Below are 53,755 nucleotides of genomic sequence, written 5' to 3'. Positions count from 1 at the left end.
AAGTTTGTATACTTATCAAAAAGCAAATAATAGAAATGTATTTGAAGAGATGTTTAATTCATATTATAGTCTATTGTCACTCCATCCAGTAGATAAAATGCCGCAGATAAAACCGCTCACAAAAAATGAATATGAAAGAGAGGACTTAGAATTAAATTATAAAAATAATATAGTTAATGAAAAAAATGCTATACATATATATAAATATAATACAAAAGAAAAAATAAGTATCGTAAAATTAATATTAGTATCAAATAAAGTGTATTTAAATATTACATACAATTATGATATGTATACCGCTAATATTGTAAATTATGTTGGTTTCCATGGAGAAAATGTCCCTACTACCGAAGATAAACAAAAACAAACGCAAGAACTCTTAAAAAAATACAATATCTCAAAAGAATACTTACAGAAAAAATCAGATGAATTATTGGACACCGTCTTGACTGATTGGAAAAACTATAGTGGTAGTTCATATTCTAAAAATAATATGGGAAAATTCACTATCGAGAAAGATGAATTTTTAAAATAATACATTAATTAGTCGTAACCTTAAAATTAGGTTCGACTATTTTTTCGTCAAAATTGACTATTTCTTAACGAACAAAATTAAATTCTGTAAAACCACCAAAAAAACTGACTGTTATACATGTCTAAAAACTAAAACTAAATTTATTTTTTGCAATTAATAATAATTATTATACCTATAAACTTTTTTTGTTAAACACAAAAGTATTATAAAACACTTTTTAATTTAAATTCATATTTTACCCTTATTATTGGTGAATTCTTTTTCTTTCTATCAAAATTCTGGAAAAATAATCTAGTAAGTACTTAACATTAATAAATTACGATGATCATTTTGTGTTTAGAAGCTCTTGATAATGATAAAGATTAAGAAGTATTAAAAATATCAAAACTGAAATAAAAATTATTACAGTATTAAAAATACTTATACAAATTTGATAGTAAAGATATAATCTCTACAAAAAAATTCTTACATACTGTTTCAACTAAATTATGAGTTCCAAGAGCTAAAACACCTCCCCTGATACGATTATTAACGAAGATGAAGATAAATATTATGTATAAATCTCTAGTGAAAATCAGCATATGATACCCCAAACTTTGTGCATCTTGTCAATGAAATTAGAAACTTATATGTAAAATTTTAATAATAATTGATATAAAACTTTAATATTCTTGTGAATTATTTAAAATTTCAAACAACACAATCTACGCTTTTTCATCTTGTAATTACTTTAAAATCTAATAAAAATATTATAAACAATTAAAATATAACCTTTTCAACAACGCACAAATTTCAAAAAATTTTTCCTAATTTTCTTGGCTGTGTACTAAAATAGGGGGGATGGAAGAATGAAATCCATCTCTCCTATTTCTTATGACTATACAAAAAGAAGTCTTAAATGACAAAATATCATTTAAGACTTCTAATTTTTTATGATACCTCTAATAATATAAACATATATATGTTTATATTATTTTGACCAAAATAACTTTTTATTAATTTTTATTTTTTCTTCTTATAGCTAGTGCTATTAATCCAAGTATACCTATTCCGCTTGTTGCTAACGAGCTATTTCCTAACCCCGTTTTTGGTAATCTTGGAGTTGTTGGGGGCGGTGGTAATAGTCTATTTGTCAAATTATAACCTTTTATTATTGTTTGGTAACCATCTACTCCTTCTTCATCTATCGTATATTTTATTTCTTTTCCATCTTTATATTTATCTAAATTATCAAAGCTATATCTCCAGCCATCTTTTTCCGTTACTTCTTTTGTTGCCACCACTTTTCCATCAGCTAACAGTTTCACTTTAATTCTACTTGGACGTTTCCCAGATTGGTTATTATTATCTTCCCAAGTCTTTGTTCCTTCTACTTTTGTTTTTTCTGGTGTGAATTTATTTACAAAATTTAATTCTTTAGTTGTTTTTGAAACTTTCGCACTTAATGTGTTAGTTTTAGTATCTTTAACAACTGTTACTGTTATTTCTCTTTCCACTTCATCATATGTAATACCACGTTCTTTGCCGTTTATTTCTCTAACTTTGTATTTATGTTCTCCTATTTGATCTTCTGTATATTTAATAGGAGCAAATTTGATCTCACCTTTTTCATTATTTTTGACTTTTTGAATAACTTTTCCTGTTTTAACATCTATTAATTCAAATTCAAATTGATTATTTTCTAATTTTTTCCCTTCTAAAGTTTTTTTAGCTTCGATAACCACTTGAGTTTCAGTAGCTGCATTATATTTATTTTCAAACTTCACTGGTTTATTTGAATCTGGAGAAACAGTAGCTATTAATCTTTTTTCACCTTTTTTATATTCAATTTTTACAGAAACTAAATGTTCTCTTGAATCATAAGTAATTCCTGGATAATTTTCTACTTTTTTGCCATTTGGTAAAATATAAGTTTTAGTTTCTATTATTTTATAATTATATGTTTTCCCAGCTTGTGTTTGATTAAATTTTAATTTTTTAAATTTAATATTTCCACTACCATCGTTGGTTGCTGTATCAATTAAATTACCTTTATCATCATATAATTTAAATTCAAATTGATTCGCTCTTAATTTACTTTCACCAGTTTTAGCATGTACAAAACTTTTCTTAGCAGTAAATTGTACCTCTACTTCTCTTTTAATATTTTCTATAGTAAACGAATTATCCCCATTATCAGTAATTCTAGGTGTATATCCCTTTGGAACATCTACTTCTTTTACACTATATTTAATAGATTTCCCATTCTCCTCAACAGGTAATTTTGTAAATTCTGCTTTCCAAGAATTACCCTCATTTAATATTACTTCTTTTCCTGGAACTGGAGTTTCTTTTTCTCCTTCAACTTTTTTATATAATTGTACTTTTATTTGACTTGGTCTATCTCCAGTTTTAGTATTACCATTTGGAATTTTCAATTGATCATCCCATATTTTATGAACTCTTATTGAAGTTTCTGCCTTTTTATTTTTTATGGTTTTTAAAACAGCTTTATTTGTACCGAAATCAGTTGGCTTAACTTCCACAGTTTCATTTGATAACTTGTATCCCTTAGGTGCTTTCGTTTCTTTGATAATATAGTCCGTTTTTAATAAACCACCTAACTCTCCATTACCTTTATCATCAGTTACTATTTTCCCTACTACTTCATTAGTCGCTTTACGAATCACATCAAATTCAGCACCTTGAAGAGCTTTTCCATCTTCGCTTTCTTTATGAACTTTTATTGTGAAATTGTATCCTTCAGCTTGTCCACCAGCATCAATATAAACCGCATCTATTGATGCAGTATGACTATATCCACCTTTTCCAGTAAATACTGCTGTATTTTTAAATATCTCTCCATTAGCAGGTTGGTAGTCTAATATTACGTTATAAGTTATAGCATATCCTTCATCAGCAGCAATTTTCCCAAAATCAATTTCTAATTTTTTACCATCATTTGACAGCTTAATTTTTGATTTAAATTGCTCCGTTACATTTCTTTCATTCCTAAATGCCCATTCTGATTTTTTATGGTCTATTTCCCATTTTCCTTTTGATATTTCTAATGAATTCAAATCAATTTTCCCTTTAACCTTTGAATCCAGTGTATCAACTAGCTTAGCATTCTCTATCTCTACACCTATTCTGTTAAGTGCTAAATAGTAAGACATCGACTTATTTTTTCCAGTTGTAGGATACCCACTTTTTATTATGTGTGTTTTTTCGGAGGTACCTACACCTTTATAATTGAATTTATTAGAAAAAATAATTTTTTGCTCTACTTTAAATTCTAGTTGTATTTCTCCTTTAGTTTTAACAACGGTATGATCAACACGTGCGTTAAAATAAAAACTTCCTTTGACATCTGAATGTTTTTCTGCATAATCTGTATAAGTAAATACCATTTGCTTTTTGGCAATATCTACTTTTGCTGTAGCGACAACTTGTCCATTTGGTGCTTTTAAATCAAATTCTACATTACCAGAAGTATAATAAATTTTATCTGGTAATTTTACAGTCGTAGTATCACCTTTACGAACAACATTATTAGGTAATTCAAATGTTCCAGTTATTCTAAAATTTTCCCACTTTTCAATTTCTTTTTTGATAGGGTTACCATTTAAATCTGTTACATTAAAAGTTTTAATAACATCATCTCGTGCTGTTGTATTTCTAGCTAAAGATTTAATTATCTCATCAGAAATATTCTTAGCTTGCTTTTCTTTTTTATCAGATAATATATCCTTACCTTCTTGAGATTTAGATTTTTCATCTAAATTCTTATCAGATTTTTTTTCTTCCTTAACAACTTTTTCTTTAGTTTTTTTATCCTTTTCTACTTTTTTAGATTCTTCAACTTTCCCTATAATTTCTTGTTTTTTGGTTTTCTTAGTTTCTTTTTTTACCATAGTCGTTTTTTCATCAGTTGCAAAGGCTTTATTATTAAAACCTAATGATGCAGCTGTAAAAAGTGTACTACAAACTAAAAGTACGACCGATAACCATATTAAAATTTTTCCTTTCATGAGTAAAAATTCTCCTCCCTACATAATTTTATATTCCAACGTTACCACCCATATATGAAATAAGAATGAACGAATGTAAGCGTATAAAAAATAAATTTAGTCAACTTAAATAACAAGAACATAATTATTAATTTATTTTTTATAAACTATATTCTTTAATACCAAAGACAAGACTATATTGAACATAATTATTAAATTTTGATTTTTACAAAACGAGAACAAAAGATATTTCGACAGCCAATGCATTTGAGAGATATGTAAATTATATCTCTTAATAAAATAATTTGTTTATCAACTAAATTTCAAAGACAAATAAAAAGTTGCTTAGATAAATTAATCTAAACAACTTTTTTATTTTTATCTCATTCCTTTATCATATGGTACTCCAAGTGCTTCTGGTGTAGAAGTTTTCTTAGAAAATACTATTAATGCAACAATTGTTGCAACGAATGGGAACATGTTCCAAAATGATACTGGAATTGGTAAATCTGGAGCCAAAATAGAAACTTTTTCTGCAAATACTTTTGTACCACCAAAGAACAATGAAGCTAATGTTATTGTTATTGGATTATATTTACCAAAGATTAAAGCAGCTAATGCTAAATATCCAAATCCATAAACTGTTATCGCTGCATTAAATCCTTGGCTAAATGTTGTCGCAATAATTGCTCCAGAAAGTCCCGCCAAACATCCAGAAACAAACACACCGATATAACGATACTTAAATACATTCAGTCCCAATGAATCACTAGCTTGAGGATTTTCCCCAACTGAACGAAGTCTTAAACCAAATGGACGTTTATAAATAATATAGTAAGTAATAATTACTAAAAGAATAGCAATAATTATCGTTGGATAAACTGTAAATTTCCCGACAATAGTATATCTTGGGAATCCATTTGCTAATAATAACTCATATGTTCCATTAAAGTGATTAACTAAAAATAGTGCAATCGCAGGTGTAATTAAGTTGATCGCTGTTCCCGAAATTACCTGATCTGCTTTTAAATTAATACTTATAAATGCGTGAATAAGTGAAAGTAATCCACCGCAAATTGTTGCAGCCAAAAGACAAATAATAAGTTGCAACATAGTAGGTGAACCATCAAATGACGTTACCGCTATTAAAGAAGCAACGAATGATCCAAAAATTACGAAACCATCAAGAGCAATGTTAACAACACCACTTTTTTCTGAATAGAAACCACCTATTGCAGCTATTAAAATAGGTGCTGTATATTGTAACATTGAGTCTAATAGTGATAATACTGTATCCATCTATTTATCTCCTTTCTGTTTCTTACTTCTAAGTAAATTGCTAAGCAACTTATTATCAAAAATAGATTTTGCTGCTACAAATAAAACGATTAAACCAATTAAAATATTCGCAATATCTTTTGGAATACCAATAAATGATAATTGAGGTGTTAAAACACCTAAGAATCCAAATAACAAAGCTCCTAATAATGATCCAAGTGCTGTGTTCGCACCAATAAGTGCAACCGCAACTCCCATGTATCCAAATCCTTGGAATGTAGAACCTGCAACAACTTGTCCTACAGGCCCCATATTATAAAGTGCCCCCCCAAGTCCTGCAAATGCTCCGGAAATAGCCATTGATAAAACTGTATTTCTATTAACTTTCATACCTACAAATTTTGATGCACTAGGATTAAATCCTACTGAACGAAGTTCATACCCAAAGACTGTTTTCTCCATAACAATATAAAAAATAATTACACCAAAAATCGCTAAGAATAAATCTGTGCCTAAACGATAATTATTAAAAATTCCTTCTATTAAACTATTATGTAAATACCCTACTCCATCTTCCGTTGCAATTGGTTTAGAAATAATATCATTAGTACCACGAATAAATTTAGGAACTGCAAACTGTACAAAATATAATGCAGTATAATTTAACATAATAGTTACAACTACTTCACTAATATTAAACTTCGCTTTTAGGTATCCAGCTATACCAGCCCAAATACCACCAACGATTATACCAGCTAAGATACTAGCGATTAAAACTAAATAAAAGTTCATTCCTTGCATCTTGATAGCTACTATTCCTGCAAAAAGTCCACCCATAATAAATTGACCCTCTGCTCCTATATTGAACAAACCTGTTCTAAATGCAAATGCTACTGACAATCCTGTACAAATTAAAGGAATTGTTGATACAAAAATTTCAGCTATACTATTAGAGTCTGAAAAAATTCCTCCTATTACCTCCATAACATCTCCAGGAGATGCTCCTATTGCTGAAATAAGTATCGCTCCAATAATAAATGAGGCTAATATTGGTAGCACCGCATTAGTTAAAATTTTCTTTAACATACGTTCTCCTCTCTACTTCTTAACCCCTGCCATAAGCAGACCTAGTTGTTCTTTAGTTACATTTTCATCATTATTCACAACATCAATAATATTACCATTATGAATAACTGCTATTCTATCAGATAATGTCAAAATTTCATCTAAATCAAATGAAATTAAAAGTACACTATTCCCTTTATCACGATAGTCAATCAACATTTTATGAATACCATTTATAGCTCCAACATCAAGACCACGAGTTGGTTGTGTTGTCACTAATAATTTTGGATTTAGTTCCAATGCACGACCAATGATAAGTTTCTGTTGATTTCCCCCACTCATACTACGTGCAGAAATTTTCTCATCCCCAGCCTTACGAACGTCATATTTTTCACAAAGCCCTTTAGCAAATTTTGAAATAACAGGTTTTTTTAGGAAACCACGTCCTGAAAATTTCTCTGTATAATAATTTTCTAACACTGCATTCTCCTCAATGCTAAAATCTAAAACAAGACCATCTTTATGTCTATCTTCAGCTATTATTTCAAGCCCTAACTCTTTTCTTTTTGATGTTGATAAAGATGTAATATCTTGTCCACCAAAAATTATTTTACCTTGTTTTTCCTTAAGTAACGCATTTAATACTTCTACGAATTGCTGTTGCCCATTTCCATCAACTCCAGCAATCCCAAGAATTTCCCTTTCTCGAACGACCAAATTAAAATCATGTAAAATATCTTTTTTTTCTTCAGTATCAGCATAAACTCCTGAAACTTCTAATATATTGTTCGCACCATCTCTTGAACGTTCATATTTTATAATTTCTAGATCTTTACCAATCATAAGGCTAGCTAATTTTTCTTTTGTAGTTTCTGAAATTTCTACTGTACCAAAATATTCACCACGACGAATAATACTACAACGATCTGCAACTGCCATAATTTCATTTAATTTATGAGTAATCAAAATAATCGTTTTCCCTTCAGTCTGAAGATTTTTCAAAATAACTAAAAACTCCTCAATCTCTGCTGGCGTTAACACCGCTGTTGGCTCATCAAAAATTAAAATATTGGCATCTCTGTATAACATTTTTAAAATTTCCACCCTTTGTTGCATCCCAACACTTATATCTCCAACAAGGGCCTTTGGATTAACTTCTAAACCATATTTTTTCGAAAGCTCTGTAATTTTTGTTGCTGCTGCATCTAAATCAATTTTTCCACCTTTTACTTCTTCCATTCCCAAAATAATGTTTTCAGCAACAGTAAAGTTTTTTATTAATTTAAAATGTTGGTGTACCATACCTATCCCCAATTTATTAGCATGTTTAGGATCTTTGATGTCAACTTCTTTACCATCTAACTTAATCACACCTTCTTCTTGATGGTACATACCAAAAAGAACCGACATCAACGTAGATTTACCAGCACCATTTTCACCAAGCAAAGCATGTATTTCATTTTTCTTTACTTGGATGGTAATATCTTTATTTGCGTAGAAGTCACCAAACTTTTTAGTTATGTTTAGCATTTCTATAGCGTACATATTTTTACCTCTCTTTTATATATTCTTACCTATATATTATAATATATTTTTGTTAACTAGTATAGCATTTTTACAAAATTTAACCCATTAATTTTATATTATTTTTAATTTTGATTCTTTTTAATAAATAAAAATTGTATTCGTTTTAAAAATATATCATATACTATTTTTTTAAAGATTTTTTTATTAATTTAAATAAAAATTTTTTATACTTAATATTTCGTATTTATTTAACAAAAAGTTATCCTTCATTACTATATTTAAACAACTTTTCCAAAAAGTATTAATGAGGAACACTCCCACCCCAGTGTTATATAAATTTTTCTTAACACAAATTAACATAAACTGTTATTAATTATCATTACAAAAAAAGACCTAGATACCTAGGTCTTTAATTAGCTACAATTTATTAAAAATTACAACTCACCATCAATATTTGCTTTGTCAGTAAGTTTTGCAGCGTCTGAAGCTACTGTTGATTTTCCTGATTTCAAATCTTCAACGGCAGTTTTAATTTTAGCTTTAATGTCATCACTCAAGTTTGGATTTTCACTTGGAAGTCCAACACCATCTTCTTTAATTGTGAAGACTTTAGATTTTCCACCTTCAAATTTTCCATCTTTAATAGCATCTAACACTTGAGTTACTGCTACATCAATACGTTTAACAGCTGAAGTTAAGATTACAGATTTTTCTACATCTTTACCATCTTTATCTTTAGCTTTGAATATACCTTCTGAGTATTGGTCTTTATCTACACCAACGATCCAGTGTTTAACTTCTCCACTTTGTTGAACATCTTTCATTGCTCTTTCTTGTGCTTCTTTAATTGAACCACTACCTGTTCCACCTGCTGCTACGAAAATTACATCCACCCCAGCATCGTACATTGTAGCTGCTAAAGTCTTACCTTTATTTGTATCATTGAATGATCCACTGTAGTTATAAACTATTTTAATGTCTTTATTAGCAGCTTTTGCACCTTGAACAAATCCTAAACCGAATTTTACTACTGCTGGAATTTTAGCTCCACCAATAAATCCAACTTTTCCAGTTTTTGATTGAAGTGCTGCTGCATATCCAGCCAAGTATCCAGCTTCGTGTTCTGCAAAGTTAATAGATTCTACATTTGGTTTTTCTACTACACCATCTATAAAGATGTATTTTTTATCTGCAAATGAATCTGCAATTTTTGGTAATTCTTTTTCAAAATAAAAACCTGCTAATGAGATTACATCAGATGCTTTTGAAGCATTTTGTAAGTTAGCTGCAATATCACTTTGGTTTTTTGTTTCGATTGGATTTAATGCTTTACCACCATTTTTTTCAGTCCATGCTTTTACAGCTTCCACATTACTTTGGTTGAAACTTTTGTCTTTTGCTCCACCTTCATCAGTAACAACTCCTATTTTTAAGTCAGTTTTGTTTGAAGATGATGTGCTCTCCTTCTTATCAGATGACTTAGAAGAACATCCTACAAAGATTAATGCTGCTGATAAAACAACGGCTATTAATGAAAATACTTTTTTCATAAAAAAGTCTCCTTTATCATTTAGTATATTTTATAGTTAAATGATACCATAAAATAGCCTAAATATCAATATTTTATTTATTTTATCACTACATTATTTTTTATAGTTCGTATTTTGATGAAAAAATGCGTTTTCTATTATTAAAAAATATAAAATGTTCTGTTATTCATCTTATACATATATAACAATTTATATTATTAAAGCATTTTCATAACTTTTAAATTAAAAAATTTATTCACTGTTTTTATCCCTAATATAAAAAAGTCTACATATCGTAAATTTATGCAGACTTTTTATGTTCTATTTTATCAAATAAATCATACTAAGTATAGAAGAATTCGTTAAAATTACTACTTCTACACTTGAATTTCTAGCTACAGTTCTCCTTCAATATTAGTCACAGTTCCTTTAGCTTTTAATTCATCAGCTGTACCAACTACTTCCACTTTTTCTGCCTTTAATTCTTCAATGGCTTGATTAAGTTTTGTTTTTATTTCGTCACTTAAATTTGGATTTTCCTTAGGTATCCCTACTCCATTTTCTTTTATACCAAAAATATGTTTTCCATTTTCAAATTTATCGGCTTTTATTTCATTCAAAATTTTAGTAACTGCTACTTCAATATTTTTAACAGCTGATGTTAAAATAGCCGATTTTTGATAATCTTTTCCTTCTTTATCTTTTCCTTTAAAGATTCCTTCTTCATATTGATCTTTATCTACACCTACAACCCAATGTTTAATTTCTCCACTCTTAGTCATATCAATAATACCGCGTTCTTTAGCTTCTGAAATTACACCATTACCAGTATTACCTGCTGCAACAAAGATTACATCAGCTCCTGAATCATACATTGTTGCAGCCAATGTTTTCCCTTTGTTTGTATCTGAGAATGAACCACTATAGTTATACATAATTTTAATATCTGGTCTAGCTGCTTTTGCACCTTGAATAAATCCAATACCAAATCTTTCTACTGGTGGAATTTTAGTTCCTCCGATAAATCCAACCTTACCAGTTTTTGATTGAAGTGCCGCTGCATATCCTGCAAGATAAGCTGCCTCTTGTTCTTTAAATATTAATGATGCAATATTAGATGCGTCTACAAAACTATCCACATATAAGAATTTTTTATCTTTATATTGCTCTGCTATCTTAGAAATCTCTTTTTCAAATTCATACCCTGCAAGTGAAACTATGTCAGAAACTTTCGCCGCATTTTGTAGATTAGCTGCTAAATCTGATTGGTTTTTTGTTTCAATAATAACAGGTTCTTTAGCACCATTTTCTTTTGACCATGCTTGAATTGCTTCTACGTTGGCTTGATTAAAACTTTTATCTTTTGCTCCTCCCTCACCAGTTACTATTCCGATTTTGTAAGATTTTCCTCCATCAGATTTAGAATCACTCTTACTTTTAGAAGAGCAGCCAACCACTACCAATGATAATGTTAATATTATTGTTAATAGAGTTTTTAATTTTTTCATAATATCCTCCTTGTTTTATCTCTATATTCATAACTTATAGTAACAAGATACCACATAATGAAAGCAATTTCAATATATTTTTTAATTTTATATATATTTTTAAAATTATACATTTTTATTTTAATATATGATATAATTATTTGATAAAGCATTTTCAGGAGGACTTATCTATGACCTATTACAATAATATCGTAGAAACTGCCAATTATATAATAAAATATTTTAATGAACCTATTGATTACGCTGTGGTTCTGGGAAGTGGTATTACACTTGAACTAGAAGATCAACAAGAACTTGGATATGAAGCTATTCCTCTTTTCCCAGGAAATAAAAGAACAAATCACGTAAAAGGGCATGCAAATAAACTTACTTTTGGAAAAATTTCTGGAAAAAATGTTCTTGTCCTTAACGGTAGACTTCACTACTATGAAGGATATAGTATGAAAGATGTTGCTTTTATGACCTATGTTGTAAAGTATTTAGGAGTAAAAGGATTGTTCATAACCAACGCTTGTGGAGCAATTAACACAGATTTTAGCGAAGGGGAAATAGTCTGCCTTGATGATTTTATTTCTCTTGTAAGCGCTAATCCTCTAATGGGAGAAAACGACTCACGCCTTGGAGAAAGATTCGTGGATATGACAACTCCTTTTGATCCATATTTAGTTGAAACTCTAAAATCTTCTGCTAGAAAATTAGATATTAGATTACCACAAGGAACTTATGGATTTTTCCAAGGTCCATACTTTGAAACTCGTGCAGAAATTCAAGCATTTAAAACTATGGGATGCGATCTTGTAGGTATGTCTACAGTACCCGAAGTAATCGCTGCTAATCATGCAAAACTTCCTGTCGCAGTTCTTGCTTGTGCTACTAATATGGCAACTGGTATTCAAGAAAAAAAACACGACCACGAACATGTCTTAAAAACTGCTCAACAAATTAGTATTAATTTGAAAAAATTACTTATTGAAACATTAGAAAATTTAAAATAAGGAGTGATTACCATGGAAAAAACTATATTTGAAAAAATTATTGATGGAGAAATTCCTAGTTACAAAGTTTATGAAGACGAACATGTCTATAGTTTTTTAGACGTTTTCCCAATAACTAAAGGACACACTTTAGTTATTCCAAAAAAACATAGTCGTAACATTTTTGATTGTGATCCAGAAGTTGCAGCTAATATTGGTAAAGTATTGCCAAAAATTGCAAATGCAGTAAAAGCTGCTTATAATTGCAATGGAGTCAATATTTTTCAAAATAATGAAGAATATGCTGGACAAAGTGTTTTTCATTTACATTTTCACATAGTACCTCGTTACAAAGATAAAGATGCTAACTTCGATAATTTAGAAGTGAAATGGCCTCCACAACAACTAGAAGCTAATGAATTACAAGAAATTCAACAATCTATCATTGAAAACTTAGAGAACTAATACTATAAAATTATCCTTTTTCTTGTGAAATAATGGTATTCACCCTAAAAGTAAGAAATAAGGATAATTTTTATTTCTACAAAAATTCATTGCTAAATCAACACATTGTACTCCAGTTTGAGAGATATATAAATTTTGATTTCTACAAAACTTTTTTGCTCTAAATTATAAACCGTATTCTGTTTGAGAGATATGTAAATTTTGATTTCTACAAAAACTAGTGATAAAATTACTCGCCAAAATGTTGTCTGAGAGATATATAAGTTTTTTCTTTTACTTCTTAATTCATCTCTTTGCATTTCGATTTAAAAATCACACTTCCATAGGTTAATTTTCGTATCTAACTTTTAAAATATAGTTTCTTCTAGCTCTTGATAAGTATTATAAATACCATACTACAAATTTAATTGTAGTATGGTTTATATAATTTTTTATGTGGTAATTTTTCTACAAATTATCTTCCTTTATTTTTTCTCATTACCAATCTTATTAATACTAACAATCCTAATCCTAAGGTCGTTGTTTGAACAGTATTCAACCCAGTTTTTGGTAATTTATTCTTAATTTTTACTGATTTTTCAACTTTAGTTTCTATTGATTTTAAAGATTGAGAACTTAATTGTGGACATTTTTCTTTTGGCACTTTATTTAATGGAAACTCAGGAAGCTCTGGTTCTACCACTGGGTTTAAAGAATTAATTGGTGCTTCCGGTAATTTAGGTTCTTCCCATGGTTTAGTTTTTTCTTCTACTTGCGGCACTTTACCTTCAAATTTTGGTAATTCTTTTTGTTTATTCTCTTCTCCTTTTTCCGAAACGGTTGGTAAGTCCCCTTTATATTCTGGTAACGTTGGCTCTTCCCATGGTTTGGTTTTTTCTTCTACTTGCGGCACTTTACCTTCAAATTTTGGTAATTCTTTTTGTTTATTCTCTTCTCCTTTTTCCGAAACGGTTGGTAAATCTCCTTTATATTCTGGTAACGCTGGCTCTTCCCATGGTGAAATTTTACCCGTACTATTATCTTTCTCTACAACTACTCTTATTTTTAATTTCAGATTTTCTGGATTTTTTATTTTATCACTATGGGCAACTTTCCCTACGACTTCATACTCACCCTCTTTATTGATATTTACTGAGGATAAATCATATTCTACTGGTAAATCAACATCTACTGTATCCGAATTCTCTTTTTCTCCAGCTAACCTAAATGCACTATAATTTGAATTTACACTTCTATTTCTTACTACATTTTTTTCATTAACTACTACTGTGAAGAATTTTGCTGGTGTGTTTTCCAAATTTGTACTTTCTTCATTATCTATCTGCACAGAAGAAATCTCACCTTTAAATGTTTTCATATTATACTTATCTCTAAATTTGTAACTGTGTGCTAACGTGTAGTTGCTTGAAGTTAGTTTTAAGGTAAATGTATCATCTTGTCCTTGAGATGTATAACTATAGATTCCATCGTTATATTTCAAAGGTATATCTAAATTATTAGGACTTGTAGCTCTTAATAAATTCGCATCTTTTATCTCTTTTCCATTTTGATTAACGACTTTATAATTAATACTTACATTATTTTTACTATCTTTTTTAATCCCTATTCTTGCATCATTACCAAAATTAAGATCTTTAACTTTTTCAACTCTAATTTCAAAATAATTATTAGGAATATTATTTAAGTCAGTTGTAGCAACACCATCTTTAGTAATACTACTGAAAACCCCTATATTTCTAACCTTATCATATTTTATATCAAATCCATTACCACCTACCAGTCTATATTTATTAGAATTTAAACTAATAGCATATTTACCCTCTGTTCCTGTATTTATAAACTCATAAAAATTATTACTATTTAAATTTAAATTTTGTGGTGGTAAACTTGATTTCAACTTCTCTACTTTTATAAAATTATTTTCTCTTATCTCTTGACCATTCTCATCCACAACCCTGTAGAAAATTTTATACTTATTGTCTAAAAATTTTAATCCTGAAGTTTTTGAATCTGTTTGCTTTGAAGGTACTGTATTTTTATGATCTGGTTTCTCTTCTTTTTCAGATGGCACTTCTTCAGAATTATTTTTTAAATTTTTTACCACAATTACAAATAAATCTTTATCTTTTATATTTCCTGTTTGTTTAAAGTTTTCTCTTTTATCATTTTTTGTTATTTTGCCAAAACTATTTTTACTAGCTAGTTTTGGATTATAACACGTTTCAAATGAGTATTTTCCTACAAGTTGATACTGCTCAGAATTTAATTTAATATTATACTCCCAATCATCACCAGTACTTTTAAATTTATAAAGTCCATTTTCATACGTCGCTACTTTACTATCGTATTCTGCATCAGCTGTTAGTGGCTTATCCAATTTTACATCTTTTCCACTCTCATCTACTACTTTATAAGATATTTGATCTTTCTCTATTCCTACATTACCAATTTCAGTTTTTGGCTCTTCTTTTGGACTTGGTTTTGGTTTTTCTTCATCTTTTTTATCTTCTACCTTATTTCCTACAGCTCTATCTATATTAATTACAAGATAATTATCTATATTCTGAGCTTTATCCACTTCTACTTCACCTTTTGCACCTATGATATTACCAACACGATTTATACGAGTATTATAAAATTCAAAAACTTTTTTGTTATTGTAGTTAAGAGAATATGCAACATAATTTATCGCTGCATCTTTAGCATTAATCTCCACAAAACCATCTTTTACAACATATTTTTTCCCAGTACTAGAATTTAACTCTATAGAATCTTTAACTAGCTTTCCTGAATTATCAACTACTGCTATTTTTAAAATATCTCCGTTTGGATTTTTTATTAACTCACCTTTTATCTCCTTATCTACCTTAACTCTTACTTTTACTGTTTTTGGTAATTTATCCTCTAAACTCTCTCCAACTTTTAATTTAATATCATTCACTTTAGCAATTTTTTCTATAGTTCCTGATAAATTTTCTAATCTCAAATTTTTAAAAAGATTATTAGCTACCTTATCTTTGTTTTTCAATTCTTCTTTATAACCCCTTAGAGTATCTAAAGTTTCTTTTGCAAAAAATTTAGCTATGTTATCATTACCATTAAGTAAATTCTCTATAGTATTTTGATCTTGTTTTTCTAAGATATCCTTATTCAATTTTCTAAAAACTTCTTTAGCTAATGCATAATTTTCATTTGATTTAATAATATTATTTTTATTTTCCTGTACCCATACTTCTTGTAAAGCTGATAATGATAATAAAACTTCAAAATTTTCTATATTGTTATTTGTAGCATGGAATTTAACTAATTTTTTAAAATTTTTAACAACGTCTATATTTTCAATATTATGATTAGATACACCTAACTCTTCCAAATTTTTTAATTTTTCTAATCTAGATATATCTTTTATACGTTCTTCATTATCACCCCCAAAATATGTCTTCGGTCTTGCATCTAATAATAAAGTTTTTACCTTTACCAAATTCTCTAAAGCTGATACATCTGAAATATTATTATGCTCCAAATTCAAATAAGTTATCTCTGTCATATTTTTTAAAAATTCTATATCTTTAATTTTTGTTGCACCTAAGTTTAAAGTTTTCAGATTAGTTAATCCTTTTAATTCTTCTGCATTTTTTATTTCGGCCTTAAATAAATTTAAATATTCTAAACTATTCAAATTCTTTAAAGGTGATACATCATTGATAGATTTATTGTCCTTTGCTACATTTCTTAAATCTAAATATTTTAATTTTGTAAGATTTTTTAATGGACTTATATCATTGAAATTTTGGTTAACCATACTTAGTTTTTCCAAATTTTCAGCAAATTGCAACCCTTCTATACTCTTAACCTTAACTCCATACTCAGAACTATTATGAACCTGACATACTTCTGGTGACAGGTATCTTATTCTTCTCATATCCCTCTTAGTTATGATCGCATTATCAATATCTTTATATCCCATAAGTTCGCACACACCACGACGTAAATTATAATCTGGAATATTTACAACTTCTTTATCATCATCTTTTTGTGCAAGCTCACTCTCTGGTATAAGTCCTTTTATGGCTTCATCTTTACTTACATCTGAACTAGCAGACGAACTCACCTCTTTTGCAAAAACATTTATAGGATTTGCCAGTGGAATTAACGGACTAGTAACAAATGTTAATATTGATGTTGCTACCAGCGTTGTTTTCTTTCTTTTCATAATAAATCTTCCTCCTTAAATAGTATTTTTATTAATATTAGTATAGTACACAAAAAAACTTATTTTCAAGAAATTATATTGAAAATTTTTAAATAATATATTTCAATTTATATAATAGTTTTCATTCATATTCACCTTTGGAAAGATTTTCATTTCAAAAAATATTTTTTATTATCGATAATAGTTATCAATAATATAAGTTAAATTTTATTCTTTTAAAAATATAATTATTAATTCTTATCTTTAAAAATTCAGTAAAAAAAGATTAGGTAATCTTTTTTAGATTACCTAATCTTTTTGCTTTACTATTCAAATCTCAAATATGAATTATTTATTATCCTCTTTTGTTGAAAATAGTGATACAATTGAATCAAGTGTAGTTTTTGGTTTTTCCATTGGAACTTCTTTTGCATTCTCTCCATTTTCTTTTGCAATTTTTAAACGCTCTTCAAATGATTGTCTTAATTCATTTTTCTTTTCTTCAATATCCTCTTCAATCAGCTCTATGTTAGAAACTTCTTCCACCTTTGAAGTTTCTACTTGTTCAGAAGAAGTAGGAGCAGGAGCATCCTCTTGTGGTAACTGTATTTCTTCTTCAGCTAATTCGGCTTGTTCTTTTACTTCTGGTGCATATTCTTTGATAAGCTCTTCTACAACATTATTTTTTTCTTGATCTTCTAATACATCCTCTTCAATAAATTCTACAACTTCTTCAATCGGCTCTACTAGATTTTCGTCATTACTTCTTAGTTCAACAAATTCAGTTACTTCAACATCTTCACGAATTTGCTCGTTATATGCTGCAGTTACTTCTTCTAGTTTTGCTTTGGCAATATCCTCTCCTTCACGATCTACTTCTTCGCTTTCAGAATTTATTAACTCGTTAACTTTTCCTAAACCTAGTTTTACATTTTCTTTAAGTAACTCTTTGTGTTTTTCTAATTCTTTTGGATTTTTATAGTAGTATACCCCTATTGCAGTTGCAGCTCCTAATAATGCACCTTTAAATATTTTACCCATGATTAATCCTCCTATTTTCTTATCATTAATGATTTTATCAAAAATAAATATCGTTGTAAAGAGGAATACGACTATTATTTTATTTAAATATGAATCTCAAAATATTTTTTAGTAAATAATATACTCTTACTCCTAACTTTACACAAAAAGGAGAAAAAACTAAAAAACTAGTTTTTCACTCCTTTGACTAAATTATTTTAAGTGCTTAACTCTTGCAACAATTTCTTTATGACGACCCTTTATCATAGGTCTTGCTTGCGGGTTTCCTAAATATCCACACGTTCTTTTTACAACATCACAACTTTTCGGATCATTATTTCCACATTCTGGACATTTAAACCCTTTTTTCGTAGGTTCAAACTCTCCTTCATAATCACATTTGTAACAGTGATCTATTGGTGTATTAGTTCCTAAATATCCAACTTTATCATACGCAAAATCCCATACCGCTTCTAATGCTTTTGGATTTTGTTTTAATACTGGATACTCACAATAGTGAATAAATCCACCACTTGCATAATAAGGATAATCTTTTTCAAAGTCCAATTTCTCAAACGGAGTAGGATTTTTTCTAACATCATAATGATATGAGTTTGTATAATATTCTTTATCCGTAACATTCTCAACTAATCCGAATTTTTCAGTATCCATTCGACAGAATCTGTCAGTAAGTGATTCACTTGGTGTCGAATAAATACTATACCAATAATCACCATCAGAAGTCCACTTTTCAACACATTCTTTCATATATTTCATTATATCTAAAGTAAACTCTTTTGCTTCAGGATTTTTTTCCCAATTTCCTCCATAAAATACACTAGCAACTTCGTACAATCCTATATAACCCAAAGATAACGTTGCTCTTTGCTTATCAAAAAGTTGCTTAACTTTGTCCTCTGGTTTTAGTCTCTTTCCAAAAGCACCATGCATATAAAGAATAGGAGCATTTTGTGGTTTTGCTTCCCCACATCGTTTTGCCCTGTAATCTAGTGCATCTTTACAAATTCCTAATCTCTCTTTAAAGATATGCCAAAATTCCTCTTTATTACCTCTTGATTCAAGTGCAACTCTTGGCAAATTTAAAGTTACAACTCCGAGATTCATACGCCCACTCTCTACTAACTCTCCATTTTCATCTTTCCATGCAGGTAAGAACGAACGACATCCCATTGGAGTTTTACAACTACCTGTGATTTTCACCAATGTATCATACATCAAAACATCAGGATACATTCTTTGAGTGGAGCATTCTAAAGCAAGCTGTTTCACATCATAATTAGGATCTTCTGGTTTTAAATTCAGACCATCTTTAATAACAAAAATCAATTTAGGAAAAATTGCCGTTCTCTTTTCTTTTCCTAGTCCTTCTATTCTTACTTTCAAAATAGCTTTTTGAATTTCTCTTTCAAAATACCCTTCTCCAAGACCAAAGCCTAATGAAGTAAATGGCGTTTGCCCTTGTGATGAATATAAAGTATTTATCTCATATTCTAAAGACTGCATTGCATCATAAATATCTTTTTTAGTTTTTTCCTTAGCAAATCTTTCTTGTTTTTCTTCGCCTTCTATCCACTCACGAGCCATCTGCAAATTCTTTTCGTAATTAAGGCGTGCAAATGGTGCTAACACTTCATCAATTCTATCAGCACTACACCCACCATATTGACTCGAAGCCACATTCGCAATAATTTGAGCCATTTGTGCTGTTGCAGTTTGGATACTTTTCGGGCTACTTACATCAGCATTTCCAATTTTAAATCCTTTTGTTAACATCTCTTTGAAATCAATTAAACAACAGTTAGTAAGTGGTTGATATGGTGAATAATCTAAATCATGATAGTGAATATCCCCCTTTTGATGTGCATTAGCAACATGTTTTGGTAACATTTTTAATCCAATAGCTTTCGCCACTATCCCACTCGTTAAATCTCTATGTGTATTAAAAACCAAACTATCTTTATTAGCATTTTCATTAACTAAACTTTCATCTCTGTTAACTAATTTTTCAATAGCTACATTTATATCTAAACTCTTTTCACGTTCAATATCACGAGCACTTCTATATCCTATGTATTCTTCATAAATTGCAGTTTCTCCTAACGTTATAAGCGTATGTTCTACAATATTTTGGATTTCATAAATTTTAATATTTTCTTTAAATCTATTAGCAATTTCTATAATGACGTTATCTACAATATTATTTATATTAATACTATGATTTTTTCCAAAAACTGACAAAACTGCTTTCTCTATTGCTTTATAAATTTTCTCAGCATCAAATCTTACTTTACGCCCATCCCTTTTTATAACCAAAAGTCTTTTGTTAAGTAAGTCTATTTTTTTCTTCGTATATGAATAACAATTATTTTGTTGCATCTAACCAATCCCCCCTCATAAAATTTTTATCATCTACTATCTTATAATAAATAACAGAAAATGTCCATATGATATTATTTCCCGGAAATTCAAGATTCCTTTTATATAAGCCTTCAATCAAAATTGTGAAATTTTTTAGACATCCTGTTTTCAAAAAATATTATCACCAATCCCTTTATTAACATACTTTGAGAAGAAAATAATTTCCCTGTACTAGGAAATTAGAAATTAATTTATTAGTACAGATTTTTATGTGCCGTATTTTCAAGCATTCTACAAAGATGAAAAAAAACTTTTCCTCTATATAAAATTTTTATATACTATTCTTTAAACTATATTTTAAGCTTATCAGATATCATGTAGTTGATAATAAAATTAAAGTGAGAAAAGTATATGAAAAAAACACAAATTGAAAAGTTAACTGAACAACTTTTTTCCATAGAAAGTAATCAGAACTTATTAATTAATGAGCTTCAACCCTACGTTGAACTTTTTATGCACTATGAATGTGCGATGTTAGAAATTGAAACAAAACTTAATGTTTTTGACAAGGAATTTTCCCTTCATGGAGAAAGTAATCCTATTGAATCAGTTTCGACAAGATTAAAAACACCTGTCAGCCTTATGAATAAACTTCAAAGATTAGATTTACCTTTTGACATAAACACTATAAAAGAGAACATCTACGATGTGGCTGGCGTTCGTGTTATTTGTTCTTTTAAAAATGATGTCTACAAATTAGTTGACGCCTTAAAACAGCAAGATGATCTTACTGTTATAGCTGAAAAAGACTATATAAGAAATTACAAAGAAAATGGATATAGAAGTTATCATCTGATAGTACAGGTACCAATTTTTCTATCAGATAGAGTTGAACATGTAGCAGTTGAGGTGCAATTCCGCACGATCGCCATGGATTTTTGGGCCAGTTTAGAACATAAACTTCGTTACAAAAAAAATCTAAGCGAAGAAAAAGAAAAAGAAATTGAGAGAAGACTTCTTCTTTGTGCTGAGATCAGCTCAAAACTTGATAACCAAATGCAAAAAGTAAAGGAAATAATAGAAGATGACACTCAATTTATTTAGAAACAAATAAGAACAGGTATAAGTTGCACATTAAATATAAATTTTTAAATATGACTTCTTTCAAAATATTATTTTAATCTTAATACAATAAACATAACCACCCCTTGATGAACTAAGGGGTGGTTTCCTTTTACTTATTATTTTTTATTGATGATTTAAAGATTGGTATTATTTAAAATCAATACCAGCCTTATCTACATCTTTAGGAAAGTAATCCTTCCATTTTTAATATATCTTCTGATTTTTCTTTTTTATCAGTGCTTACTAATATAATTGGTCCTGTACAGCCCATCCCACTTTCAGCATAAATTTTGTTTTTCCAAAGAATTTTAGTTGCATTTTCCAAATCCATAATATCTACACCTGAGATTTGAACAGTTACTACTTCTTTAGGTGGAATTCCTACTTCTAATCTGTTAGATTCTCCCTTTTCTTTAAATTTTTCTAACATTTTATCTAAACCAACATTTTTACATTTTCTGTACTCTTCTTTTGCTATTTTATTCACCTCTCCCACGGCTATTTCATAAGCATACTTTAAAGAATTTGCAACAACTGGTGCTCCTGATGCTCTAGATAAGATTAATATTCTTCTATTGTAGTCCTCTCCAACTCCTGGTCCATATCCATATCCCAAAGATTCATAATTCCCTCCTGTATTAAACGCTGAAAATACCTTCATAAATAAGTTCCCTGTCAATGAATCAGCTACCATAATATCTGGAGTCGCCATAAGAAGATCATTGCCTCTCATAACAGACCCTCCGTCAGTTCTTTTAGAAGTTGCAAAACTGAATTCATATCCCTTTTCTTTTAACTCTAATAATATTTTCTCAACCTGCCTTGCTCCTTCTATATTCATAATTCCCAAAGTAGGTTTTTGAATCCCAATAGATTTGGCTGTAGCTATTCCATAAATTGCATTTCGTACCATGGCTTCTACTCTATTGGTTGATGATGTACCTGTGGTTGTTGCTAATAACATTTCATTTGCTCTCGCTGGTGTTACTACTCTCCCTACTGTTGACACACCTATCGGAAAGTTATAATGCATAGTTACACAAGATGATATTTCCTCTCTATCTAACAACTCTTCCATAATTCTATGTGCTTCTTCTTCATCTTGTGCTTCATAAGTTTCAAACCCTTCTTTTCCTTTTCCTATCAGAACAATATCAAACAGATTATTTTTCGCTAATGTAGCTCCATAAAGCATATTTTCTACTCCGTGTTCACTCCCCAAAGTAGTTAACCCTACTTTTATTTTTTTCCCAAAATTACCTTTTTCTATAGCATCCGCTACTTCTTGTAATACCTCTGAAATTATTTTTTTACTCATAGTATCACCCCTATTCTTCTAGCATATCTTGGGATATTTTTCTCATTGATTCTGCTATAATTTTTCTTATTTCTTCCTTAGAGATTCCTTCTGTCTCTTTTTCTAATGAACCAGCATTTCTTTCCACCACTACTGATACTCCATCAAAGAGATTAGTCATTCTACCTAAAAATAAACTTCCTTTACCAACGATCATCGCACGATTTTTATTTCCTTTTGTAAGATCATCTATTAAGAAACCTACATATGGAATTCCTGATGGAATATGTCCTTGAGTAGGTGCCCATCCTGGCAATCCTTTTTCTTCTATAAAGGATTTTAGTTGTTTTTTATCAATATCTCCTCGCATTGCAGCAAGTGCACCAATCATTTTATAATTTGCTTCTGGAACATTTCCTGCCCCTGCTGCTTTTGTTATATCTGGATTTTGCATTTCTACTGAAAATATATCAACATCTGTTATCTTCAAATTAGCTTTTTCTAATGAATTAGCTACTAAGGCACCCATAACAGCCTGTGGCGATGACCCCGTACCTACATTATGTTTCCCAACCATATCTGTTCTTATCATCGGATTTATTCCATCATTTTCACTAATCAATACTGCAAAGCCACCTACCACATCTTCAAGTACTGGTAACCCCTTTTTAACATGATCTTTGGCATTCATTCCTAACTTTGCACTAGCACCACCTGCTACTACCATTACATTTTTATAAACGCCAGCTTTTACCAATGCTGAAGCATTTATCAATGCATGTGTAGGACCCGCACAAAATCCTCTAAGATCTGAACCTGTCGCATTTGTCAAACCTACAACTTCTGCTATTGCTTTGGCAAAATTACCTCCACCACGTTGATTTATATCACCACAAGCTTCTTCTGAACACTCTACAACATAATCAATTTCTGTCGGATCTATTTTGGAATTTCTTAACAATTCTAATGCAGATATTACACCTGAAGCCTTTACAACTAAATTCTCAAAAATCACATGTGCATTTAAATTTACATCCACATCATGTGCCTTTTTCACATAGCCAACTACCTTACCACCATGTATCAAATCTTCAAAATCTTCTTCTTTATCGCTTATATCTGAACCTTCAAGTTTATTAAATAAAGAAGCTAATTCTTTAAAATTATTCTCTATTTTTGGTCGAACATTCGCCACAAACTCTTCCGATAATTTTACTAAGTCAAATGCGTCGCAAAGCTTCATAAGTGCTAAAAATTCATCTTGAGGTACTATTTGTCCAAACTTCCCATATCTATCTCCTCTTATAGCTCTGATTTCATACCAAGGCATAGGATACTCTTTCAATTCTTCAGGAGTTTTATTTCCAATATATACTTGGTTAGGTAAATAATTTACCACCTCTTCATATGAACGAATATGATCTGCTACTTCTTTTAAAAATTCTGAATCTGGGCTTGTTATTCTTTCTACTGCACAAGTAGATCCATTTTTTATTATCATATCTGGTGTGTGAACAAGGATATAACCTGCTCCTTTAAATACTGGATAATTCATATTTTTTATTGCTTAGGGCACCGAAGTACCCTAAGCTCCTCCTTCTTTTTAGTCTTTTATTCAAACACTGTTTGATCTTCTACTTCAATAGTTAAAGCATGTAAAGCTTTTTCAACCAAATCTTTTCTTAATTTTTTCTCTTCTGCCATTTCAAGTTTTGGATTTCCTAGTGGATGCGGGATTGCAATTGTAGGTACAATTCTATTAGCACCTACTGTTAGAGAGATTGGAACTACCGTACACATGTGAACTACTGGAATTCCCGCTCTTTCTATTTCTTTAACCATCGTTGCACCGCAACGAGTACAAGTACCTCAGGTGGAAGTTAGAATAACTGCATCTACTCCATCTGCAACTAATTTTTTAGCGTATTCTTCTGCAAATCCTACGGCACTTGCTACCGCTGTTCCGTTACCGACCGTAGTGTAGAATTTTTCATGTAGCGATCCTATTCTACCTTCTTTTACAAACTCACGCATCACATCTACTGGTAACACTCTATCAGCATCTAAATTAGCATAAACTGGATCATATCCACCATGTGCCGTTTCATGAGTTTCTTCTGTTAAATTATCAAATCCTTCTAAAGAATATTCTCCATATTTTGATGCTGAAGAAGACTCAATATGATCTGGATTACCTTTTGGTACTATTCCTCCAGAGGTAACCAAGGCTATTTTTGCTTTTGATAAATCTTTTACAGCTGGATTTGGTTCCACTCTATCAAAATTAGGCATTGGATACTCTGTTTCAAACTCTTCACCATGAATTTTTTTAACTAACATTTCTACAGCACGCTCAGAACCACGTTTATCACTAAAGAAATTCACACGAATTCCTCTTTCATGATAACCTTCTTCCTTAGGAGATAAGATCCCCTCTCCTTTTGCAAGTTTTGCTGCGAATTTTGCAAGTTTTGGCAATGCTTTTCTCATTCCTGCTGCACTGTCAGATGTTTCTAAAATATAAATATCTTTTCTAAACATATCAGTCCCAGGATTTTCTACATACATTGCTGTTACCGCTGGAATATGCAATTCTTCTTTGACTGCTTTTGTAATTGTTCCTGCAGCCACTCCATATCGTCCTGCATTAAAAGCTGGTCCTGCAACAAATAATTGCGGACTACAACCTTTTATCATATTAATAAGCTCAACTCGAACCTCTTCTAAATTTTCGTTAAAGTAACTATCACCACATACAACTGTTGCAACTACCTCAAAATCTTCTCCCAACTTCCCTTGTAATTGTGTACTAATTGGCGGCAGTTCTGTTCGTAATTCTGGTGCAATGTGAGCTTTTTCTTCTCCCCCAACTCCCGCAAAGAATTGGTTAATATAATGTACTACTCGTATCTTAGACATTTTGATTCCCCCTATCTTTTAATTTTTTACTCTCCACGCACATCTTGCATTTCACTTGAAATTTCATCAATGTCCAATACCATTTCCATCATTCCCATTTGATCTTCATATATATCTTGATCAAATTGTGATTTAATTTCATCTTCTAGTACGTGATACACAGCTAGATTTAACTCTACACCTGCTAAAGGACCTGCAAATGTTGGATCTCCTACGGTAACTGTCTCAGCTGCTAGCCCAGCAGCTTCGGCTTCTGCAGCACCTAGTAAAACCACAACGTTTTCGTTGCCAAATTTTTCAGCAGCTTCTTTAATACGTTTTTGGTTTTCTAAGTCCATAGCCCCTGCGGCAGTTCAGACAAAACACTCAGTAGATGAGAATACTATTTCTACTCCTTCAATTTGTTTTACACATTCTTCGATAGCTAATCCTGGAATACCATCACGATCTCCAATAATAACTACCTTTTTATTAATAAGACTAACCATTAGCTTATTCCTCCTTAAACTCTTAACTTGATAATATTTTTATAATTAATATGTTGCCAAATTTTATTATTCACCTTACTACAACTTTTAGAATGTTTTTGCACTTAAATATCCAAATCCAGTTTCATTAGTAGCCCCTGTAATTGCCTGAATTTCTACTTCTATTGTTCCATCTTCTCTTAGTGAATCCTGATTACCACCTGCAATTACATTAACAACATCAACATGACCAATAATTCTATCTAGTTTTGGTAATACTACAACCTGATTTGCATTTCCACCAGTTACAACTGCATTAGCAAGCACGTCAGCATCTGCTAAACTTTGACTAGCTCCATCACGACCTGCATACTCATCGGTAACAATAACCGTCTTAACTCCTTCAGTTTCGATTTTTTTGCAGTTCATAATAAGATCTGTATCCGGATTACCAAATCCTTCTTGCGATACTATTACTGCATCTAAATTCAAGTAACGACAAAGTTTTGAAGTCCAATTAGAAGATCTTTCTTTGTCCATTAAATAAACATTCTCATTGGTAATAATTACACCTAAGAAATTAATTTCCTTACCATGTTTTTTGTATAAATCTTCTATAACACCATTATTCAAATGAACATAAGTTGGATTCTTATCACAAGCTGATACACAGTTACCACTAACGATAGCCCCATCCATTATTTCTGTTGGATATAATATTGTTGGAACAATTTGTTTAGCATCTACACCATAAACATAAGTATCATGTAATAATCCTTGAGTTTGTAACATGTATACATAGCCAACTTTTGGCAACTCTGGATATTCTGCTATTTGCTCTAACAATGGCTTAGTTTCGTAAATATCTACTTCTTCCACCTCTAACGTACGAGCCAATTCTGCAATATATCTAGCTGCTTTAAAACCAATATAGCGTACAGCTCTTTCATGATCATGTTGTTTGATTCCTTCTTTAGGTTCTGCAATAACTATTAAATTGTTAGTTTTAGAAAATGGTGTATACTTTGCACCAACTCCAGTCATATCAATAATTCCTTCTTGGAACCCTACAATCTTACCCGTAGTCACAACAGCCATACCTTTAAGTGCAATAGTTCGACCCTCTCCTACGGTATCTACTTTTGACAAAATCCCTGGAAAAATTCCTCCACGACCTTCTACCTTAACACGTGGTTCAATAACATCTTTAACAGGTGTTATACGAATACTTTCTCCTGGACGAGCTATATCAAGTTCTACAGAAGCAATTATATCATCTTCCCACACTTCTTTAATAAGCTCATCTTTATTAATATACAATACATTTGCTTCTATTTTTGAAGTCTCAGCAAACTGTATATCTTTAATACGTATTTTTCCTAATTCAAGACGCATATCTAATACCTCCCTTTAAATTTTATTAATAGTGTTTTTTAATCATAGCTTCTATATTTGGAACAGTAGCATCATCTTTTGTCACTTCTTCAATTTTACTACCATCTTTGTATATCGCTAATGTTGGTAACCCTAATACTTTTTGTTTTATCGCAAGTCGTCTTGCTTTTGTAGTATCCAATGTAGTAAATTTAATTTTATCACCATATTTTTCTGCTAATTTATGAACATCTGGCATAAGTGCTTTACATGGTTCACAACCTTGACTCCAAAAATCTACAAAAACATACCCTTCTACTTCTAATACTTCTTGTTCAAAATTTTCTTTACTTAGTTCTAGCATAATTATCTTCTCCTTATATAATTTTTAATTTTAAAGTAAAATTCAACTTTCTATTTATATTTTATTCAAATTTTTCAGCAATATATTTTTCTGCACGAATAGCTGCTACTGCTCCATCCGATACCGCTGTTACTACTTGGCGAATATCTTTAACACGACAATCTCCTGCAACAAAAACTCCATCAACACTAGTTCTAGTATCTTCGTCAGCTTTAATATACCCCTCATCTGTCATTTCTAATTTCCCTTCAAACAATTTGGTTTGAGGAATATATCCAATAAAGAAGAATAATCCCATTGTTCCATCTTCTTCATCTGCTTCAATCACATACTCTTCACCTGTTACTAAATTTTTGAACCTAATAGCCTCCAAAAGGCCATCCCCTATAGCCTCTGTTACTATCGTATTCCCGATAATTTCAATTTTTGGATTATTTTTTGCTCTTTCTGCAGTAACTTTTTCACAACGCACATTTTCTTTTCGGTAAACAATCGTAACCTTTCTCGCAAATTTTGTTAAAAAAAGAGCTTCTTCTACTGCACTGTTAGCACCTCCTACTACATAAACATCTAGTCCTTCAAAAAAATCACCATCACAAGTCGCACAATATGAAATTCCTTTGCTTTCCAACTCTTTAATGCCTGGTGCATCTAATTTTCTAGGTGATGAACCTGTTGCAATAATAATTGTTTTAGCGGTATACTTTCCGCTCATACATGTTACCGACTTTTCTTCCCCCTCCAGCTCTACATCTACAACTTCATCTTGTTTTACCTCAGCACCAAAACTTTTAGCTTGTTCTAACATTCTAGCTGTTACTCTTGGTCCTGTAGGATCTTCTACCGCACCTGGATAATTTTCAATCAGATGTGTTATCGCAGCCTGTCCACCATTTTTCGATTTTTCAAGGACTAAAGTACTTAATTTTGCCCTTGAAGAATACAACGCTGCTGATAATCCTGCTGGACCTGATCCTATAATTATTACATCGTAATCTCTTCCCATAATTATTTCTCCTTTTTTATTTTTATAGATACCCAAATTTTATTTATTAATATTTTTATTTGTAGTAGCTCAAAAAAACTAAATTTTTATATTCTGCTAATTCACTCCTTTCTTCATAAAATTTAATTTAGATATCTACATTCTAGTTATGGCATTTTTTATTAAATCAAAATCTATAACACTAAAATCATCCTTTACACTATTACTCCAATTAGGAATCAATTTATTTTTTTTGAATTTTCGATAAGTTTCTATGGCTTCTGAAATAAGGTTAGTAGAAAAAATATTTAAACTCCTACTCTCTCTTATCACAATTGAACGATAGATCGTCTCATTTGGTTTTACACTTCCATACAAAGGATGTGTCATAAGCTCCCAACCTTCATAAATATAATCCCTAACTTTTATAAGAATCTCAAGATATGAATTATCTAAAAACTCAATCTCTATATTTCTAAATTTTGCATCTCTAAACTTAGGATTATTTGTTACTAATTTCATACAATTCACCTCAAAACTTAAAATTACCTAGCTTCTTTCGTTACCCTAAAAAAACAGAAAGAAAAGCTAGCTCTTCTTTCTGTCATGTCTTTCAGAATCCTGTCCCGATGTGGTTCTTTTTACCTGAGAATTTCATTAATAACTGCCAAATATCAACTTGTACCTTCGGTGACTTAATAGTACTCTCCCACACCATTCTTACCGTTTTATTTCCTTTCATATTTATTTTATACTAAAAACAAAAGAAAAGAAAACGTTTTTCCAAAGGCATCATTTAAGTTGAAATAATATTTTTATATAACAATTTAACAGAAGTATATTATTTTTAAAGTTTCCTTTAAAAATATATATTATGGACCTTAAATCCATTAAAAGAAATTTATTTTTCTAAAAACAAAGTTTATAATCTCATTTATGTTATAATACAAATAGGAATAATTTTTTCATTTGAGATAAGTTTTTATACTTAGTCTTTTATTTTAGTTTTATGACAAAATTATAGATTGATTATTACCTATATTTACTATATACTAATATAATATGAAAATTATATAGAATTTTGAAAGGAAAAAAATATGAGTGGGATAAAAAAAAGTTTAATAGCTATTTTAGTATGTTATTTTTCTTGGGGATTTTTTCCAATATACTTTAAACTACTAAAAAGTATTGATGCCTACGAAGTACTTTCGATGAGAGTTCTTTGCTCATTTATTTTTATGGCACTAGTCGTAACAGTTGCAAAAAATAAAAACAGGATATTTAAAGAAATTAAAGAACTTTGGCATAATAAGAAAAGTTTTAGTCTACTTTGCCTAGCATCCGTACTTATAACAGCAAACTGGCTAACATATATAATAGCTGTAAACACAAATCATGTATTAGAAGCAAGTTTTGGATATTATTTAAATCCAATCGTAACAATAATCCTTGCTGTCGTTTTTCTTAAAGAAAAACTAAACAGAATTCAAATCATAGCTTGCATTTTTGTCGGGACTTCTCTTTTATACTTATTTATTTCCTTAGGATCTTTACCTTGGATCTCTATAATGTTAGCATTAACGTTTGGCCTTTATGGCTTATGTAAGAAAAAAGTTGTAATTAGCCCAAAAGCTAGCCTTCTTGTAGAAACTGCTATAGTTTCCCCAATTGCTATTTTTTATATTAGTTATCTCGGAATAACAAATAGTTTAACTTTTCATACATCAGGTACTTTGACTATGGTATTTGTTCTGTTATCTGGTGTTGTGACAGCAGTTCCTCTTATGTTATTCGCTAAAGGAGCTGCAGATATCCCACTATACCTACTCGGCATACTTCAATATCTTCCGCCAACAATGCAATTTCTCATTGGAGTATTTGTTTACAATGAAGATTTAAGTATAGAAAAATTAATTTCATTTATAATAATTTGGATAGCAGTAATAGTTTTCTGTTATTCCGCTTTTAATTCAATGAAAAATAAAATAAACTAAAAAAGCTATCTGAAATAAATTCAGATAGCTTTTTTAGTTTTATTTACTTCATATTAAGCAGCTTTTTTGCTTAAACCTTGTTTTATCATAGTTATTCCTGTAAAGATAACTACAGCAATAATTACCCAAGTTAAAACAGTTAGAGGCATACTCTTAACTAATGTATAAGCTACAGTTACCCCAATGATACCACCAATAGTAATTGCAATTGATCCAATTCTTGTATAGTTTCCGGCTCTAATAAATTCTGGAGATCCGATAGCCATAAGACCTGCGCAAGATCCCATCATAATTGGAAAGGCAACCAGTGGGCTTAATCCTAACATATAAACCATAGCCATACATGGAGCATATAAACCAACTCCTGCCATCATAAGCGCACCTAGAATAAAGTTACCTACAATACCTATCACAAGTTTAATACCTGTTAAACCAACTGCTTCATTTCCTGCTCCTAGCGCTTTCAACCATCCAAGTTGTCCAGAAGCCATTAAGAATGCCGTAACGATTAAACATACACCCATAACAAGCTGGATTTTTTTCTCTGGTAATTTATTCACTATTCTAGCCCCAACTAACGCACCAACAATTGCTGCTGCAATCATTGAGAATAATGTAACACCTTCTACTTTAACACCTGTTAAGAATAAATACGCTTCCATTAATACTGGAATAGTATGTGCTACATTTAAAGTACCTGGGATTTTTTTATCAGTATCTAAAAATTTAGTTACTTTCATCAATAATGTAGTTGGTGCAAAACTCCCAATACCTAATGTATCGAAGAAGTCTGTTACAAGACCTATAAAGAATCCAACAATAGGATTTTCTTTTCCTAAATTGTCTTTATTTTTCACAATATCAATAATCCATGAAACTAGGAAGAACGCTGCTCCTGCTCCAAGAATTACTAATAATACAGTTAATAAATTCATACTTTTTCACCTCTATCCTAGCAAGAAACCATAAGTTAATGAATCATCTGGATCATATACATAGTTACTAAATCCTAAAATATAACCAGAACCAGTGATTTCTGGAATGATTGCATCAAATCCTGCTAATTTTCTTTCTTCTACTATTCTTCCTTTAAATAAAGTACCTAAAATACTTTCATATACAAATGGTTCTCCTGGTTTTAGTTCACCTTTAGCATACAATGTAGCTAATTTTGCAGATGTACCAGTTCCACATGGAGAACGGTCGATATTACCATCACCAAATACTACAACATTTTTGTAAGTTGCTTCTGGGTGAGATGGTTTATCATAAATTTCAACTAAATCTACAGTTTTTATGTGTGATAAAGTTGGGTGTTGAATTTCAACATTCGCATTAACTGCTTCTCTAATTTTCAATCCAAGATCTTTTAGTTTAGAAGCATTCTCTGGTTTAACTTCTAATCCTAACTGATCAGCAGAGATAATACAGAAGAAACTTCCTCCGAATGAAATATCAAATTTAATATGCCCGACACCTTCAACATCTAGTTCTACATCACGTTTATATAAGAATGATTCAACATTTTTGAATGATACTTCTTTAACTTTAGTACCATCATCTTTTAATTTTGCAGTTGCATAAATTAATCCTGCTGGTGTCTCAACAACAACTTCTTTTTCAGTTGCACCTTCTTCAACATCAACCATACCAGTTTCTACGGCTGCTGTTACTGCTGCAATAGTGTTGTGCCCACACATATTTAAGTAACCACCTGTATCCATGAATACTAATCCAAAATCAGCTTCTTCTTTTGTTGGTGGTAATAAGAATGCTCCAAACATATCTTGATGTCCACGTGGTTCAAACATAACAGATTTTCTAACATCATCTAAGTGATCGATAAAATACTGTTTCTTTTCTACCATATCTTTTCCAGGAATTTTAGGAATCCCTGCTGTTACTAATCTTGCTGCTTCCCCTGCTGTATGTGTATCAATAACTGAAATCATTTTATTTAATTTCATAATATTTCACTCCTTAAATTATTTATTATTTGTATCTTGTCTCATTTTTAACTTTAATAATCCTAAGGCTTTTCTTGCATCAGAATAATCAATATTATTTTGGCAAACTATTTCGGTTTCCACTCCCTCTTCTGATTTATTAAAATCAAGAACATATTTTGTATACTGATTTTCCACAACAAATTTATGTTTTCCCATAAATTTAAGCCCTACTATAGAAATACCACGTTCTCCTATCTCGAACATAGTATTAGCGTAGTCAACATCACTATTCCCCCAGCCGTCCGCTGAAATAATAGCTCCGTCAGTTCTCATAGCTTCTAACCAAACTGCAGTTCTCCAACCAACAAGATGCTTCAACCTATTATCTTGAGGTGTCCCTACAATCACAACACCCTGGAAATCTATATCTGGATCTTCTGCTAACGTATCTAATAGAGGATCTCTAAAATGATGCAAGCTAGTTTCTTTCGTAGATGGTCCTATGCCCATAATAACACCTTCTTCCTATACCATAGCTCTTATCGCACCATCACGATACTCGTTTGGTGTAAGTAAGACTGGCATATTATTCATATCTATAATAGAAATTCCCTTATCTATTCCACTTGGTTCTATAGGAAATAGTTGATTATCATACATCATGCCCTGTCCAGCAACTTCTTTTACCAAAGCTACCTTAGGCTTCCCTGGATTCTGTTTGTTATAAAACTCATGTACCTCATCAGCATCTCTTCCACTTAAAACTTTCATAACTTCTCTTATATTTTGTAAATATACGTCAGAAAGTTCAAAAATCGAAAACGCTAAAGCTCTATCAAATTCCACATCTCTTTTTATAACAACGTCAATATGCACTAAATAATCATTATCAGCTGGTGAACCTGCTTTATTCAAAACAAGTTGTTCTTGTAATATTCCTTCCGAAGAACCAAATTCATGCATTTGCTTCCCTTCAGTATTAGCACCTGTCAAAAGCATATAAACTCCTGTTAATGTATGAGTTATCCCCTCTCCAAGACGTCCGATAACTTTGGTAGAAATTGGAACAACATCCATTATAGTGTTAACATAAATATTATGTTCTCTAGGTTTTATTATCTTTACTTCTACACTTTCAAAAATATTTTTATCATATTCTATTTCACTAGGAATAATTAGTTCATTATTTTCAATCTTAACCTTTTTTCCTATTTCAACATTTTTTATATGGAATGCCTTAATTTGTAATCTTTCTTTTGACATAATCATCATCCCTTACTACTTTATCAAATCCGCATTGAAACAGAACTCCTTCTGTTTTATAATACAGTTTATTTAATTAACAAAGGAGAGGGACAGCGTCCCTCTCCTTCTATAAAACTCCTATACGTGAGCTATGTACTCGAATGGAAGAGGAACTATTTTACCTGAACTTGGTATTTTTATTAGTTGCTCTAATGTTGCTTCTAAGATTTGTGTTTGTTGCTCAACGTTATTAGGTTCTCCAGCGTTAGCTCCCATTGGTACAAGTGGAGCAACGGCTCTTGGAGTACCGTTTTGACGCACTACTGGAGGTAGTGCTGCTATTAAGATTGTTGGAATACCTGCTTCCTCAATTGCTCTCTGCACGATCACGGCAGTTCTATGGCAAGTACCTCAACCAGCAGTTAAAATAACTGCATCAACATTTTCTGCTTTTAATTTTTTAGCTATTTCTGGTCCTGTAGAGTTTGTGAAAGCCTCTTGGTCTCCACCACCACCCATGAAACCATAGTGATATTCTGCTACGCTACCGATAGTTCCATTTTTAGCAAGTTCATGCAATCTATCGATTGGGAACATACAGTTAATGTCTTTGTTAGCGTCCGCATTGTCATATCCACCATGTGATACCATAAGATCTGTACTGTGTGCAGTATCTGGGATTTCACGATACGTAGTATCCCCTGCTAAGTTAAATCTTTTATCTGTTTTCAAGTGAACTCCTGCAGCAGTTGCTAATGCAACTTTCATATCTTTTAATTCTTTAGTTACTGGAGCCCAAACTGGTTTCGGTGTAATAGGTACAAAAATCTCTGATTGTAGACCTTCAAATATCGTTAATGACATTCTAATTTCTCCTTCCTACTATTCTTCTTCGTGTAATCTTCTATTTTTTACTTCTTCTTGTAACTTTTTAGTATTAATTATTGCATTTACATAATGTTCATCAGGTTCTTCATTTATAACCTCTGGGTAACTTAGTAAAAATGCTACTTCTTGTCCAATTTTTACTGGATATTCCGAAATTAACATTCTCATAGGAATTTTAAATTGCCCTAAGCGTCCTTTTATATCTATCGTAACGCTAGCATCGTTATGATCAACTATTATCCCTTCGAACACTCTTTCTGTAGATGCATATTTTAATTTTTCAATCATAACTTACTTCCTATCTTTATTATTAATCTTCTTTTTCGTAAATTTCTTGACGTTTTTTAGATTTTGGTAAAACTTGTTCGTTGTCAAGTAATTCTAGTTTTTGTCCTGTAGTTTTTTCGATAACTTCTACGTTATTTAATTTAACATTAGGATTCCATTTTCTTTCAGCTTTTTTAATTGTTCCGCCACCCATTTGTGTTTTAAGCATCGCTAAAGCACGAACAGCGTCTTCTTTACATAATGTGTTGTTTGAAAGAATTTCGTTTTCTATACCTTGTTTTGATTTGTTATTATCAACCATAGCTGACATGTATTCATTACCTACTACAAGAGCACCTTGTACTGCAGAATAAGTCATACCAACTACTGATACTCCACGCTTACCAATTTCTTCAATGTGTGAAGCAAAGTCGATGTGGTTATTACCAAATCCTTCTGTTGTTACGATAGCACCATCGATATCCATAGCTTCGATAGTCATACCAACACGTTTTGATACATAGAATTTTTCTGAGTTAGCTTGAGGTGATCCTACTAATAATACCCCTACTAAATCAATTTCTTCATCAGCCATAGCTTCAAGTACTAATGGTTCACGGTAGTAGTGTCTTGAAGTTTCTTTAGAAGCTGGCCCAATACATGTTAATGCGTGGATACCACCATCTAATACTTCTGTTGGTGCAAGCATAACTGGTAAGTTACCAAGGTCAACGTTTGGTTTTGCACCAAGTGTCCCTACTGGTTCAACTGGTAAAATCAAGTTATCGTGCATAGCACCTTGTCCCATGATTTCTTTAACGATTAATACTTTTTTATTTCCTGGATGACGATATTGTTCTAATTTAATATCTCCTACTACTAGGCTCTCATCATCTAGTTCTTTAAGAGCTTTACGAATTTCTTCTGTAATGTGGTCAAATGCTTTGTGTGCTGCTAATGGTCCTGGACGTTCCATGTTAGCTCCTGCTTTAATAGTTACTTGACCTTTAATGAAGATTTCACCTTTATCTGGAGCACCTGGACGTCCCCACATAATGTTTCTATCTAGTTCACCTTCTGAAGATCCAAACTCCCCGATTTGAACTCCGTTAGCATCAGTTCCTGTAAGAACCATTACTACACCTTTAAGTTCACGAGTAGTACCATGTCCAATTTCACCTTCTTCTTTAACAGCGATAGGTTGAACGTCCATGATTGTTTCACTGTAAGTATCATATTTATCAGGAGTGATGATTTCTAATTTAACATCTTCTACTAATTCTTCTGATTCTGTAGCTTCTTTACATAAATCTTCTGGTGTTCTTAATACTAAAGTTGTTCCTTGAATTTCAGTTTTTTCTCCAAATACTACTTTTTCAATTTTATAATGTTTTGTGTGAAGTGAACGAATAAATTTAGATTCACCTTCAACTTTTTCTTCTTTAACTTCTTCTGCTACAACCGCTTCTTCTTTAGCTACTTCAGTCGCTTTAGCTTCTACTACAGGAGCTGCTACTGGAACTGCTTGTGCTACTGGTGCTGGTTGCGAGAAAGCTGATAGAGGAATTTCTAAATTAATATTTTCCCCTTTTCCTATTTGAAGTTTAAATACTCCAGCATTAACTGGTGTTTGAGTTACTGGTGCAACTGGTTGTACTACCCCAACGGGAGCTACAGCCGGCTCTTCAGCAACACTTGCCTCTTCTTTAACTTCTTCTACTGCTTCTTCTTTAACTTCTTCTTTTTCTTCTCCACCTTGTACGGCATCTATAATACCTGGTGTAATTGGTACTAGAGCATCTGTTGTTTTCATCAGTTTTGCACCTAATACTTGTCCGATTGTTAATGCATCATCTGGGAAAGATAATAAACCTGAATCTACTAGATCATCAAATAATCCTGGATCTTCTAAGTTTTCAGGGCTAATTACGATACCTTCCTCAGCTCTGCAACAAAATACCGCCTTGTCGTTTAAATGTTCTTTTGCTGTTTCTGCTGTAATTGACATTACTTCTAACCTCCAACATTTTGTTTATTTTTTTATTTCTAAACTTCTATATAATTTATGACTGGCTGCGCGAAGTACATGGTCGGTACTATGATAAACTTTTACTCCTAACCTAGGAGCCACACCTGTAACGGTGTTAGTTCAATCTTGACAAGTACCGGCAATTACCGCTTTCGCGCCGTCTTTTTTCATTTTCAACACTTTTTCCGCTTGACCTGGACAGATTCCTGGAAGTTCGCAACGATATCTTCCATTTTTATCCTGTTTCATACGTTTACACATTTGAACAGAAACTACCTCTGCTCCCATGCCATCAGCAATTTGTCGAAGACGCTCTTCCCCTGCACCACATTCACAAATAAGAATCCCTACTTTATCTCTTTCTTGTGGATATGGCATAGCTACAAGTAACCCTCCAGTGGTCTTGTTGATAGCATCTTCCTCTTTTGCAGGTCTTCCTGTGAATGGACCCCCACGAACAATTTCTCCATGTGGATTAATATATCCGCCAGCTTTTTCTATAAATGGTTTTATTGGTAGTCCAATAGGAACATCTAAGAATATACTTGGGTTATTCACACGTCCGCCTACTGTTAAGTCTTTATCAATAAGTGGTTTATTATCTTCAATAGCTTCTGCAATACGTCTAATAGTCTCAACATTAGAAATAACTGCACCAGCAGCTAAAGGCAACTCACCAACTTGTAAAACTTTTCCTAAAACTTCACGAACTATTACACGTTCATCTCCTGCTGGATACATATCCGGCAAGATTTTGATACTAACTTTAGGTTCGTCTTTACAAGCTTTTCCCATTGCTAAAAGAGCTTTTCTATATTTAGTTTTAATAGCAACATATGCATGATCCGCTTCTGTTATCTCCATCATATACTTCAAACCACGGACAACAACTTCTGGGTGTTCTTCCATATATTTAACATTATGAGCTAAAATAGGTTCACACTCAGCAGCATTAGCAATAATACAACCACCTGGAATTTTCGTAGATAATTTTATTGAAGTAGGAAATCCTGCTCCCCCAAGACCAACAATCCCTGCATCTTTGATTTTTTGCAAATAATCATCAGAGTCAGGAATTCTAACATAGTCATCAGTTTGTTCTTTATCTAATTTCAACACAATATCCATCTCTGTTATTTCATCAACAATACCAGACAAACTTGCATGGATATTTGCACCCAATCCACTAGGTGTCGCAATAAGCTGTCCACGTTCTACATGATCACCTACATTAACAATCGCTTGACATGGTCCACCTACGTGCTGTTTCAACGGAATTTTAATTTTTTCAACATCAAACTCGTACATACCTTTTCCTCCTTTCCTTAAAATTTTTTCAAGCAGTAGTATAAAACTCCTACTAAATTTATTGTATAACAGTTGTGAAGTTTTTGCAAAACTTTTTTTCTTGATTTCTCAATTTTTTTTCAAAAATCCTTTTAAATTCTTTACCTTAATATTGCTAAATATTGTTATTCTCATATTTCTAAAAAAATTTTTTTCAATTTTCTTCTTTTTTAAATTTATTTCTTAATTGAAAGAAGTTATCAATTACTTTGAATACCCTATCATTTAGGAGATAATTGCACTTTTTATAATATCGTTTTTGCTTTTTTGATATTTATTTTTTATCCGTTCTATATATTTTACATTGACCATTAATTATGATACAATACCATGAAACTATAAAATAAAAGGAGAAATGTGATACAATTATCACAGTATAATTATAATGTTAAATTTTAAAAAAATTAGTATTGTTCTTTTAGCCACTGGTGTTGTTCTTACTGGTTGTTCTACTAAAGAGTCTAATTCTACAACTCAACAAAAAAAAGAAATTAAAACTATTTCTTTAGAAGACTTTACAAAAAACTTAAATAACAGTGAGTATCAATTTGTTGATACACGTAGTGATGAAGCATACAACGGTTTCAAAGAAGATAATATTAAAAATGGTGGACATATCAAAAATTCTATTCAGTATAGTGCTTCATTCATAGGAAAAGTGAATAAAAATAAAGAAGAAAAATTTATTAGCGATAAAGGTATTGATAAAAATAAAAAAGTGGTCGTATATGATACAAATAAAGATAATGTCGAAAAAGTTTCTGATAAACTTTCAAGTTTTGGATATGATGTTTATAAATTTGAGGACTACAAACAATTTGCTGATAATGATTCTAACAAAGATTCACTAATATCTTATCCAGAATACCAAAACCTAGTTTCTGCATCTTGGGTTAAAGATCTTCAAGATGGAAAAAAACCTGAAACCTATACAAACAATAATTATGCAATCTATGAAGTATCTTGGGGTGAGGGAGATAAAGCTGTAAATTATAAAGAACACATTAAGGGTGCTTATCACTTCAATACCGATTGGATTGAGGATGGCCCTGTATGGAACCTTCGTTCTGCAGATGAAATAAAAGCTAATCTTCTAAAACAAGGAATTACAAGTGATAAAACTATTATTCTTTATTCAGATGATGCCTCTGCTGCATTCCGTGTTAACTGGGCACTTAAATGGGCTGGTGTTAAAGATGTTCGTGTTATGAACGGTAATCTTAAACTTTGGAAAGAAAAAGGATACGAAACAGAGCAAACGGTCAACACTCCGAAAGAAGAAACTAATTTTGGAGTTGATATTCCTGCACACCCAGAGTACAATATATCTCGAGCAAAAGAAATGTCTGAAAAAGTAAAAAATGAGGGAATCAAACTTGTAAGTATTCGTTCTTGGGACGAATATCTTGGAAAAACTAGTGGCTACGACTACATTGAAAAAGCTGGTGAACCTGAAGGTGCTATCTTTGGTTTCTCTGGAGAAAACAAAGCTGATATGAGTGATTATTACGATCCAGACGAAACTCTTCGTAATCCACAAGAAATTTATAACTTGTGGAAAGGTCAAGGGATCAGCGAGACAGATAAAATAGCTTTATATTGTGGAACAGGTTGGAGAAACTCTATTCCATGGTTTATGACTCAATTAACTGGTCGTGCTAATACTTACTTCTATGATGGTGGATGGAATGACTGGCAATTAGACGGATCACTTCCTGTTGCTGATAATAAAGATAAAGGTCAAAAACCAGATTCAAAAAATGATTATAAATAATTAATTAAACTCTTTATTTTATATATAAGTTTAATTATAAGTATAAAGTAAAATAGAAAATTCTTAAGCTGTATCTTTTTCACTTAAGAATTTTCTTTTTGATTTTTTTCTTTATAAAAAATTCTGTATATGGCATTTGCATATACAGAATCTACTAATATTAATCTACTATTTATCAATTTCTTCCAGTTTTTCTTTTAAGTAACCGACTAGCTCATTTTTCAGATCACTCTCTAGTGCAAAATCTATTGTAGTTTTTACAAAACCAATAGTTTCACCTACATCATAACGTTTACCTTCAAAGTCATACGCATAAACATTTTCTTCTTCATTTAGCATTTGAATAGCATCCGTTAATTGAACTTCTCCTCCTACTCCAACTTGTTTTTTGGCTAGGTGTTTGAAAATTCCTGGATTAAGTACGTATCTTCCCATAATAGCAAGATTAGAAGGAGCTGTTCCTTTTGCCGGTTTTTCCACAAAAGTTTCTACCTCATACAGTTTTCCATCTTGTCCTTTTGGTGCAATAATACCATATCTATAAGTTTGATCCTCTGGAACAGTTTGAACTCCAATAACAGAACAACCTGTTTTTTCTGATTCATCTATTAATTGTTTAATAGCTGGTTTTTTATCGTTTACTACTATGTCATCTCCTAAAAGAACAGCAAATGGCTCATCTCCAATAAAACTACGAGCAGTAAGTATTGCATCTCCTAAACCTGCCATCTCTTTTTGTCTAACATAATGTATGTTGGCTAAAGTAGTTGGGTATTTTACTTTTTCCAACATTTCTAATTTACCTTTATTTTCTAATTCCACTTCTAATTCTACATTTCTATCAAAATGGTCTTCTATTGCTCTTTTTTGTTTTCCTGTAACAATTATTATATCTTCAATTCCTGCTTTAACCGCTTCTTCTACTATATATTGAATAGTAGGTGTATCTATTATCGGCAACATTTCTTTTGGCAGTGCTTTAGTAGCAGGTAAAAATCTCGTCCCGTAACCTGCCGCCGGAATTATCGCTTTTCTTACTTTTTTCATATATTCACCTATATTTCCTTTAAATTTTATCAAAACTATAATATCATGTTTTCTACTTTTTGGCAAATACTTATTATCCCTTTTTATAAAAAACAAACATTTTTCTCACTAAAAGTCATTTTCTCACCTTTAATAGTCATTTTTAAACATTTTTTATACTAACAAATAATCTAAAAGTAATATTTCATGCCATCTAATATTCAAACATTTTTCTAACAATTATTAACTACTTTATAAGCTGTATTTCTGCCAACAAATCTCCCCTTATTACTTAATAGTTTTTAATTAAAATAAGTTGGATAATTACCGCCTTTATTTTTTTAACAGTAACTATCCAACTTTCAAATACTTTTAATTATTGTTTAGTGCCTGAACCACAACATTAGTTGTTTGCTCTTTTCCATTTCTGTAATAGGTAACTTTAATGGTATCACCTATTTTTGTTTTTTCAAATAGATATTTTCTAACGTTTGCAACATCTTTTATGTCTTCACCATTTATTTTTGTAATAATATCATATTTTTTCAATCCTGCTTGAGCAGCTGGAGTATTATTTTCCACTGCACGAATTACCACACCTTGTTTCCCACTGTAATTCAACTCAGATCTCACTAAATCGCTATCTAATGAAGTTATTGAAACTAGTTGCACCCCTAGAGCTGGACGAACTACTTTTCCTGATTTTTCTAATTGTTCTGTTATTAATTTTACCTCATTAGATGGTATTCCAAATCCTATACCTTCTGCTGAAACTTCTGAAGTCGCTTTTGCAATCTTAGACTCATTTATTCCTATTAATTTACCTTCACTATTAATCAATGCTCCACCACTGTTACCCGGATTAATTGCAGCGTCCGTTTGGATTACCGTTTGATTCCAATCACTAACTCCATCACCATCGACATCCATTGGTATTTGTCTATTAACCGCTGAAACTATTCCTTTTGTAACTGTATTTGACAAATTAACATCTAAAGGAGAACCTATGGCAAAAGCCGTTTCACCTACTGCAACTTTATCACTATCGGCAAAATCCATTGTCGTAGTTACATTCTCTCCACTAATTTTCAGCACTGCAAGATCAGTCCAAATATCGGTTCCTACTACTTCAGCATTAACTCTCGTTCCATCACTTAAAATTACTGACAGTTTCTTAGCCCCACTTACTACATGGTTATTTGTTACTACATATGCCGTATTTCCTGATTTTTTGTAAATTACACCACTTCCACTTGAAGCAGCTTTTAACTCTCCTGAACTATTTTGTGATGAACCTCTTCGTCCAGAATTTCTTGAACTCCCACCTAATGCTGATTCTAAACTATTATTAGAAGCATTTTGATAATTAACTACTGAAACTACTGCATCTTTCGCTTTTGAAATTGCATTGACTGCTGTTGTTTGATTATCCTTATCTTCTTTAGTTGTAGTTACACTTGACGTTCTCAGTGCTTTTCCTGTCCCCATAACAGCTTGTGCTCCAAAAACACTGGTCGCTCCAAGTGCAAATGCCGCAAACACTGTTAAAAATAATTTCCCATAGTTTTTATCTTTCGGTGCTTCATCCTCTTGTGTTTCTAAATCATCAAAAACATCATTACTATAATATTGTTGCTCGTTATATTGGTCTGTTTCACTATTATACTGCTGGTCACTACTAGCTTGTGATTGATTACTATATCGCTGTTCACCATTATTTTCAGAATTATTATAATAAGTTTTACTATCTTGCTCGCTCATATTTGTTTGTTGTACGCTTCGCTCAGAGTTTTGATAGTTACTTAGAGATTGTGTATTATTTTCCTCGTTATTATAATTTCCCAAATTTTGATTATCTCTATTATTTTTAGTTTCCATAAAGTCCTCCTTAATGTTTAACTTTTTTATTTTAATTAAAAATGATATTATCCGCTAAAAAACAATTTCCATATACAAAGACAAAATAATTATAATTCAAAACGAGCCACCTAAGTTTTGATAAAACAAAACTTCCTAGCACATTAACATTATAAATAGAATTGATATATCATTTTCCACCTCTACCAATTTTCTTAAGTTACTTACATCTTAACAAGAACAGCTTAAACAAAGTTTAAAGATGACTTTAAATAAAATTAATATTTTACAAATATAAAAAATAGAATTCAAAATCTAAAATTAGCAAAAAGTTAACTTAATCATAACCTTTGTAAATAAAAAACTTTGAATTCCATCTATTTATATTTTTATTTAAACCTAAGAGTTAGAAACTGTAAAAATCTCAGCACATTAAATAGCACAAAAAAGATTACAATATAGTAATAAATAAAATTTATATCAACATTATTTTTTAAAATATAAAATATACTTCCTATTACTAATATTAAATTAATGACAAACTGAATAATAAACTTCTTATAAATTATCACAAGTATTAATTGAACAATTAGTAATATAACTAAAAATGTTAAAATTAAATTTATATTTGTTGGGGTAAAATATTTTGGAAATTTATATATATTCCTAAATGTAATATGTCTAACCATTCCCATTTTTCTATCTTTAAAATAATTCCACCCTAAAATAGCAATTACCAACAGAACCTCTAATAAAATTACTGTTACATAAGTCTTTTTAAATCTCACCTTTTGCAGCATTAAATACTCCTTGTTTTTGTTTTTTTTAAATGTTATAATTATTGTATAATTATATAGAAAAAGAAGATTATATGCAACATCAATGTTTTAAAGATATATAGTTTTGTTGCTAAAAAATTTTCTTGAGGTTTTTGATGAAAATAAATAGATATTTTTCTGTACTAGGTTCCCTAGTTTTAGTTTTTATGTTTTTATATACATTTAAATTGAATTTTGATTTATCTCGCAAGTTAAATGTTTTTAATTTTGGCGTAACTTTCTTAATTTTTATTTTATGGCTTGTTGCGGGGTATTTATTTTTGATAAAAGATGTTCTTAAAAGTCCCGAAAAAGAAAAAAACGGCATAGTTCTTGTCTTAGTACTCTTAGCAATTATTTTCTTTTACTATAATCCTCTACCTAATCCGGATAACTTTTTTGTAGAAATTCCTAGAGTAACTTTCTTTCTTTTAACTTTGGTCATATTTATTTTACTTGTTGTAATTTTTTGGAAAGAAACTTTAACACTAACCATTTTTGCTATATTTATTCCAATAACTGCACAAAGTTATTTAGTAAATATTCTTAGCAATACTACATATACTAGCTACACCCTTTATATCGTTATTGTATTCGTTGCATTTGCTTATGGAATAAATTATTTTAAAAATAAATAATATAAAAAACACTGGTCGACAGCTAAATTTTACCAGTGTTTTCTTTATTATAAATATTGTCTGTATATTTTTTAGATTAACACTATATACTTACCGCAAATATCCGAAAAAAACTTTTGAATATCTCCGGCTTTTAAATACTCTTCTTGAGCCTCATCTACAATGTAATTGTCGCTCGCCTCCATTACAGCAAGTAATCTTTCAAACGTATCAGCAAACATCCCCTCATCTTCATTCAAAATATAATTAAACTTCTGTTCAGCAAAAAACGGTGCAAAAACCTCGCGGAATGCTCCTTGACGAATTCTACCTATCAAATTTTTACCTCCTTCAAGTGCAAACATATCACCTTGTTTTCTTACGAAGTCATAAGCTTTTGCATAATTAGAAAAAATTTGAAACCCTTGCACTTCTTTATATTCTCTAAAAACAGGTATTTTTAATCCCTGCTCAATGTACAAATTTTTATCAATTATTACGTAAATTTCTTCTAAATCCCAGAATTCTTTTGCTATGTAGTAAAACGCAATTCTCCATCTACTGTCTCCCTTAGGTAATCTCTTAAATGTTGCAATCTGTTCTACTAGTTTTATATCTTTTTCCATCAAAAATTCCTCTCTTTTTATTATTCTTACTTCTAATACCTCAATTTTTTAAAATTATATCGAATTTAAAATCAATCAATTTGAATTAGTGTTCCTATTCTTTTTTTTGTCTGATTATCTAATCTATAAGAGAAAAATTTATCATTGTCCCTAACTGTACAAAAATTACTAATTTTAATATTTTTCTCTAAGATACCACTTCTTAAAAGTAATTCTTTATTAATTGCCCATAGATTTAAAAAATATTTTTCCGCTTTTTGTTTATAATACTCCTTTATACGGAGATCAGAAAATTTTTGAATAAGTTCATAGGAAACTTCATAATTTTCACAAGAAATAGATGGACCTAAAATAACTTTAATATTTTTTTCTTCACACTTATATTTCTTCATCATAATTCCTATTATTTCCCCAGCAATATTACTAAAAGTTCCCCTCCAACCTGCATGTGCAAGTGCAACTGTCTTTGTAACTTTATCATAAAAAACCAACGGGACACAATCTGCAGTAAAAATCAATAATGGGACTTCTGTTAAATGTGTTACTAATCCGTCTGCTTCGAAACCATTTTTTCTAATATCCTCACTCGATTTTATAATGCGAACATCACTACCATGTACTTGAGTATTAAAAACTAAATTTTTAAAATTCAAATTATACTCTTGACATATATTTGCTATATCTTCACTATTCTTTGCATCAAGATTTCTTTTCGTAAATAATACTTTTATATTATCATCTTCTATAAAATATATATTATCTCTCTCTTGCATAAATAAACCTCCACTACTTCTCGAATTTATATTCATAAATACATTCTGTAAATTCAAAATCAAAAAAACATCTTGTTGATCTTCTCTTTGTGTCAACAAAATCTTGTTTTTCATAAAAAGAGCGAGCCTTCCTATTTTCTCTCAAAACCCTTAGATATATTCTATCACAAAACTTTAAATTCTTGAGTACTTTTTTTAACAACAACTTACCAAAACCATATTTTTGAAATTTAGGTAAAATATTTAATGTATATATTTCATAATCATAAGCTAGCTCTTTTTGACGACTTTTGCCATACATAATAACACCTACAATTTTATCCTCTATACTAACCACATATCCCTGAATTTCTCCTTCTATAATCCCATGTTTTATATTTTCCGCCCATTTTTCTACAGAAATACTTTCTAAAAAATTAGTGTTTATAATGTTTTTGTAAGTAGTACCCCAAACTTCTTTATTTAACTTTGCTACAGCTACCACATCTTCGTTAGTTATTTTTCTAAGCATACTACTAATCACATCCTTTAATAAAAATTTATTCTTTTTACCAATTTTAAATTTTATAATATTTCTTTAATTGATCATAAACATAAGTGAATTTCCACTATTTCCTCTTATAGTTTTATTTTACTATTTTATTCTGAAACTAATACCTAATCAAAATCCGAAGAACCTATGTCCTCCGGATTTTTTCTTGGATTATATTTCTTTATTCTACTAAATCTAAGTAAACTTTTTTACTAAAATTAGTTGAATTAAGCACTGTACGAATAGCATTTATCACTGTCCCTTTTTTTCCGATTATTCGACCGCAATCATCTGGGTGAACAGTTAAAATGTAATGTTCACGTGCATTTTTTACCAATTTTTCTATTTTAATTTCTTCTTTATGTTCTACTATTTCACTTACAATATTATAGATTAATTCTTCCATATATATTCTCCTTATTTTGCTACAATATTTACTAATCTTCCTGGAACAACTATTACTTTTATAATTTGTTTTCCTTCTACTAAATTTTTAACTTCTTCATTTGTTAATACTATCTGTTCTAATTCTGCAGGAGTTAAATCTTTTTTAACATCTAATTTAGTTTTGACTTTCCCCATAAGTTGAACAACTATCTCTACAGTATCACTTACTAGTTTAGTTTCATCAAATTTTGGCCATGCTACATATGAGATTGAAGATTCATTACCATAAATTTCCCACATTTCTTCCGCTAAGTGTGGTGCAAATGGTGCTAAAAGTTGGATAAATCCTAATGCGTATTCACGTGGAATATATTCAGCTTTATAGCAGTCATTAACGAACACCATAAGTTGCGAAATTGCAGTGTTAAATCCTAGTGTTTCAATATCTTCTGATACTTTTTTCACAGTGTAGTTATAGCTAATCTCTAGCTCTTCATTAACTTTATCTTGGATTTTTTCGTTTACTTTTCCTGTTTCTTCATCAACAAACAAACGATACACTCTATCTAGGAATCGACGTGATCCATCAAGCCCATTCTCACTCCATGCAATAGAGGCATCAAGAGGTCCCATAAACATTTCATAAACACGAAGAGTATCTGCTCCATGCGAAACAATAATATCATCTGGATTTACTACATTTCCTTTTGATTTAGACATTTTTTCAGGACGACCATCTTTCCCTTCTGCAAGAATCATACCTTGGTTAAATAATTTTTGGAATGGTTCACGAGTTGGGACTAATCCTAAATCATAAAGAACTTTGTGCCAAAATCTAGCATATAATAGATGAAGTACAGCATGTTCTGCTCCTCCAATATACACATCTACCGGCAACCAATATCTTAACTTTTCTGGATCTGCAAACATTTCGTTATTATGAGGATCAATATAACGTAAATAATACCAACAAGATCCCGCCCATTGAGGCATCGTATTAGTTTCTCTTTTACCTTTTTTACCAGTTTCTGGATCAACAACATTCAACCATTCTTCTATATTAGCTAGTGGACTCTCTCCAGTTCCTGATGGTTTTATATTATCAGTCTCAGGAAGCAATAATGGTAACTCACTATCTGGAACAGTAGTCATAGTACCATCTTCCCAATGAATAATCGGAATAGGCTCTCCCCAATAACGTTGTCTTGAAAATAACCAATCACGTAATTTATAAGTTACTTTGCTACGTCCTACATTATTTTTTTCTAAAAATTCTATGATTTTAGCAATAGCATCTTCATTATTAAGTCCATTAATAATCTCAGAATTAATATGATTACCATCCCCATAAAAAGGAACAACTACTTCACCATTATCTTCAATAACTGGCGTTATTTCTAAATTGAATTTAGTAGCAAAATCGTAATCACGTTCATCATGAGCAGGAACTGCCATAACAGCACCAGTACCATAAGAAGCCAATACATAATCAGCTATCCAAATCTCTACTTTTTTTCCACTAACAGGATTTATCGCGTAAGCTCCTGTGAATACTCCTGTTTTATCTTTATTAAGGTCTGTTCTTTCTAAATCAGATTTGCGTTTTACTAAATCTAAATACTCGTTTACCGCTTCTTGCTGCTCACTAGTAACAATTTTTTCTACTAATTTGTGTTCAGGCGCAAGTACGCAGTAAGAAACCCCATAAATTGTATCTGCACGAGTGGTAAATACTGTAAAACTTTCTTCAATTCCATATATTTCAAAATCAATTTCTGCTCCTTGGGATTTACCAATCCAGTTTCTTTGCATAGCCTTCAAACTTTCTGGCCAATCAAGAATATCAAGATCAGCTAAAAGTTGTTCTGCATAATCTGTAATTTTCAAAACCCATTGACGCATAGGACGACGCTCTACTGGATGTCCTCCACGTTCAGATTTACCATCAATAACCTCTTCATTAGAAAGAACTGTTCCTAATGCTGGACACCAGTTTACAGGAACTTCATCAACATAAGCAAGTCCTTTTTCATAAAGTTTTTTAAAGATCCATTGTGTCCACTTATAATAATTAGGATCAGTAGTATTTACCTCACGATCCCAATCATAAGAAAAACCTAATTCTTTTATTTGGCGACGGAAAGTGTCAATATTTTTCTTAGTAAATTCTCTTGGATCATTACCTGTATCTAAAGCATATTGTTCAGCAGGCAGACCGAATGCATCCCACCCCATAGGATGAAGAACATTATATCCATTCGCTCTTTTATATCTACTTAGAATATCAGTTGCGGTATATCCTTCTGGATGCCCTACGTGTAATCCTGCTCCTGACGGATAAGGAAACATATCCAATGCATAAAATTTTTCTTTTATATGATCATCTAATGTTTTAAATGTTTTATTTTCTTCCCAATATTTTTGCCATTTCTTTTCTATAACTCTATGGTTATATACCATAAAAACACACTCCTTCGCTTCAAGTTGTCTCCCCTATAGTATACCAATTTTATACATATTTCGCAATAGGTGAGTTGTTGAATGCTAAACGTTACCTCTAAACTTAAAAGTAAAAGATGACAACGCAGATATCCGCTTTGTCATCTTTATATAATCCTTAATTTTTAAAAATTGCTATAAAAGCTCCTCCTAATCTTGTATCCGAAGGATCTGTACTTCTTTGATTCCAAATCGTATTTATGTCATACCATTTCCCTGTCGTATATGAGCTATCTGGATCCATAGCTTTAGTTTTCCCATTATTATAACCACTAAGTACTATTGCATGTGTTAATCCTGCTCTTGTAAATATTCCACTCCCCACTGTTGCGTATACAGGTTGTCCTTTTTGTAACACAGAAATCAACTGCTCTTTTGATTGTATAACACTATAACTAAATCCCCATCTTTTTATCGCATGAGCCGCTCCTAAAGCTGTTGTTCCTATTTCTCTAACATTCATCTCATTTGTTTCATTATAAATTATATCAGCTACTTGAACCGGTGTTGTAGGTTTTCCCAAGCCTGTGAAAATCATAGATAGTGACGTTGGAACACACCCACTGGCTTTCATATTAGCAAAACCATATTTTCTACTCCCCCAACGTGGATCTCCTTGGCAGTATTGTGGCATATTTAAAGCTGGTGTAATAGTGGAAGTAACATCAGGTATCCATTTCCCATCACTTCCCACATAATATCTATTATTATCTACCCAGCTATTTGTTGACATCTTTCCATCTGCTCCTAGCCAGTAGTTCCCTGCCCATTTATTTCTTGCATAACTTCCATCTTGATTTAAATAATACCACGCTCTATAGTTATTATCGTATACCCATGAATTAGTCAGCATTGCTCCATTTTTTCCTAGGTAGTAATTTCCCACCCATGTATTTTTTACTGGTGTTCCATTCTGATTATAATAATACCACGTATTCCCTTCTTTTTGCCAACCTGTTTTCTTAGCGTTTTTTACCCAGAATCCATCATTTCCTACGTAATATTTATTATTATCTACCCAGCTATTTGTTGACATCTTTCCGTCTGCTCCTAGCCAGTAATTTCCTGCCCACGCATTTTTTACTAGCGACCCAGATTGATTATAATAATACCATGTATTCCCTTCTTTTTGCCAACCTTGTTTTGCATATACTGTCTTTTCTACCATACTATTTACTGTTATTGGAGTGATTAACACCATCAACATTCCCAAACTAAATTTTATATTATTTTTATTCATTGTATATTTTTCACCTCTGCTATTTATAAATTACTCAACTTCTATTTTATAATATAGTTTTAAATATTTCAAAATATACCATAAATATAACTATATGGATACATCTTTCATATAGTTATAGCATTGTCAATATCCGATTAAATCCCTTTCACTCCAGATTTTTGTCAATTTTTTCTACTTTATTCAATTATTATACATTATCAAAATTTTGTTTTTAATTGACAGTTTACCTCCGTTACTTTAAAATTAAGAATATAAAATTATAGGAGGAACTTATCTTTTTTGATAAGAACAAAATAATATGAGTAAAAAAATACTAGTAACAGGTGGGGCTGGGTTCATTGGCTCTCACACTTGTATAGAATTATTAAATAGTGGAAATGAAGTAGTTGTTGTGGATAATCTTTACAACGCTAATAAAAAAAGTTTAGAAGTTATAGAAAGAGTTACTGGAAAAAAAGTAACTTTTTATGAAATTGATGTTCGTGATGAAGAAAAACTTAATGAAGTTTTTGAAAAAGAAAAAAATATTTTTGGAGTAATTCACTTTGCCGGACTTAAAGCAGTTGGTGAATCTTGTCAAATCCCTTTAAAATATTATGACAATAATGTTGCTGGAACTACTACATTGTGTAGAGTTATGGAAAAAAATAATTGTAAAAATATAATTTTTAGTTCTTCTGCAACAGTTTATGGTGATCCGCACACACTACCAATTAAAGAAGATTTTCCTTTATCAGTAACTAATCCTTATGGACGTACTAAACTTATGCTTGAAGAAATTCTTGGAGATATTTATACTGCTGACAATGAATGGAATGTTGTACTTCTTCGTTATTTCAATCCTATTGGAGCTCATGAAAGTGGTGATCTTGGTGAAGACCCAACAGGTATTCCAAACAACTTACTTCCATACGTAATGCAAGTGGCAGTTGGTAAATTGGAAAAAGTTAATGTTTTTGGTAATGATTTTGATACGCATGACGGTACTGGGGTGCGTGATTATATACATGTTGTAGATCTTGCTCGTGGACACGTATCAGCCCTTAAAAAATTAGAAAAAGGTAGTGGTCTTACTAAGTATAATCTAGGAACAGGTATTGGATATTCTGTTTTAGATATCGTTAAAAGTGCCGAAGAAGCAGTGGGACATGAAATACCATATGTAATCGCACCTAGAAGAAGTGGTGATATCGCTGCATGTTACTCTGATCCAACCAAAGCAAAAGAAGAATTAGGTTGGGTTGCAGAATTTGATGTGAAACGTATGTGTCAAGATTCATGGAGATGGCAAAGCAAACATCCTAATGGATTTAACGAATAAAAATTCTTCTTAACTCTCTATTTATCAAATCAATAATCAACATATAAATATTGAATTAATAAAAAGATAGACGGAAAAATAAATTTTCCATCTATCTTTTATTTATAAATCGCCATAAATGCCCCACCTATAGCTGTGTCTTCTGGTCCCAAACTTCTCTCATTCCAAATATCTTCTACACTGTACCATTTATTAGTTTTATACATATTATCTGGATCTATCGCTTTAGTGTTTCCATTATGGTATCCACTTAATATTATGGCATGTGTGCTATAACCATTAACAAAAATCCCATGCCCTACAGCTCCATAAACAATTTTCCCACTCTTTAGTGCTGCCACTAGCTCATTTTTAGAATTTATGACCCTATAATTAAGCCCCCAATGCACAATTGCCTCTTTTGCACCAAGACTTGATGTTCCTGTAAAAGTGGTATTCATCTCCATTGTTGTACTATATATGTAATCTGCCACTTGAACTGGTGTTACCTCTTCTTTTATTGCTGAAATAATCATAGCTAGTGAGGTTGGCACACACCCTGTTATTCTGAGATTAGATAGTCCATATCTTTTATTTCCCCATCTCGCATCAGCTTGATAATATTGAGAAAACTCCATTGGCTCCACAGCATTTTTCTGATCTTTATAATCTCTTATCACTGAATTATTTTCATAATAAATCCACTTGTTTTGCTGATCTTTTATCCATTCTGCACTAGCTGATGTAGAAACTACAGTTATTGATACTATACTTATCCCAAATGATGTTATTAATTTTTTTATCAAATTATTAAACCTCACTTTATTTATTTTACAAGACAATTATCTTCATTATACTATTTTTTTCTTTATGAAACAAATAGGAGCGACTTGAAAATCATGATTTTAATATAAAAATCATCTTTTTATAAAGTCACTCCACTTCCTACTTATAAATTTTCCATTAATACACTGGTCTCGCATATCCTTTTATATAACGAGAATTCCAATCGTAAGTTTTTCTATTCACTTTTGTTTTTTCTTTACTACCTACGTAATCAGCTGAATTACCTTCTATCGTAGTGATCATTCCATTATTCACAGATTCTACTATACCAATATGGTCAGCCCAACCACCGCCATCCCAATCAAATGTGACGATATCACCTTGTTTCGGAAGACTTTTACCTTGCCATATTCCTTTTTGTTGCAGAATATTAATGTGACGTTGAACACCACATTCTCTCCCAATTAGGTTACTAAGTCCTGCTTGTTGAAAAACTGTAGTTATAAATATATCACACCAATCATCTGAATATTTAGCGGTATAACCTACTGGTTTTGGATTAATCGAATTATATGCGTCTATTATTTTTCTATGTTCATTAGATCCAGATTTTACACCTAAATAGTCACGAGCTATGTCTAAAACTTTATTCAAATTACGATTATCTGAACTTGTTATCTTAAAATTTTTTATCCAGGAGCCGTCACTTCCTACATAATATTTACTATTATCTATCCAGCTGTTTGTCGCCATTTTCCCATCTGCACCTAACCAGTAATTTCCTGCCCATGCATTTTTTACTAATG

Annotated in this window: 44 protein-coding genes and 1 riboswitch; of the genes, 8 read left to right on the top strand and 36 right to left on the bottom strand. The window is 31.1% G+C overall.

Annotation, left to right across the window (positions count from 1 at the left end; genetic code table 11):
* Positions 1–535, top strand: a 535-nt coding sequence (locus H612_RS0102690) for a TipC family immunity protein (protein ID WP_027130058.1), incomplete at its 5' end; no start/stop codon positions are given.
* A 995-nt stretch (positions 536–1,530) separates the two neighbouring features.
* Here H612_RS0102690 and H612_RS0102685 read toward each other — a convergent pair.
* The 6 genes from H612_RS0102685 to H612_RS0102660 all read right to left on the bottom strand — a co-directional run bounded on the left by H612_RS0102685 (position 1,531) and on the right by H612_RS0102660 (position 11,431).
* Positions 1,531–4,545: a Cna B-type domain-containing protein gene (locus H612_RS0102685; protein ID WP_027130057.1), complete on the bottom strand. Its 3,015-nt coding sequence runs from the start codon at positions 4,543–4,545 to the stop codon at positions 1,531–1,533.
* A gap of 357 nt (positions 4,546–4,902) precedes the next feature.
* A complete protein-coding gene (locus H612_RS0102680) occupies positions 4,903–5,823 on the bottom strand; it encodes an ABC transporter permease (protein ID WP_027130056.1) in 921 nt (306 codons plus the stop codon).
* Complete coding sequence (locus tag H612_RS0102675; protein ID WP_027130055.1) at positions 5,824–6,888, bottom strand: ABC transporter permease; 1,065 nt, start codon at positions 6,886–6,888, stop codon at positions 5,824–5,826.
* A 12-nt stretch (positions 6,889–6,900) separates the two neighbouring features.
* Complete coding sequence (locus tag H612_RS0102670; protein ID WP_027130054.1) at positions 6,901–8,412, bottom strand: ABC transporter ATP-binding protein; 1,512 nt, start codon at positions 8,410–8,412, stop codon at positions 6,901–6,903.
* 416 nt (positions 8,413–8,828) lie between these two features.
* Positions 8,829–9,944 (bottom strand): BMP family lipoprotein, encoded by a 1,116-nt coding sequence (locus tag H612_RS0102665; protein WP_027130053.1) that lies wholly within the window; start codon positions 9,942–9,944, stop codon positions 8,829–8,831.
* A 374-nt stretch (positions 9,945–10,318) separates the two neighbouring features.
* Positions 10,319–11,431 carry a BMP family lipoprotein gene (locus H612_RS0102660; protein WP_027130052.1) on the bottom strand — a complete coding sequence of 371 codons (1,113 nt, stop codon included), beginning with the start codon at positions 11,429–11,431 and terminating at the stop codon, positions 10,319–10,321.
* Between the two features lie 170 nt (positions 11,432–11,601).
* Here H612_RS0102660 and H612_RS0102655 point away from each other — a divergent pair, with 170 nt between their 5' ends.
* Together H612_RS0102655 and H612_RS0102650 are read left to right on the top strand one after the other, a co-directional pair.
* On the top strand, positions 11,602–12,426 hold the full coding sequence (locus H612_RS0102655) for a purine-nucleoside phosphorylase (RefSeq protein ID WP_027130051.1): 825 nt from the start codon (positions 11,602–11,604) through the stop codon (positions 12,424–12,426).
* Between the two features lie 12 nt (positions 12,427–12,438).
* Positions 12,439–12,870 carry an HIT family protein gene (locus tag H612_RS0102650; protein WP_027130050.1) on the top strand — a complete coding sequence of 144 codons (432 nt, stop codon included), beginning with the start codon at positions 12,439–12,441 and terminating at the stop codon, positions 12,868–12,870.
* Positions 12,871–13,324: 454 nt separating this feature from the next.
* Here H612_RS0102650 and H612_RS0102645 read toward each other — a convergent pair whose 3' ends face one another.
* The 3 genes from H612_RS0102645 to nrdD all read right to left on the bottom strand — a co-directional run bounded on the left by H612_RS0102645 (position 13,325) and on the right by nrdD (position 20,479).
* Entirely contained in the window at positions 13,325–17,083 is a 3,759-nt protein-coding gene (locus H612_RS0102645; protein WP_027130049.1) for a leucine-rich repeat domain-containing protein, read from the bottom strand.
* 327 nt (positions 17,084–17,410) lie between these two features.
* Positions 17,411–18,103: a hypothetical protein gene (locus H612_RS0102640; protein WP_027130048.1), complete on the bottom strand. Its 693-nt coding sequence runs from the start codon at positions 18,101–18,103 to the stop codon at positions 17,411–17,413.
* A gap of 192 nt (positions 18,104–18,295) precedes the next feature.
* The gene (nrdD, locus tag H612_RS0102635) at positions 18,296–20,479 is read right to left on the bottom strand and encodes an anaerobic ribonucleoside-triphosphate reductase (RefSeq protein WP_027130047.1); all 2,184 of its coding nucleotides are present in this window, start codon (positions 20,477–20,479) and stop codon (positions 18,296–18,298) included.
* Between the two features lie 393 nt (positions 20,480–20,872).
* Here nrdD and H612_RS0102625 point away from each other — a divergent pair, with 393 nt between their 5' ends.
* Entirely contained in the window at positions 20,873–21,565 is a 693-nt protein-coding gene (locus tag H612_RS0102625) for a GTP pyrophosphokinase (protein WP_027130046.1), read from the top strand.
* A gap of 202 nt (positions 21,566–21,767) precedes the next feature.
* Here the strand turns inward: H612_RS0102625 and grdD are convergent, their stop codons facing one another.
* The 8 genes from grdD to H612_RS0102575 all read right to left on the bottom strand — a co-directional run bounded on the left by grdD (position 21,768) and on the right by H612_RS0102575 (position 29,514).
* Positions 21,768–22,904, bottom strand: a complete 1,137-nt coding sequence (gene grdD, locus H612_RS0102620) for a glycine/sarcosine/betaine reductase complex component C subunit alpha (protein WP_027130045.1) — start codon at positions 22,902–22,904, stop codon at positions 21,768–21,770.
* A gap of 10 nt (positions 22,905–22,914) precedes the next feature.
* Positions 22,915–24,438: a glycine/sarcosine/betaine reductase complex component C subunit beta gene (gene grdC / locus H612_RS0102615; RefSeq protein ID WP_027130044.1), complete on the bottom strand. Its 1,524-nt coding sequence runs from the start codon at positions 24,436–24,438 to the stop codon at positions 22,915–22,917.
* Between the two features lie 56 nt (positions 24,439–24,494).
* On the bottom strand, positions 24,495–25,802 hold the full coding sequence (gene grdB, locus H612_RS0102605; protein ID WP_084167234.1) for a glycine reductase complex selenoprotein B: 1,308 nt from the start codon (positions 25,800–25,802) through the stop codon (positions 24,495–24,497).
* Between the two features lie 26 nt (positions 25,803–25,828).
* Entirely contained in the window at positions 25,829–26,290 is a 462-nt protein-coding gene (gene grdA / locus H612_RS0102600; RefSeq protein ID WP_084167233.1) for a glycine/sarcosine/betaine reductase complex selenoprotein A, read from the bottom strand.
* 87 nt (positions 26,291–26,377) lie between these two features.
* Positions 26,378–27,664: a glycine/sarcosine/betaine reductase component B subunit gene (locus H612_RS0102590; protein ID WP_027130039.1), complete on the bottom strand. Its 1,287-nt coding sequence runs from the start codon at positions 27,662–27,664 to the stop codon at positions 26,378–26,380.
* A 25-nt stretch (positions 27,665–27,689) separates the two neighbouring features.
* Positions 27,690–28,007: a thioredoxin TrxA gene (gene trxA / locus H612_RS0102585; RefSeq protein ID WP_027130038.1), complete on the bottom strand. Its 318-nt coding sequence runs from the start codon at positions 28,005–28,007 to the stop codon at positions 27,690–27,692.
* 61 nt (positions 28,008–28,068) lie between these two features.
* On the bottom strand, positions 28,069–29,013 hold the full coding sequence (trxB, locus tag H612_RS0102580) for a thioredoxin-disulfide reductase (protein ID WP_027130037.1): 945 nt from the start codon (positions 29,011–29,013) through the stop codon (positions 28,069–28,071).
* A 135-nt stretch (positions 29,014–29,148) separates the two neighbouring features.
* A complete protein-coding gene (locus H612_RS0102575; RefSeq protein ID WP_027130036.1) occupies positions 29,149–29,514 on the bottom strand; it encodes a GrdX family protein in 366 nt (121 codons plus the stop codon).
* 100 nt (positions 29,515–29,614) lie between these two features.
* Positions 29,615–29,714, bottom strand: a riboswitch (glycine riboswitch).
* Between the two features lie 375 nt (positions 29,715–30,089).
* Between H612_RS0102575 and rarD the strand changes: the two genes are divergently transcribed.
* Positions 30,090–30,986 (top strand): EamA family transporter RarD, encoded by an 897-nt coding sequence (rarD, locus tag H612_RS0102570; protein ID WP_027130035.1) that lies wholly within the window; start codon positions 30,090–30,092, stop codon positions 30,984–30,986.
* Positions 30,987–31,039: 53 nt separating this feature from the next.
* Here rarD and H612_RS0102565 read toward each other — a convergent pair whose 3' ends face one another.
* The 9 genes from H612_RS0102565 to prdC form a co-directional block, all read right to left on the bottom strand.
* Positions 31,040–31,921, bottom strand: coding sequence for a TSUP family transporter (locus tag H612_RS0102565; protein WP_027130034.1), 882 nt, complete (start codon positions 31,919–31,921; stop codon positions 31,040–31,042).
* A gap of 12 nt (positions 31,922–31,933) precedes the next feature.
* Complete coding sequence (locus H612_RS0102560; protein ID WP_027130033.1) at positions 31,934–32,953, bottom strand: proline racemase family protein; 1,020 nt, start codon at positions 32,951–32,953, stop codon at positions 31,934–31,936.
* Positions 32,954–32,971: 18 nt separating this feature from the next.
* On the bottom strand, positions 32,972–33,445 hold the full coding sequence (locus tag H612_RS0102555) for a glycine/sarcosine/betaine reductase component B subunit (protein WP_027130032.1): 474 nt from the start codon (positions 33,443–33,445) through the stop codon (positions 32,972–32,974).
* Positions 33,446–33,460: 15 nt separating this feature from the next.
* On the bottom strand, positions 33,461–34,198 hold the full coding sequence (prdD, locus tag H612_RS0102550) for a proline reductase cluster protein PrdD (RefSeq protein ID WP_027130031.1): 738 nt from the start codon (positions 34,196–34,198) through the stop codon (positions 33,461–33,463).
* Between the two features lie 120 nt (positions 34,199–34,318).
* Positions 34,319–34,564: a hypothetical protein gene (locus H612_RS10570; RefSeq protein ID WP_004634016.1), complete on the bottom strand. Its 246-nt coding sequence runs from the start codon at positions 34,562–34,564 to the stop codon at positions 34,319–34,321.
* 27 nt (positions 34,565–34,591) lie between these two features.
* Entirely contained in the window at positions 34,592–35,044 is a 453-nt protein-coding gene (locus tag H612_RS10565; protein WP_027130030.1) for a glycine/sarcosine/betaine reductase selenoprotein B family protein, read from the bottom strand.
* 18 nt (positions 35,045–35,062) lie between these two features.
* A complete protein-coding gene (locus tag H612_RS0102535) occupies positions 35,063–35,356 on the bottom strand; it encodes a CBO2463/CBO2479 domain-containing protein (protein ID WP_035500208.1) in 294 nt (97 codons plus the stop codon).
* A 22-nt stretch (positions 35,357–35,378) separates the two neighbouring features.
* Entirely contained in the window at positions 35,379–37,343 is a 1,965-nt protein-coding gene (prdA, locus tag H612_RS0102530; RefSeq protein WP_027130028.1) for a D-proline reductase (dithiol) proprotein PrdA, read from the bottom strand.
* A 141-nt stretch (positions 37,344–37,484) separates the two neighbouring features.
* On the bottom strand, positions 37,485–38,672 hold the full coding sequence (gene prdC / locus H612_RS0102525) for a proline reductase-associated electron transfer protein PrdC (RefSeq protein WP_027130027.1): 1,188 nt from the start codon (positions 38,670–38,672) through the stop codon (positions 37,485–37,487).
* A gap of 424 nt (positions 38,673–39,096) precedes the next feature.
* On the opposite strand from prdC, the gene H612_RS0102520 reads away from it, so the two are divergent.
* Positions 39,097–40,485: a rhodanese-like domain-containing protein gene (locus H612_RS0102520; RefSeq protein WP_027130026.1), complete on the top strand. Its 1,389-nt coding sequence runs from the start codon at positions 39,097–39,099 to the stop codon at positions 40,483–40,485.
* A gap of 168 nt (positions 40,486–40,653) precedes the next feature.
* On the opposite strand, the gene galU is transcribed toward H612_RS0102520, so the two are convergent.
* Both galU and H612_RS0102510 read right to left on the bottom strand, forming a co-directional pair.
* A complete protein-coding gene (galU, locus tag H612_RS0102515) occupies positions 40,654–41,532 on the bottom strand; it encodes a UTP--glucose-1-phosphate uridylyltransferase GalU (protein WP_027130025.1) in 879 nt (292 codons plus the stop codon).
* A 351-nt stretch (positions 41,533–41,883) separates the two neighbouring features.
* A complete protein-coding gene (locus H612_RS0102510; protein ID WP_027130024.1) occupies positions 41,884–43,389 on the bottom strand; it encodes a S1C family serine protease in 1,506 nt (501 codons plus the stop codon).
* A 913-nt stretch (positions 43,390–44,302) separates the two neighbouring features.
* Between H612_RS0102510 and H612_RS0102500 the strand changes: the two genes are divergently transcribed.
* Positions 44,303–44,824, top strand: coding sequence for a hypothetical protein (locus H612_RS0102500; protein WP_027130022.1), 522 nt, complete (start codon positions 44,303–44,305; stop codon positions 44,822–44,824).
* Positions 44,825–44,895: 71 nt separating this feature from the next.
* Here H612_RS0102500 and H612_RS0102495 read toward each other — a convergent pair whose 3' ends face one another.
* The 6 genes from H612_RS0102495 to H612_RS0102470 all read right to left on the bottom strand — a co-directional run bounded on the left by H612_RS0102495 (position 44,896) and on the right by H612_RS0102470 (position 50,860).
* Positions 44,896–45,429 (bottom strand): hypothetical protein, encoded by a 534-nt coding sequence (locus H612_RS0102495; RefSeq protein ID WP_027130021.1) that lies wholly within the window; start codon positions 45,427–45,429, stop codon positions 44,896–44,898.
* A gap of 71 nt (positions 45,430–45,500) precedes the next feature.
* A complete protein-coding gene (gene pgeF, locus H612_RS0102490; RefSeq protein WP_035500205.1) occupies positions 45,501–46,202 on the bottom strand; it encodes a peptidoglycan editing factor PgeF in 702 nt (233 codons plus the stop codon).
* A 13-nt stretch (positions 46,203–46,215) separates the two neighbouring features.
* Positions 46,216–46,713: a GNAT family N-acetyltransferase gene (locus H612_RS09505; protein ID WP_051210101.1), complete on the bottom strand. Its 498-nt coding sequence runs from the start codon at positions 46,711–46,713 to the stop codon at positions 46,216–46,218.
* Between the two features lie 202 nt (positions 46,714–46,915).
* Positions 46,916–47,140: a KH domain-containing protein gene (locus tag H612_RS0102480; protein ID WP_027130019.1), complete on the bottom strand. Its 225-nt coding sequence runs from the start codon at positions 47,138–47,140 to the stop codon at positions 46,916–46,918.
* A gap of 11 nt (positions 47,141–47,151) precedes the next feature.
* Complete coding sequence (gene leuS / locus H612_RS0102475) at positions 47,152–49,581, bottom strand: leucine--tRNA ligase (RefSeq protein WP_027130018.1); 2,430 nt, start codon at positions 49,579–49,581, stop codon at positions 47,152–47,154.
* A gap of 157 nt (positions 49,582–49,738) precedes the next feature.
* The gene (locus H612_RS0102470; protein ID WP_027130017.1) at positions 49,739–50,860 is read right to left on the bottom strand and encodes a C39 family peptidase; all 1,122 of its coding nucleotides are present in this window, start codon (positions 50,858–50,860) and stop codon (positions 49,739–49,741) included.
* A gap of 301 nt (positions 50,861–51,161) precedes the next feature.
* Between H612_RS0102470 and galE the strand changes: the two genes are divergently transcribed.
* Entirely contained in the window at positions 51,162–52,184 is a 1,023-nt protein-coding gene (galE, locus tag H612_RS0102465) for a UDP-glucose 4-epimerase GalE (protein WP_027130016.1), read from the top strand.
* A gap of 98 nt (positions 52,185–52,282) precedes the next feature.
* Here galE and H612_RS0102460 read toward each other — a convergent pair whose 3' ends face one another.
* Together H612_RS0102460 and H612_RS08965 are read right to left on the bottom strand one after the other, a co-directional pair.
* Complete coding sequence (locus H612_RS0102460; RefSeq protein WP_245570437.1) at positions 52,283–52,969, bottom strand: C39 family peptidase; 687 nt, start codon at positions 52,967–52,969, stop codon at positions 52,283–52,285.
* 157 nt (positions 52,970–53,126) lie between these two features.
* Positions 53,127–53,755 (bottom strand): CHAP domain-containing protein (locus H612_RS08965; RefSeq protein ID WP_035500203.1); only part of this gene is annotated, 629 nt, incomplete at its 5' end.

It is taken from the genome of Gemella cuniculi DSM 15828 (genome assembly GCF_000425665.1).
GTDB lineage: Bacteria > Bacillota > Bacilli > Staphylococcales > Gemellaceae > Gemella > Gemella cuniculi.
Note: the sequence above shows the minus strand (reverse complement) of the source record. Positions and strands in the feature narration are given on the sequence as shown.

What these genes read in the sequence shown, in the direction of transcription:
- H612_RS0102560 (WP_027130033.1), bottom strand. Translation starts at nt 32,953, where the DNA reads ATGAAATTAAATAAAATGATTTCAGTTATTGATACACATACAGCAGGG.
- H612_RS09505 (WP_051210101.1), bottom strand. Translation starts at nt 46,713, where the DNA reads ATGCTTAGAAAAATAACTAACGAAGATGTGGTAGCTGTAGCAAAGTTA.
- prdA (WP_027130028.1), bottom strand. Translation starts at nt 37,343, where the DNA reads ATGTCAATTACAGCAGAAACAGCAAAAGAACATTTAAACGACAAGGCG.
- trxA (WP_027130038.1), bottom strand. Translation starts at nt 28,007, where the DNA reads ATGCTAGAACTAAGTAAAGAAAATTTTGAACAAGAAGTATTAGAAGTA.
- H612_RS0102535 (WP_035500208.1), bottom strand. Translation starts at nt 35,356, where the DNA reads ATGATTGAAAAATTAAAATATGCATCTACAGAAAGAGTGTTCGAAGGG.
- prdC (WP_027130027.1), bottom strand. Translation starts at nt 38,672, where the DNA reads ATGTACGAGTTTGATGTTGAAAAAATTAAAATTCCGTTGAAACAGCAC.
- H612_RS0102660 (WP_027130052.1), bottom strand. Translation starts at nt 11,431, where the DNA reads ATGAAAAAATTAAAAACTCTATTAACAATAATATTAACATTATCATTG.
- H612_RS0102675 (WP_027130055.1), bottom strand. Translation starts at nt 6,888, where the DNA reads ATGTTAAAGAAAATTTTAACTAATGCGGTGCTACCAATATTAGCCTCA.
- galE (WP_027130016.1), top strand. Translation starts at nt 51,162, where the DNA reads ATGAGTAAAAAAATACTAGTAACAGGTGGGGCTGGGTTCATTGGCTCT.
- H612_RS0102670 (WP_027130054.1), bottom strand. Translation starts at nt 8,412, where the DNA reads ATGTACGCTATAGAAATGCTAAACATAACTAAAAAGTTTGGTGACTTC.
- H612_RS0102555 (WP_027130032.1), bottom strand. Translation starts at nt 33,445, where the DNA reads ATGGGCATAGGACCATCTACGAAAGAAACTAGCTTGCATCATTTTAGA.
- H612_RS0102510 (WP_027130024.1), bottom strand. Translation starts at nt 43,389, where the DNA reads ATGGAAACTAAAAATAATAGAGATAATCAAAATTTGGGAAATTATAAT.
- H612_RS0102470 (WP_027130017.1), bottom strand. Translation starts at nt 50,860, where the DNA reads ATGAATAAAAATAATATAAAATTTAGTTTGGGAATGTTGATGGTGTTA.
- H612_RS0102495 (WP_027130021.1), bottom strand. Translation starts at nt 45,429, where the DNA reads ATGGAAAAAGATATAAAACTAGTAGAACAGATTGCAACATTTAAGAGA.
- H612_RS0102480 (WP_027130019.1), bottom strand. Translation starts at nt 47,140, where the DNA reads ATGGAAGAATTAATCTATAATATTGTAAGTGAAATAGTAGAACATAAA.
- H612_RS0102590 (WP_027130039.1), bottom strand. Translation starts at nt 27,664, where the DNA reads ATGCGTCTTGAATTAGGAAAAATACGTATTAAAGATATACAGTTTGCT.
- H612_RS0102685 (WP_027130057.1), bottom strand. Translation starts at nt 4,545, where the DNA reads ATGAAAGGAAAAATTTTAATATGGTTATCGGTCGTACTTTTAGTTTGT.
- H612_RS10565 (WP_027130030.1), bottom strand. Translation starts at nt 35,044, where the DNA reads ATGTCATTAACGATATTTGAAGGTCTACAATCAGAGATTTTTGTACCT.
- nrdD (WP_027130047.1), bottom strand. Translation starts at nt 20,479, where the DNA reads ATGCAACAAAATAATTGTTATTCATATACGAAGAAAAAAATAGACTTA.
- H612_RS0102575 (WP_027130036.1), bottom strand. Translation starts at nt 29,514, where the DNA reads ATGAAATTAGTAACAAATAATCCTAAGTTTAGAGATGCAAAATTTAGA.
- H612_RS0102520 (WP_027130026.1), top strand. Translation starts at nt 39,097, where the DNA reads ATGTTAAATTTTAAAAAAATTAGTATTGTTCTTTTAGCCACTGGTGTT.
- H612_RS0102640 (WP_027130048.1), bottom strand. Translation starts at nt 18,103, where the DNA reads ATGGGTAAAATATTTAAAGGTGCATTATTAGGAGCTGCAACTGCAATA.
- H612_RS0102665 (WP_027130053.1), bottom strand. Translation starts at nt 9,944, where the DNA reads ATGAAAAAAGTATTTTCATTAATAGCCGTTGTTTTATCAGCAGCATTA.
- prdD (WP_027130031.1), bottom strand. Translation starts at nt 34,198, where the DNA reads ATGTCAAAAGAAAGATTACAAATTAAGGCATTCCATATAAAAAATGTT.
- H612_RS0102500 (WP_027130022.1), top strand. Translation starts at nt 44,303, where the DNA reads ATGAAAATAAATAGATATTTTTCTGTACTAGGTTCCCTAGTTTTAGTT.
- H612_RS0102625 (WP_027130046.1), top strand. Translation starts at nt 20,873, where the DNA reads ATGAAAAAAACACAAATTGAAAAGTTAACTGAACAACTTTTTTCCATA.
- grdC (WP_027130044.1), bottom strand. Translation starts at nt 24,438, where the DNA reads ATGAATTATCCAGTATTTAAAGGAGCAGGTTATATCCTTGTTCACACA.
- H612_RS0102655 (WP_027130051.1), top strand. Translation starts at nt 11,602, where the DNA reads ATGACCTATTACAATAATATCGTAGAAACTGCCAATTATATAATAAAA.
- H612_RS0102565 (WP_027130034.1), bottom strand. Translation starts at nt 31,921, where the DNA reads ATGAATTTATTAACTGTATTATTAGTAATTCTTGGAGCAGGAGCAGCG.
- grdD (WP_027130045.1), bottom strand. Translation starts at nt 22,904, where the DNA reads ATGAGTAAAAAAATAATTTCAGAGGTATTACAAGAAGTAGCGGATGCT.
- H612_RS0102680 (WP_027130056.1), bottom strand. Translation starts at nt 5,823, where the DNA reads ATGGATACAGTATTATCACTATTAGACTCAATGTTACAATATACAGCA.
- galU (WP_027130025.1), bottom strand. Translation starts at nt 41,532, where the DNA reads ATGAAAAAAGTAAGAAAAGCGATAATTCCGGCGGCAGGTTACGGGACG.
- trxB (WP_027130037.1), bottom strand. Translation starts at nt 29,013, where the DNA reads ATGGGAAGAGATTACGATGTAATAATTATAGGATCAGGTCCAGCAGGA.
- rarD (WP_027130035.1), top strand. Translation starts at nt 30,090, where the DNA reads ATGAGTGGGATAAAAAAAAGTTTAATAGCTATTTTAGTATGTTATTTT.
- H612_RS0102650 (WP_027130050.1), top strand. Translation starts at nt 12,439, where the DNA reads ATGGAAAAAACTATATTTGAAAAAATTATTGATGGAGAAATTCCTAGT.
- H612_RS0102645 (WP_027130049.1), bottom strand. Translation starts at nt 17,083, where the DNA reads ATGAAAAGAAAGAAAACAACGCTGGTAGCAACATCAATATTAACATTT.
- pgeF (WP_035500205.1), bottom strand. Translation starts at nt 46,202, where the DNA reads ATGCAAGAGAGAGATAATATATATTTTATAGAAGATGATAATATAAAA.
- leuS (WP_027130018.1), bottom strand. Translation starts at nt 49,581, where the DNA reads ATGGTATATAACCATAGAGTTATAGAAAAGAAATGGCAAAAATATTGG.